Origin of the sequence: Kitasatospora sp. NPDC092286 (assembly GCF_044755565.1) — a bacterium.
Lineage (GTDB): Bacteria > Actinomycetota > Actinomycetes > Streptomycetales > Streptomycetaceae > Kitasatospora.
The window spans coordinates 56745-107635 of record NZ_JBIVRD010000007.1 but is presented as its reverse complement, the minus strand read 5'-3'; the positions used below and the strand labels follow the sequence as shown (position 1 = coordinate 107635).

46 protein-coding genes, 1 tRNA gene and 2 pseudogenes are annotated in these 50891 nt (G+C 72.2%); 25 read left to right on the top strand and 24 right to left on the bottom strand.

The window, feature by feature from the left end; genetic code table 11:
• Positions 1-448: 448 nt before the first annotated feature.
• The gene (locus ACIQIB_RS09345) at positions 449-1537 is read right to left on the bottom strand and encodes a ThiF family adenylyltransferase (protein ID WP_363604617.1); all 1089 of its coding nucleotides are present in this window, start codon (positions 1535-1537) and stop codon (positions 449-451) included.
• A gap of 450 nt (positions 1538-1987) precedes the next feature.
• On the opposite strand from ACIQIB_RS09345, the pseudogene ACIQIB_RS09340 reads away from it, so the two are divergent.
• Positions 1988-2539: pseudogene (locus tag ACIQIB_RS09340) on the top strand (M48 family metallopeptidase); the annotation flags it as partial.
• A 104-nt stretch (positions 2540-2643) separates the two neighbouring features.
• On the opposite strand, the gene ACIQIB_RS09335 reads toward ACIQIB_RS09340, so the two are convergent.
• Positions 2644-3231: an NUDIX hydrolase gene (locus ACIQIB_RS09335; RefSeq protein ID WP_400655158.1), complete on the bottom strand. Its 588-nt coding sequence runs from the start codon at positions 3229-3231 to the stop codon at positions 2644-2646.
• The gene (locus ACIQIB_RS09330) at positions 3228-4763 is read right to left on the bottom strand and encodes a zinc-dependent metalloprotease (protein ID WP_400655160.1); all 1536 of its coding nucleotides are present in this window, start codon (positions 4761-4763) and stop codon (positions 3228-3230) included. Before ACIQIB_RS09330 ends, ACIQIB_RS09335 begins: the two co-directional genes overlap by 4 nt.
• A 210-nt stretch (positions 4764-4973) precedes the next feature.
• Here ACIQIB_RS09330 and ACIQIB_RS09325 point away from each other — a divergent pair, with 210 nt between their 5' ends.
• The 4 genes from ACIQIB_RS09325 to ACIQIB_RS09310 all read left to right on the top strand — a co-directional run bounded on the left by ACIQIB_RS09325 (position 4974) and on the right by ACIQIB_RS09310 (position 8254).
• Entirely contained in the window at positions 4974-6122 is a 1149-nt protein-coding gene (locus tag ACIQIB_RS09325) for an NAD-dependent epimerase/dehydratase family protein (protein WP_363604622.1), read from the top strand.
• Positions 6123-6278: 156 nt separating this feature from the next.
• Entirely contained in the window at positions 6279-6719 is a 441-nt protein-coding gene (locus ACIQIB_RS09320; RefSeq protein ID WP_400757413.1) for a molybdenum cofactor biosynthesis protein MoaE, read from the top strand.
• Positions 6720-6931: 212 nt separating this feature from the next.
• A complete protein-coding gene (locus ACIQIB_RS09315) occupies positions 6932-7132 on the top strand; it encodes a hypothetical protein (RefSeq protein WP_363604624.1) in 201 nt (66 codons plus the stop codon).
• A gap of 42 nt (positions 7133-7174) precedes the next feature.
• The gene (locus tag ACIQIB_RS09310; protein ID WP_363604625.1) at positions 7175-8254 is read left to right on the top strand and encodes a PDZ domain-containing protein; all 1080 of its coding nucleotides are present in this window, start codon (positions 7175-7177) and stop codon (positions 8252-8254) included.
• 21 nt (positions 8255-8275) lie between these two features.
• Here the strand turns inward: ACIQIB_RS09310 and ACIQIB_RS09305 are convergent, their stop codons facing one another.
• A complete protein-coding gene (locus tag ACIQIB_RS09305) occupies positions 8276-8839 on the bottom strand; it encodes a PPA1309 family protein (protein ID WP_400655164.1) in 564 nt (187 codons plus the stop codon).
• Positions 8840-9016: 177 nt separating this feature from the next.
• Between ACIQIB_RS09305 and ACIQIB_RS09300 the strand changes: the two genes are divergently transcribed.
• From ACIQIB_RS09300 to ACIQIB_RS09290, 3 genes are all read left to right on the top strand, one after another.
• A complete protein-coding gene (locus tag ACIQIB_RS09300) occupies positions 9017-12013 on the top strand; it encodes a UPF0182 family protein (protein ID WP_363604628.1) in 2997 nt (998 codons plus the stop codon).
• A gap of 56 nt (positions 12014-12069) precedes the next feature.
• Positions 12070-12143: transfer RNA gene (locus ACIQIB_RS09295), tRNA-Met, on the top strand.
• Positions 12144-12501: 358 nt separating this feature from the next.
• On the top strand, positions 12502-14487 hold the full coding sequence (locus ACIQIB_RS09290; protein WP_363604629.1) for a tetratricopeptide repeat protein: 1986 nt from the start codon (positions 12502-12504) through the stop codon (positions 14485-14487).
• A 30-nt stretch (positions 14488-14517) separates the two neighbouring features.
• On the opposite strand, the gene ACIQIB_RS09285 is transcribed toward ACIQIB_RS09290, so the two are convergent.
• Positions 14518-14937 carry a Fur family transcriptional regulator gene (locus ACIQIB_RS09285; protein WP_363604630.1) on the bottom strand — a complete coding sequence of 140 codons (420 nt, stop codon included), beginning with the start codon at positions 14935-14937 and terminating at the stop codon, positions 14518-14520.
• Positions 14938-15042: 105 nt separating this feature from the next.
• Between ACIQIB_RS09285 and ACIQIB_RS09280 the strand changes: the two genes are divergently transcribed.
• On the top strand, positions 15043-16524 hold the full coding sequence (locus tag ACIQIB_RS09280) for a catalase (protein WP_363604631.1): 1482 nt from the start codon (positions 15043-15045) through the stop codon (positions 16522-16524).
• A gap of 55 nt (positions 16525-16579) precedes the next feature.
• Here ACIQIB_RS09280 and hisN read toward each other — a convergent pair whose 3' ends face one another.
• From hisN to ACIQIB_RS09255, 5 genes are all read right to left on the bottom strand, one after another.
• On the bottom strand, positions 16580-17377 hold the full coding sequence (gene hisN / locus ACIQIB_RS09275) for a histidinol-phosphatase (protein ID WP_400757411.1): 798 nt from the start codon (positions 17375-17377) through the stop codon (positions 16580-16582).
• Positions 17378-17459: 82 nt separating this feature from the next.
• On the bottom strand, positions 17460-17783 hold the full coding sequence (locus tag ACIQIB_RS09270) for a multidrug efflux SMR transporter (protein ID WP_363604634.1): 324 nt from the start codon (positions 17781-17783) through the stop codon (positions 17460-17462).
• Positions 17784-17913: 130 nt separating this feature from the next.
• Positions 17914-18969 (bottom strand): ribosome small subunit-dependent GTPase A, encoded by a 1056-nt coding sequence (gene rsgA, locus ACIQIB_RS09265; protein ID WP_363604635.1) that lies wholly within the window; start codon positions 18967-18969, stop codon positions 17914-17916.
• A gap of 15 nt (positions 18970-18984) precedes the next feature.
• Complete coding sequence (gene aroA / locus ACIQIB_RS09260; RefSeq protein ID WP_363604637.1) at positions 18985-20316, bottom strand: 3-phosphoshikimate 1-carboxyvinyltransferase; 1332 nt, start codon at positions 20314-20316, stop codon at positions 18985-18987.
• Positions 20317-20382: 66 nt separating this feature from the next.
• A complete protein-coding gene (locus ACIQIB_RS09255) occupies positions 20383-21147 on the bottom strand; it encodes a M50 family metallopeptidase (RefSeq protein WP_363604638.1) in 765 nt (254 codons plus the stop codon).
• A gap of 129 nt (positions 21148-21276) precedes the next feature.
• Here ACIQIB_RS09255 and ACIQIB_RS09250 point away from each other — a divergent pair, with 129 nt between their 5' ends.
• The 8 genes and pseudogenes from ACIQIB_RS09250 (at position 21277) to def (ending at position 29387) form a co-directional block, all read left to right on the top strand.
• Positions 21277-22029: an SOS response-associated peptidase gene (locus ACIQIB_RS09250; protein WP_363604639.1), complete on the top strand. Its 753-nt coding sequence runs from the start codon at positions 21277-21279 to the stop codon at positions 22027-22029.
• Positions 22030-22105: 76 nt separating this feature from the next.
• On the top strand, positions 22106-22741 hold the full coding sequence (locus tag ACIQIB_RS09245; RefSeq protein ID WP_400757410.1) for an alpha/beta family hydrolase: 636 nt from the start codon (positions 22106-22108) through the stop codon (positions 22739-22741).
• Between the two features lie 291 nt (positions 22742-23032).
• Entirely contained in the window at positions 23033-23776 is a 744-nt protein-coding gene (locus tag ACIQIB_RS09240; protein ID WP_400757408.1) for a sigma-70 family RNA polymerase sigma factor, read from the top strand.
• A pseudogene (gene rsrA, locus ACIQIB_RS09235) lies at positions 23773-24063 on the top strand (mycothiol system anti-sigma-R factor); the annotation flags it as partial. The gene ACIQIB_RS09240 and the pseudogene rsrA, both read left to right, overlap by 4 nt.
• A 492-nt stretch (positions 24064-24555) precedes the next feature.
• On the top strand, positions 24556-25992 hold the full coding sequence (locus ACIQIB_RS09230; RefSeq protein WP_400655173.1) for an HD-GYP domain-containing protein: 1437 nt from the start codon (positions 24556-24558) through the stop codon (positions 25990-25992).
• A 53-nt stretch (positions 25993-26045) separates the two neighbouring features.
• Positions 26046-27413, top strand: a complete 1368-nt coding sequence (locus ACIQIB_RS09225) for an HD-GYP domain-containing protein (protein ID WP_400757407.1) — start codon at positions 26046-26048, stop codon at positions 27411-27413.
• 277 nt (positions 27414-27690) lie between these two features.
• A complete protein-coding gene (locus tag ACIQIB_RS09220) occupies positions 27691-28680 on the top strand; it encodes a hypothetical protein (RefSeq protein WP_363604647.1) in 990 nt (329 codons plus the stop codon).
• Between the two features lie 65 nt (positions 28681-28745).
• Entirely contained in the window at positions 28746-29387 is a 642-nt protein-coding gene (def, locus tag ACIQIB_RS09215) for a peptide deformylase (protein WP_400655177.1), read from the top strand.
• A 60-nt stretch (positions 29388-29447) separates the two neighbouring features.
• On the opposite strand, the gene ACIQIB_RS09210 is transcribed toward def, so the two are convergent.
• Positions 29448-30461, bottom strand: coding sequence for a LacI family DNA-binding transcriptional regulator (locus ACIQIB_RS09210; protein ID WP_400757406.1), 1014 nt, complete (start codon positions 30459-30461; stop codon positions 29448-29450).
• Between the two features lie 183 nt (positions 30462-30644).
• On the opposite strand from ACIQIB_RS09210, the gene ACIQIB_RS09205 reads away from it, so the two are divergent.
• The 5 genes from ACIQIB_RS09205 to ACIQIB_RS09185 all read left to right on the top strand — a co-directional run bounded on the left by ACIQIB_RS09205 (position 30645) and on the right by ACIQIB_RS09185 (position 37737).
• The gene (locus ACIQIB_RS09205; RefSeq protein WP_400757404.1) at positions 30645-32453 is read left to right on the top strand and encodes a glycoside hydrolase family 13 protein; all 1809 of its coding nucleotides are present in this window, start codon (positions 30645-30647) and stop codon (positions 32451-32453) included.
• Positions 32450-33790: an alpha/beta hydrolase-fold protein gene (locus tag ACIQIB_RS09200; RefSeq protein WP_400757402.1), complete on the top strand. Its 1341-nt coding sequence runs from the start codon at positions 32450-32452 to the stop codon at positions 33788-33790. The genes ACIQIB_RS09205 and ACIQIB_RS09200 overlap by 4 nt, the downstream gene beginning before the upstream one ends.
• Before the next feature lie 77 nt (positions 33791-33867).
• A complete protein-coding gene (locus ACIQIB_RS09195) occupies positions 33868-35160 on the top strand; it encodes an extracellular solute-binding protein (protein WP_363604655.1) in 1293 nt (430 codons plus the stop codon).
• A gap of 106 nt (positions 35161-35266) precedes the next feature.
• A complete protein-coding gene (locus tag ACIQIB_RS09190) occupies positions 35267-36883 on the top strand; it encodes an ABC transporter permease subunit (protein ID WP_363604657.1) in 1617 nt (538 codons plus the stop codon).
• Complete coding sequence (locus ACIQIB_RS09185) at positions 36880-37737, top strand: sugar ABC transporter permease (protein ID WP_400757401.1); 858 nt, start codon at positions 36880-36882, stop codon at positions 37735-37737. The genes ACIQIB_RS09190 and ACIQIB_RS09185 overlap by 4 nt, the downstream gene beginning before the upstream one ends.
• Positions 37738-37862: 125 nt before the next feature.
• Here ACIQIB_RS09185 and ACIQIB_RS09180 read toward each other — a convergent pair whose 3' ends face one another.
• Entirely contained in the window at positions 37863-38111 is a 249-nt protein-coding gene (locus tag ACIQIB_RS09180) for a hypothetical protein (protein WP_400655190.1), read from the bottom strand.
• Positions 38108-38389, bottom strand: coding sequence for a hypothetical protein (locus tag ACIQIB_RS09175; RefSeq protein WP_400757399.1), 282 nt, complete (start codon positions 38387-38389; stop codon positions 38108-38110). The genes ACIQIB_RS09180 and ACIQIB_RS09175 overlap by 4 nt, the downstream gene beginning before the upstream one ends.
• 415 nt (positions 38390-38804) lie before the next feature.
• On the opposite strand from ACIQIB_RS09175, the gene ACIQIB_RS09170 reads away from it, so the two are divergent.
• Positions 38805-39971, top strand: a complete 1167-nt coding sequence (locus ACIQIB_RS09170) for a protein-L-isoaspartate O-methyltransferase (RefSeq protein WP_400757397.1) — start codon at positions 38805-38807, stop codon at positions 39969-39971.
• 78 nt (positions 39972-40049) lie between these two features.
• Here the strand turns inward: ACIQIB_RS09170 and ACIQIB_RS09165 are convergent, their stop codons facing one another.
• The 9 genes from ACIQIB_RS09165 to ACIQIB_RS09125 all read right to left on the bottom strand — a co-directional run bounded on the left by ACIQIB_RS09165 (position 40050) and on the right by ACIQIB_RS09125 (position 46013).
• Positions 40050-41111 (bottom strand): ferritin-like protein, encoded by a 1062-nt coding sequence (locus ACIQIB_RS09165; protein ID WP_363604665.1) that lies wholly within the window; start codon positions 41109-41111, stop codon positions 40050-40052.
• A 411-nt stretch (positions 41112-41522) separates the two neighbouring features.
• A complete protein-coding gene (locus tag ACIQIB_RS09160) occupies positions 41523-41942 on the bottom strand; it encodes a hypothetical protein (RefSeq protein WP_400757396.1) in 420 nt (139 codons plus the stop codon).
• Positions 41943-42018: 76 nt separating this feature from the next.
• Entirely contained in the window at positions 42019-42261 is a 243-nt protein-coding gene (locus ACIQIB_RS09155) for a DUF397 domain-containing protein (RefSeq protein WP_363604668.1), read from the bottom strand.
• A 364-nt stretch (positions 42262-42625) separates the two neighbouring features.
• Positions 42626-43234, bottom strand: coding sequence for a DUF5753 domain-containing protein (locus ACIQIB_RS09150; protein ID WP_400757394.1), 609 nt, complete (start codon positions 43232-43234; stop codon positions 42626-42628).
• Between the two features lie 297 nt (positions 43235-43531).
• Positions 43532-44365, bottom strand: a complete 834-nt coding sequence (locus ACIQIB_RS09145) for a helix-turn-helix transcriptional regulator (protein ID WP_363604673.1) — start codon at positions 44363-44365, stop codon at positions 43532-43534.
• Entirely contained in the window at positions 44362-44889 is a 528-nt protein-coding gene (locus ACIQIB_RS09140; protein ID WP_363604674.1) for a DUF6879 family protein, read from the bottom strand. The genes ACIQIB_RS09145 and ACIQIB_RS09140 overlap by 4 nt, the downstream gene beginning before the upstream one ends.
• Positions 44873-45064, bottom strand: coding sequence for a hypothetical protein (locus tag ACIQIB_RS09135; RefSeq protein WP_363604675.1), 192 nt, complete (start codon positions 45062-45064; stop codon positions 44873-44875). The genes ACIQIB_RS09140 and ACIQIB_RS09135 overlap by 17 nt, the downstream gene beginning before the upstream one ends.
• A 248-nt stretch (positions 45065-45312) precedes the next feature.
• On the bottom strand, positions 45313-45585 hold the full coding sequence (locus ACIQIB_RS09130) for a hypothetical protein (protein ID WP_400655204.1): 273 nt from the start codon (positions 45583-45585) through the stop codon (positions 45313-45315).
• On the bottom strand, positions 45582-46013 hold the full coding sequence (locus ACIQIB_RS09125) for an ATP-binding protein (protein WP_400655206.1): 432 nt from the start codon (positions 46011-46013) through the stop codon (positions 45582-45584). Before ACIQIB_RS09125 ends, ACIQIB_RS09130 begins: the two co-directional genes overlap by 4 nt.
• Positions 46014-46243: 230 nt before the next feature.
• Between ACIQIB_RS09125 and ACIQIB_RS09120 the strand changes: the two genes are divergently transcribed.
• A complete protein-coding gene (locus ACIQIB_RS09120; protein WP_400757391.1) occupies positions 46244-47101 on the top strand; it encodes a helix-turn-helix domain-containing protein in 858 nt (285 codons plus the stop codon).
• 2 nt (positions 47102-47103) lie between these two features.
• The gene (locus ACIQIB_RS09115) at positions 47104-47328 is read left to right on the top strand and encodes a DUF397 domain-containing protein (RefSeq protein WP_400757389.1); all 225 of its coding nucleotides are present in this window, start codon (positions 47104-47106) and stop codon (positions 47326-47328) included.
• Between the two features lie 62 nt (positions 47329-47390).
• Here ACIQIB_RS09115 and ACIQIB_RS09110 read toward each other — a convergent pair whose 3' ends face one another.
• Together ACIQIB_RS09110 and ACIQIB_RS09105 are read right to left on the bottom strand one after the other, a co-directional pair.
• Entirely contained in the window at positions 47391-48407 is a 1017-nt protein-coding gene (locus ACIQIB_RS09110; protein WP_363604680.1) for a ribonucleotide-diphosphate reductase subunit beta, read from the bottom strand.
• Entirely contained in the window at positions 48407-50836 is a 2430-nt protein-coding gene (locus ACIQIB_RS09105) for a ribonucleoside-diphosphate reductase subunit alpha (protein WP_400757388.1), read from the bottom strand. Before ACIQIB_RS09105 ends, ACIQIB_RS09110 begins: the two co-directional genes overlap by 1 nt.
• Between the last annotated feature and the right edge of the window lie 55 nt (positions 50837-50891).

Sequence of the window (50891 nt, the reverse complement as noted above, 5' to 3'; positions counted from 1 at the left end):
GGTCTCGCTGGGCCGTACCCTCCCCTATGCGCTTCTAATACTTCAATCCTATACCAAAATCCCCCCCGGGGGGGGGGGGGGGGGGGTGTGTGGGGTTTTTGGGGGGGGGGGGGGGGGGGGGCGGCCGCGCCCGACGGGCTGAGCTGGGCTGGGCTGAGCTTCCGGGGGCCCACCCCCCACCCCCTCCCACCCACCCGCCTCCCGTGATCTTGGCTTGTCGGGCCGGACGGGGAGCGAGCACACCTGCCCGCTCCCGCGCAGCCCACGTGCATGCTCCCGCGCAGCCCACGTGCATGCTCCCGCGCAGCCCACCTGCGCGTTCCCGCGCAGCCCACGTCGGGCCCCGTGTGGTGGCTCGCCGGTCCGGGCCGGCTGCTGCAGCAGCCGACCCGGCGCCAGACGACGGTATTGCCGGCGGACCGCCGGAGTTCCGTCCCTGGGCCTCCGCTCAGTTCGGCGGCAGCGGCTGCCAGAGGCAGCCACAGTCGGGGTGGCCCTTGAGCCGCAACCGACGGGGCATGCCGTCGATGGCGGAGAGTTCGCACCAGCCGTCGACGCTGGGCGGGCGTCCGCCGTCCAGATACACCTGCACATGCAGCGCGGCGAGACCGGCGACGGCCGTCGCGAGGGCGGTGTCACAGGCCGGGGTACGGGCCCGCCCCGGCCCCTCGTCGGCGAGTTGCGCCAGCACCCGGGGCCAGGCCGCGTCCTCGTCCTCCCTCGTCAGCACCAGGCAGTGGCCGCAGGCCGAGCGGCCCGGCACCACCAGCGGCCCGACCACCCCGATCTCCTCCACCACCCCGGCGTACAGATGGGGCACCCCGGCCCGCAGCAGCTGTCTCGCCTCGTAGGTGCCGCCGGCGAACGCGCCGCTGCCGTCCCTCGGCGCCAGCACCACCAGGTCGGGTGGCCCGTTCGGGGCGGCACGGCGGGCGCCCGCCGCCGGGCGGCGCGCCGAGGCCCGCTGGACGGCCTCGCGGGCGGCGCTGGTCCGCAGCCGCCCGACCTCGCCCGGTGGCAGCCCGGCGGGGGAGCAGTCCCCGGGGGTGACCCGGCCGCCGTCCGTCACGGTGACCGTGCCCGTGCCGCCGGCGGCGAGGACGGCGGCGAGCGCCGCCCCGACCCGTCCGGCACCGCGGACCTCCACCCGGGTGTCGGCCCGGCGGGCCAGTACGGCGGGCGCGGCGCCGGGGCTGGAGTGCACCAGGGAGAGCGAGGCGAGGTCCGGCCCGAGAAGTTCGCGATGCGGCTGCGGGAAGCGGGCCAGCGCGCCGCCCACCGCGTCGGCGTCGTCGAGCAGCCCGCCCTGTTCGAGTTCGTCCAGCAGGGCGTCGGCCGGGTCGCGGCCGAAGCCCACCCGTTCACCGGCGTCGAGCAGCGCGGGCCGGTCCCTCGTCCCGTCGACGAGCCCGAGGAAGTCGCACAGGGCCTTGTCGGCGCGTTCGAGCACCCCCGCGTACTGGCGGACGGTGCCGAACTGCAGGGTCTCCGAGTCCCGCCAGCTGCGGGAGAGGGCGGGCTTCAGCACAAGGCGCACGACGGTTCTCCTTCCGATCGTTTCCGGACGGCTGACGGCAGCATGCCCGATCGGCCCGACATCGTGCTGTGCGTTGTCCACAGGTCCGGCCTCATGATCGGAAGATCTGTTCGCACGCCCTGTGGATAACTTGCCGTGCGGTCCCGAGACGGTTTCCGGACACCCGCTGTCGGCTTTTCGTTCCCGATCACTCCACGAAAGATTTCGGCCACGGCAGCGGACTTCTGTCAGTGGTACCGGGTAACGTCGTGTGGCATGGCAGCCGAACGGGACTCCCATCCCCCGGCGTCGCGTCGGCGTGCCCGCGCAGCGTCCGGGTCGCAGGTCGCCGCGCCGAGCACACGCGGGCGCCCGGATCAGCAGCAGAGGCCCCCGCAACCGCCGCAGCCCCCCGCCGCGCAGCCCCCCGAGTCGCATACCGAGCGGTTCGACGGGAAGCATGCCGACCGCTCCCGGGTGGAGGTCCGCCGGAGTGCCCGTCGCAGCCGTACCGTGTCCGCGTACCGCGAGGGCGATCGCACCGTCGTGCTGATCCCGGCCCGGATGTCGCACGCCGAGGAGCAGCGCTGGGTCGCGCAGATGCTGGAGAAGCTGGCCGCCCAGGAGAGCCGCCGGGTCCTCGGGGACGACGCGCTGGCGGCCCGGGCCCGCGAGCTGTCGGCCGCCTACCTGGGCGGTCGCGCCCAGCCGGCCCAGGTGCGCTGGGTCACCAACCAGAACTCGCGCTGGGGCTCCTGCACCCCCAGCGAGCGGACGATCCGGCTCTCGCACCGCCTCCAGGGCATGCCGGAGTACGTCGTCGACTATGTGCTGCTGCACGAGCTCGCCCACCTGCTGGTGCCCGACCACGGTCCCGCCTTCTGGGCGCTGCTGGAGGCGTATCCGCGGACCGAGCGGGCCCGCGGCTATCTGGAGGGTGTGGTCTCGGCGGCCCGGCTGCCGCACATCCCCGGCGCCCGGCATGCGGACCCGGAGCCCGATCCGGCCGAATCCTGCGGCTAGGTTCCCCCGGAGCCGCGCCCGGCTCGGGTCCGGCGGCACGGTGGCGAGGGCGACTGAAGGGGGCGCGGGCCGATGCGGCCCGCGCCCCCTTTATCCGTCGTACCTCAGGCCGTCAGCCTCCGGGCCCGTGCCACCAGGTCGCGCACCGAGTGGTCGGTGAGCTCGGGCAGCCGGTCGTAGTCGAACCAGCGCAGGTCCAGTGACTCCTCGCTGATCAGCGCCTGCGCGCCCGGCGGGGCCACCGCGACGTACTGGACGTCCAGGTGGATGTTCTCCGGCTGGTCCTTGCCGGTGCAGCGGACCTGGTGCCGGTCGAGCCTGGTCGGCACCGGCGTGCCGTCGACGGCCAGCAGGGTGAGGTCCGCGATGCCCGACTCCTCGGTGGCCTCGCGCAGTGCGGCGGAGGCCAGGTCCCGGTCGCCCGGCTCGCAGTGGCCGCCCATCTGCAGCCAGATGCCGACCTTGGGGTGCAGGGTGAGCAGCACCCGCCCGGCGGTCGGGTCGACGACCGCCGCGCTGGCGGTGATGTGGGCGGGCAGGCAGGACCGGAACAGCCCCTCGGGCTGCTCGGCGAGGTGGTCCAGGTAGTCGCGGCGCAACCGGTCCTGGTCCGGGTCGGCGGGCTGCCAGCGGCTCAGGGTGCGGACGGCGTCCGCGTGCAGGGCGGACGCGCCCGTCTCGGTGACCGTCATGCGGTGGGCTCGCCCTTCCCGTCGTCGTTCTTGCCGTCCTCGCCGCCGTCCTTGGTGAGGTCGTGCTTCGGGGAGCCGCCCGCGGCCGCCTCGCCGAGCAGCTTGTCGATCGCGTCGAAGTCGATGCCGCCCTCCAGGTCACCGGTGCCCCGGTGCACGAAGGCGTCCGGGTCGTCGAGGTCGGCGGCGGTGGGCAGCATGTCGGGGTGCTGCCAGAGGTCGTCGCGGCCCTCGATGCCGCGGGCGTCGGCGAGCAGTGCCCAGAGCCGGGCGGCGTCGCGCAGCCGGCGCGGGCGCAGCTCCAGGCCGACCAGGGTGGCGAAGGTCTGCTCGGCGGGCCCGCCGGCCGCGCGACGGCGGCGGACGGTCTCGCGCAGCGCGCCGGCCTGCGGCAGGTGCGGCTCGGCGGCGGTGTGCACGACGGCGTCCACCCAGCCCTCGACCAGCGCGAGCGCCGTCTCCAGGCGGGCGAGCGCGGCCTTCTGCTCGGGGGTGTCCTCGGGCTGGAGCAGGCCGCCGGCCAGTGCCTCCTGGAGCGCCTCGGGGTTGCTCGGGTCGAGCTGGCCGGCCAGCTCCTCCATCCGGGAGCTGTCGACCTTGATGCCGCGGGCGTAGGCCTCGACGGCGCCCAGCAGGTGGGCGCGCAGCCACGGCACATGGGCGAACAGACGCTGGTGGGCGGCCTCGCGCAGGGCGAGGTAGAGCCGGACCTCGTCGGCGGGCACGCTCAGGCCCTCGCCGAACTCGGCGACGTTCTGCGGCAGCAGCGCGGCCTTGCCGGCCGGGGCGAGCGGCAGGCCGACATCGGCGGAGCCGACGACCTCGCCGGCGAGCGCGCCGAGCGCCTGGCCGATCTGGGTGCCGAACATGGCGCCGCCCATCGAGCGCATCATGCCCATCAGCGGGCCGGCCATGGCCTGCATCTCCTCGGGCAGGACGCCGCCCATGGCGTTGCCGACGCGCTCGGCGACCGGGTCGACCAGGTCCTTCCAGACCGGCAGGGTGGCCTCGATCCACTCGGCCCGGCTCCAGGCGACGGCGGTGCCGGCGCCGGAGGGGAACTCGGTGGCGCCGTCCAGCCAGAGGTCGGCGAGGCGGACGGCCTCGGCGACGGCCGAGCGTTCGGCGGCGCTGACCGAGCGGTCCTTGCTCTTGCCCTCGGTGGGCTCGGCGACCACGGTCTGGCGGGCGATGTCCTTGGCGAGGTCCCAGTTCACCGGGCCGCCGTCGAACGACAGCATCTGCCCGAGTTGCTGGAAGGCGGCGCCGAGGTCGTTGGGGTTGAGGCCGCCGAACATCGCGGCGAACGGGTTGTCCGCGCCGGGACCGCCGGGAGCGCCGGGTGCCCCGGGCGTACCGGGACCGCCGGGCATGCCCATCCCGAACAGCGCGCCGAAGGGGTTCCCGGCGAAGCCGAACGACGGGGGACCGCTCTGCTCCTGGTCCTTCTTCTTCTGCTCGTCCTCGGGCTTGGCCTTGCCGTCCTCGGGCTCCTCTGGCGGAACGCCGAATCCGAAGGGAAGGTCGCTCACGGGGTCCTCGATCCGGTCGGCCGTCATGCGGGTGGTGGCGGAAAAGTCTCGGCGCCCGAGGAGGTCGGCGGAGTGGGGGACTCGCGGCCGGTGGGCGGCTCCCGCACGGCTGGACCGCGCCGGGTGCACCGCCGGGCCTTCGCCTCGGGCAGGATGGGCGTACGTGACACACGTACGCACGCACATAAAGCTAACCGTGGAGGATGGCCGGTGAGTTCCCCGCCTTCGGACGTTCGCTCTGGGCTGACCGGAGGAGAGGACGCCCTGGACACCACGGCGTCGCCGCCTCCAGCCTACGGCGGGAGACCGCTGACCGTGGCCGTGACCGGCGCCGCCGGTGTCCTCGGCGAACGCGTCGCGGCCCGGCTGGTGGCCTCGCCAGGGGTCAGGAAGGTCCTCGCGGTCGACGACCGGCGCGGGGAGGTGCCCGGCGTGCAGTGGCGCGTCCTGGACGTCCGGGACCCCGCGGTGGCCGAGCGGCTGGCCGGGGTCGACGTGGTGGTCCACCTGGCGATGGACCTCGGCATGGAGTCCGACCCGCGCGCCCGCAGCGCCTACAACGTGCGGGGCGCGCAGACCGTGCTGACCGCCGCCGCGGCCGCCGGGGTGCACCGGGTGGTGCTCTGCACCTCGGCGATGGTCTACGGCGCGCTGGCCGACAATGAGGTCCCGCTGGCCGAGGACTCGGAGCTGCGGGCCACCGAGGAGGCCTCGCTGGTCGGGGACCTGCTGGAGATCGAGCGCCTCGCCCGGCGGGCGCCCCGTGCCCACCCGGGGCTGCAGGTGACCGTGCTGCGGCCCGCCGTCGTGGTCGGGCCGGGGGTGGACACCGTGCTGACCCGGCACTTCGAGGCGCCCCGGCTGCTGGTGGTGGCGGGGTCCCGGCCGTGCTGGCAGTTCTGCCACGTGGACGATCTGGCGGCGGCGCTGGAGTACGCGGCGCTGGGGCTGGTCGAGGGGGAGGTCACGGTCGGCTGCGACGGCTGGCTGGAGCAGGAGGACGTGGAGCGGCTGTCGGGCATCCGGCGGATGGAGCTGCCGGCCTCGCTGGCGCTGGGCACCGCGGCCCGGCTGCACCGGCTCGGTCTGACCCCGGCCCCGGCCGGTGACCTCGCCTACACGATGTACCCGTGGGTGGTCTCCGGCAGCCGGCTGCACGAGGCGGGGTGGCGTCCGGTGTACACCAATGAGCAGGTGCTGGCCGAGTTGCTGGCGCAGGTCTCGGGGAAGCACGCGGTGGCCGGCCGCCGGCTCGGCGGCAAGGAGGCCGCCACCAGCCTGGGCGCGGCCGGGGCGACGGTGGCGCTGGTCGGTACGGCCGCGCTGGTGCGCCGGGCCCGCAAGCGGCGGCGCTTCTGACCCGTGCCCGGCCCCCGGCGGCGGCCGTCGGTCTCCGGTCGTCGGCCGTGGCCCACCGGCCGCGACCGGTGGCGGCATTCTCGCGATGCGAAATTTCACCGTCGTGATGCGGAAGACTCTTGTCCGAAAGCGCCAGGGATGGGGAATCATAAGGTCATGTCCGAGAATCACGACCCCATCCGTCTGCTCGCCGTCCGCGACACCCCGCTCTCGCTCGACGAGGTGTACGAGGCGGTCGGCGACGACGCGGCCGGTGGTACGACCGTCTTCGTCGGGACGGTCCGTGACCACGACGGCGGCAAGTCGGTCGCCGCGCTGGAGTACAGCTGTCACCCCACCGCGGAGCAGGAGATGCGCCGGATCGCGGAGAAGGTCGTCGCGGACTTCCCGGTCCGGGCGCTCGCCGCGGTGCACCGGATCGGGCGGCTGGAGATCACCGACAAGGCCGTGATCGTCGCCGTCTCGTGCGCCCACCGCGGGGAGGCGTTCGCCGCCGCCCGCCGGCTGATCGACGACCTCAAGCACGAGGTGCCGATCTGGAAGCACCAGGTGTTCTCCGACGGCGAGGAGGAGTGGGTCGGCGCCGGAGGCTGCTGACCCCGCGTGGCTCGTGTTGCCGCCCCGATGGCGGCCGTGGCGGCTCTGCACGCAGGCGCGCCGGTTCCTCACCCGAACGGGTGTGGCCGGCTGCTCCGAATACTCCCCGGCGGTGAGCCGATCGGCGGTGCCGTAACCCGGGTGGCGCCGTCCGCGTTGTCCGCCGGAGTGGTTAATCTGCTCATAGACACGACGAGCTGGGAGTGACGGATATGGCTGCGCTCGCCTGGTTGATCATTCCGGTTGTCGCCGCGCTGGTCGCCGCCGTCTGGGCGGGGTGGGCCCAGCGGGCGCCGAAGGCCACGGGGGATCCCGCCTCGCTCGCCGAGCACCGGCGCTTCATGGCGGCGATGGAACGCACCACCGCCGACAGCACCGCGGCCACCGGCCCCGGTGAGCGTCCCGGCCGGTAGCCCGGCGGGCGTGCTGTCACGCGCGTCCCGTACTGTCGAGGCATGCCACGCCGCTCTGCGACGATGCTCGCCGCCACCCTGCTGCTCATAGCGCTGCTCTGCGTCTCGGTGCTGATGAAGGTGCCGTACACGGAGATGAGCCCGGGGCCGACGTACAACACGCTCGGGACGCAGGACAAGACGGGCACGCCGGTGATCACCATCACCGGCCGCGAGTCGTACCCGACCAGCGGGCACCTCAACATGACCACCGTCCAGGTCACCGGGGCCAAGTACGAGCCCAGCCTGGTCTCCGCCGTGGTCGGGTGGCTGCGGGACGACGTGCTGGTGGTGCCGCACGACAACGTCTACCCGAAGGGGCAGACGGACGCCGACGCCAAGCGGCAGAACGCCGAGGAGTTCGCGTCGTCGGAGGACAGCGCGCGGACGGCGGCGCTCACCGAACTCGGCATTCCGGTGGGCAACGAGCTGATCGTCAAGGCCGTGACGGCCCACAGCCCGGCGGAGGGCGTGCTGCACGCCGGTGACCAGATCGTCGCGATCGACGGCACGCCGGTCTCCACCCTCGAGGGCGTGACCGAGGCGGTCACCAGGCACCAGCCGGGCGAGAAGACGGTCTTCACCGTGGTGCCGCGGGTCAAGGACGGCGGCAAGGCCGATCCGGCGGCGCGCACCGATGTCACCGTCACCACCGCCAAGTCCCCCGAGACGGGCAACGCGATGGTCGGCATCTACCCGGGCATCCGGCACACCTACCCGTTCCAGATCGACATCGGGCTGCAGGACGTCGGCGGGCCGAGCGCCGGCCTGATGTTCTCGCTGGGCATCATCGACAAGCTGACGCCCGACGACCTCACCGGCGGCAAGTTCGTCGCGGGCACCGGCACCATCGACGACTCCGGCAAGGTCGGCCCGATCGGCGGGATATCGATGAAGCTGATCGCCGCCCGGGACGCCGGCGCCGAGTACTTCTTCACCCCGGCCGCCAACTGCACCGAGGCCGCCAAGAACACCCCGTCCGGGCTGACCCTGGTCAAGGCCGAGACGCTGGACGGCGCGCTGAAGTCGCTGGAGCAGATCCGCTCCGGGCAGGCCTCCGCGCTGCCGTCCTGCGTCAAGTAGCCGCGGGCGGGCGCCCGTCGGTCAGGAGAACGTCGCCAGCAGCGCGGCGGTCAGACCCGGCACGAGGTCGGGGCCGGTCAGCACCTCGCGGGCGGTGTCCTTGGAGCGCAGCCGCAGGGCGATCTCCTTCTTGCCGTCGCGCAGCACGGCGGCGGTGATCCGCACCTCCTCGCGCTTGGGGTGGCCGGCCACCCAGTCGGCGAGCTGGGCGTCGGTCGCGTTGCGCGGGCGGGACTGCTCGGCGCCGGGCGGCAGCATCAGCCGCTCGACCACCAGGGCGCAGCCGGCCACCGCGGCGGGCCAGGCGATGGTGCCGAGGAACTTGTCCAGCTCCATGCCGTCCGGCAGTTCGTCCTGCTCGACCGGGGTGAGGCCGGGCTCGTCGCCGCCGGAGAGACCGAGCTGCTCGGCGATCCGGGGGTCGGCCTTGCGCAGCTGGGCGCTGTCCACCAGGGCGAACAGCCGGGCCGGGAGGTCCCAGCCGAGGGTGGCGGCGTACTCGTCGATCTCCAGGGCGGCCCGGGTGAGCGGGGTCGCGGCCGGGAGCTTGGAGACGTCGTCGGGGGAAGGGGAGACATCGGACATGCCTCAATCCTCACACGCCGGACCGCCGGGGCGGTGCCGCGTGCCGGGGGGAGGGAGGGGGGAACGTTGTCGTAACCGTCTGCTAACGGTGGGAACTCGGCTAAAGCCTGGTTAAGTTGCACTGACGACCGACCCATTTCCAGACGACACAGCTGAGGTGCCACCGTGGTATTCCAGATGCCGGAACGCTCAGGGCCGGGTTTCCGGCGCAGAGTAGGCCCGCCCTCCCGGCGCGCGCGGGTACTCCTGCTGACCCTGGGCGTGCTCGCGGTGCTCTTCCTGCTGTTCGTCATGTTCGCCGGATTCTGGACGGACTGGCTCTGGTTCAAGTCGGTCCACTATTCCTCGGTGTTCACCACCCAGCTCTGGACGAAGATCGGCCTGTTCGCCGTTTTCGGCCTGCTGATGGCGCTGATCGTGGGCGCCAACATCTGGCTGGCGCACCGGCTCCGGCCGCCGCTGTCGGCGATGTCGGTGGAGCAGCAGAGCCTGGACCGCTACCGGGCCGGCCTGGCGCCGTTCAAGCGCTGGGCGCTGATCGGCGTCTCGCTGGTGATCGGCCTGGTGGCCGGTGCCGCGGCGTCCGGCCAGTGGCGGACCTGGCTGCTGTGGACCAATGAGACGTCCTTCGGCGTCAAGGACGCGCAGTTCGGCATGGACGTCTCGTTCTACGCCTTCGAGCTGCCGTTCTACGAGTTCCTGCTGGGCTTCGCGTTCAGCGCGGTGATCGTCTCGCTGCTGACCTCGGTGCTGGTGCACTACCTGTACGGGGGCCTGCGGCTGCAGGGCCCGGGCCGTCGGGCCAGTGCGGGCGCGCAGGGCCACCTGGCGGTGCTGCTGGGTGTGTTCGTGCTGCTGAAGGCGGTCGCGTACTGGCTGGACCGGTACGCGCTGGCCGTGAAGACCGGCTCGTACAAGGGCGTCTCGGGCTGGACGGGCCTGCGTTACGTGGACGCCAACGCCTTCCTGCCGGCCAAGACCATCCTGTTCTTCGTCGCGATCATCTGCGCGGTGCTGTTCTTCCTGACCCCGATCCGCCGCACCTGGGCGCCGGCCCTGATCGGCCTCGGGCTGATGGTGCTGTCGGCGGTGCTGATCGGCGGGGTCTACCCGGCGATCGTGCAGCAGTTCCAGGTCAAGCCGAACGAGCAGGCCAAGGAGACGCCGTACATCCAGAAGAACATCGACGCGACGCGGCAGGCGTACGGCATCGCGGACAGCCAGACCACCCAGTACACCCCGCAGGGTTCGACCACGGCGGAGGCGCTCAAGCCGGACGCGCAGACCATCGCGGACATCCGTCTGCTGGACCCGAACGTGGTCTCCCCGACCTTCCAGTCGATCGAGCAGCAGCGCTCGTACTACGCGTTCCCGTCCACCCTGGACGTGGACCGGTACGGCAAGGGCGAGGGTGCGCAGGACACCGTGATCGGTCTGCGTGAGCTGGACCTCAACGGCGTGCAGCGGAACTGGATCAACGACCACTTCAAGTACACGCACGGCTACGGCGCCGTGGTGGCCAAGGGCAACCAGGTCAACGACAAGGGCCAGCCGGTCTTCACCGAGTCCGGTCTGCCGGCCACCGGTTCGCTGGGCGACTACCAGCAGCGGATCTACTACGGCGAGAAGACGGGCACGTACTCGATCGTCGGCGGGTCCAACCAGGAGATCGACTACACCACCGACTCCGGCGAGAACAAGGAGTACCAGTACACCGCCGGCAGCGGGGTGTCGCTGGACAACCCGATCACCCGTGCCGCGTACGCGGTGAAGTTCGCCGAGCCGCAGATCCTGTACGCGGGCGCGATCACCGACGGCGCCAAGGTGATCTACGACCGGACGCCCAAGGAGCGGGTCGAGAAGGTCGCCCCGTGGCTCTCCATCGACGCCGACCCGTACCCGGTGGTCGAGCCGGGCGTGAACGGGCAGCCGGGCCGGGTGGTCTGGGTGCTGGACGGCTACACCACCTCGGACGGCTACCCGTTCGCGTCCAAGACGACGCTGGGCACGGCCACCAAGGACTCGCTGACCAACCAGCGCGGTGAGCTGCTGACCGTCGCCAACCAGGTCAACTACATCCGCAACTCGGTCAAGGCCACCGTGGACGCGTACACCGGCGAGGTGACGCTCTACCAGTGGGACGAGAACGACCCGGTGCTGAAGACCTGGATGAAGGCGTTCCCGGACACCGTCAAGCCCAAGGCCGACATCCCGGACACGCTGATGCCGCACCTGCGCTACCCGCAGGACATGTTCAAGGTGCAGCGCGACCTGCTCGGCCAGTACCACGTGACGGACGCCAACTCGTTCTTCAACGGCAGCGACATCTGGCAGGTCCCGGTGGACCCGACCAGTGACACCAAGCAGGTCCAGCCGCCGTACTACCTGACGGTGCGGATGCCGGACCCGGCGGTCACCTCGGCCAGCTTCTCGCTCACCAGCACCTTCGTGCCGAGCGGCCGGGACAACCTGGCGGCCTTCATGGCGGTCGACGCGGATCCGGGGCCGGACTACGGGAAGATCCGCATCCTCAAGGTGCCCGGGGACAGCAAGACGCTCGGCCCCAACCTGGTGCAGTCGCAGTTCAACTCCCGGCAGGAGGTGGCCCAGCAGATCACCCTGCTGAAGAGCGGCGGTGACTCCGAGCTGGAGTACGGCAACCTGCTGACCCTGCCGGTCGGCGGCGGACTGCTCAACGTCGAGCCGGTGTACGTGCGTGGCCGCGGCGCCAAGTACCCGACGCTGCAGAAGGTCCTCGCGGTGTACGGGAACGACAACGTGGCGTTCGAGAACACCCTGGAGGAGGCGCTGAAGAAGGTCTTCGCCAACGCCGCCCCCGGGACCACGCCGACCGCGCCGACCAGCCCGGGCACGCCGACCAGCCCGACCGCGCCCACCACGCCGGCGCCCACACCGGGCACCGGCACCGGTACGGCGGCCTCGCCGGAGCTGCAGAAGGCCCTGACGGACCTGGACAAGGCCTACACGGACAGCCAGAACGCGTTGAAGAGCGGTGACTGGGCGGCCTTCGGCCAGGCCCAGAAGGCGATCGGGGACGCGATCAAGGCGGCCGGGGCGGCCCAGCAGAAGGACGGCGGCACCGCGCCGGCCACGCCCGCCCCGACACCCACCCAGGGCACCTCGCCGAGCGCCGGGGCGAGCACGAGCCCCTGAGCTGGGAGAACCGATTCCTGTTCCACCCCGGACCCGTGCTATGGTTCAGCTACCGACGCGGGGTGGAGCAGCTCGGTAGCTCGCTGGGCTCATAACCCAGAGGTCGCAGGTTCAAATCCTGTCCCCGCTACTCAGTAGCACAGAGGCCCGGAGGATTCAATCCTCCGGGCCTCTGGCGTTTTCGCCCGGGGGTGGCAGGGTGCGCTCCGGTAGGATCGACCGTCGCCAATGACGCCGGCATCGGGGTTTGTGGGGCCCAAGTGTCGGGAAATCGACAAAGCGCCGAAGCAATTTCGTCGGCTTCGGGTCTGCCCCGCCGAAATCGGCCGGGGCAGGTGTACGCGGGTTGCGGGTGATGCGACGATGGGGCACATGGGGGACGGTGCACGGCTGCTGACCAGCCGTCGGATCCGGCGGGTCCCCTGGGGGTCCCCCCGGCCGAAGGCTGGGGGAGGATGCCGCGACACTCTGGGGGAGCGGGAGTCGGCATGAGGCTGATCGGCAGGAACGGACCAGGAGCCAAGCCCGCTGCGACCACCGAGGCGGACACCGACGCCTGGGCGGAGAGTCCCGCGAAGCACCCCGGCGCCCTCCCGGCCCAGCGCACCAGCGGCCTGACGGAGCGCCGTCCGGTCGACGGCTACGGCCCGGACAGCCTGGTGCACGTCTCCGCCCGGCAGTTCGCCGCCGGCATCGGCCCGTACGGCGCCGCGGCCGAGGCCGCCGACGGCCCGGGCGAGCGGGGCTCCGCCGGCCTCGACACCGCCGGGCTGGACTCCACCAGCTTCGAGACCGCCCTGGCCGCCCGCGAGCAGGCCGCCCTGGAGGCCCGCCACCGCCAGGCCGCCGACGGGGGCGACGCGGAGGCCGCCGGCCGGCTCGGCACCCTGCTGCTGCGCCGCGGCGACCTGGAGGACGCCGAGCCGTACCTGCGCGGCGCCGCCGCCGCCGGGCTGCGCGCCGCCGCCAACAACCTCGGTGTGCTGCTGCACCAGCAGGGCCACCGGGCCGAGGCCGCCCAGTGGTGGCGGCAGGCCGCGGTGGCCGGCAGCGCGCCCGCCGCGCACGCGCTCGGGCTGCAACTGCGGGACCAGGGCGAGGAGGAGGCCGCCGAGTACTGGCTGCACTTCGCCGCCGACCACGGCCACCCGCTGGGCGCCTACGCGCTGGGCGACCTGATGGAGCACCGGCGCGACGTGCGCGCCGAGCGCTGGTTCAAGGTGTCCGCCGACGCCGGGCACCGGGAGGCCGCCTACCGGCTGGCCCGGATGCGCGAGGCCGCCGGGGACAAGGAGACCGCCGAGACCTGGTACCGCACCGCCGCCGCGCGCAGCCACCCCCGCGCCGCGCTGCGGCTGGGCGTGCTGCTGGAGGAGCGCGCCCGCACCGACCGCTCCCTGCTGGACGAGGCCGCCCGCTGGTACCGGCAGTCGGCGCAGAACGGCGAGCCGCGGGCCGCCTGCGCGCTGGGCTTCCTGCTGCGCGACGCCGGGGACCCGGCGGCCGCCGCCGAGTGGTGGCGGGAGGCCGCCGAGGCGGGGGACGGCAACGCCGCCAACGCCCTGGGGGCGTTGCACGCGAGCCGGGGCGAGGCCAAGGAGGCCGAGCACTGGTACCGCGGCGCGCTGGAGGCGGGCGACCAGAACGGCGCGTTCAACCTCGGTCTGCTCTGCGCCGGCGCGGGCCGGGACCAGCAGGCCGAGCAGTGGTACCGCCGCGCCGCGTACGCCGGGCACCGGGAGGCGTGCAACGCGCTGGCCGTGGTGCTGCTGCAGCGCGGGGACGAGTCGGGTGCCGAGCCGTGGTTCTCCAAGGCGGCCGAGGCGGGCAGCGTGGACGGCGCCTTCAACCTGGGCGTCCTGCACGCCGGGCGCGGGGAGCACCGGCAGGCGTACGAGTGGTACGCGCGCGCCGCCGCCGAGGGGCACGGCGAGGCCGCGCTCCAACTGGCCGTGGTCCAGGAGCAGCGGGGCAACCTGGCCGGCGCGCTGGAGCGCTACCGGCAGGCGGCGGCGGGCGGTTCGGCGGAGGGCGCGTTCCGGCTGGCCTCGGTGCTGGACCGGCGCGGCGACGCGGACGAGGAGGCCGAGCACTGGTACGCGCTCGCGGCGGACGCCGGCCACCGGCGGGCCCAGGTGCGGATGGGTGTGCGGGCGGCCGAGCGGGGTGCGCTGGAGATCGCGGAGAGCTGGTACCGGCGGGCGGCGGAGGCGGGCAGCCGCAGTGCCGCGTTCAATCTGGGGCTGCTGCTGGCCCGGCAGGACAGCGAGGCGGAGGCGATGCTCTGGTACACCCGGGCCGCCGACGCCGGCCACGGGCGGGCGGCGCTGCGGCTGGCCCTGCTGGCGCTGCGGCGCGGCGAGCCGGTGCAGGCGGAGAACTGGTGCCGGCGGGCCGCCGACTACGGTCCGGCCGAGGTGGCGGAGCGGGCCGGGCGGCTGCTGGGCGCGCTGCACGCCGAGCTGAGCGCGTAGCGCCCCGGCGGGGGCTGTGCCCGTGCGGGCTCAGGGCCCGGTCGTACAGTCCGGACAGAGCCCGCGGTAGGTGATCTCGGCCCCGGAGACGACGAAGCCGAACCGCTCGGAGGCGGGCAGCGCGGCCAGCGGGTCGCCCTGGGGGTGGACGTCGCGGATCGCGCCGCAGCCGGAGCAGACCAGGTGCTGGTGGGCGTGGTGGGCGTTGGGGTCGTACCGCTTGGCGCGGCCGTCGGTGGCGACCTCCAGGACCTCGCCGAGGCAGACGAGTTCGCCGAGCGTGTTGTAGACCGTCGCGCGGCTGATCTCGGGCAGGCGTTCCACGGCGCGGGCGTGCACCTCGTCCGCCGTGAGGTGGACATGCTCACCATCGAGGACCTCGGCCACGACCCGGCGCTGCGAGGTCAGCCGCCACCCACGTCCGCGAAGTCGTTCCAGCAGGTCGTTCATGGATACAGGGTAGGTGACACTCCGAACTTGGTTCCAGTGTTGACTTAGACAAAGTCCAAGTTAGGATCGAGTCGTAACGACCGGATCACGCGGAGGCACCCTCATATGACTACCCAGGACGAGCTGCGCCCCACCCTCACCACGGAGGCGGGTGCCCCCGTCGCCGACAACCAGAACACCGAGACCGCCGGTGTCGGCGGCCCGGCGCTGATCCAGGATCAGCAACTGTTCGAGAAGCTCGCGCACTTCAACCGCGAGCGCATCCCGGAGCGGGTGGTGCACGCCCGCGGCGCCGCCGCGTACGGCACCTTCACGGTGACCGCCGACGTGTCCGCCTACACCCGGGCCGCCTTCCTCTCCGAGGTCGGCAAGCAGACCGAGACGTTCCTGCGGTTCTCCACGGTGGCCGGCAACCTCGGCTCCGCCGACGCCGTCCGCGACCCGCGCGGCTTCGCGCTGAAGTTCTACACCGAGGAGGGCAACTACGACCTCGTCGGCAACAACACCCCGGTGTTCTTCATCAAGGACGCCACCAAGTTCCCGGACTTCATCCACACCCAGAAGCGGGACCCGTACACCGGCTCGCAGGAGGCGGACAACGTCTGGGACTTCTGGGGCCTGTCGCCCGAGGCGACCCACCAGGTGACCTGGCTCTTCGGCGACCGCGGCATCCCGGCGTCCTACCGCCACCTCAACGGCTACGGCTCGCACACCTACCAGTGGCAGAACGAGGCCGGCGAGCACTTCTGGGTCAAGTACCACTTCAAGACCGACCAGGGCATCCGCAACCTGACCGCCGAGGAGGCCGCCAGGCTCGCCGGCGAGGACCCGGACAGCCACCAGCGCGACCTGCGCGAGGCGATCGAGCGCGGCGAGTTCCCGACCTGGACGGTGCAGGTCCAGATCATGCCGGCGGCGGACGCGGCGCAGTACCGCTTCAACCCGTTCGACCTGACCAAGGTCTGGCCGCACGCGGACTACCCGCCGATCGAGATCGGCAAGCTGGAGCTCAACCGCAACCCCGACAACATCTTCGCCGAGGTCGAGCAGTCGATCTTCTCCCCGGCGCACTTCGTGCCCGGCATCGGCCCGTCCCCGGACAAGATGCTGCAGGGCCGTCTGTTCGCGTACGCGGACGCCCACCGCTACCGCGTCGGCATCAACGCCGACCACCTGCCGGTGAACCGCCCGCACGCCACCGAGGCGCGCACCAACAGCCGGGACGGCTCCCTGTACGACGGCCGCCACGGCCGGCAGAAGAACTACGAGCCGAACAGCTTCGGCGGCCCGGTCCAGACCGGCCGTCCGCTCTGGGCCCCGACCCAGGTCACCGGCGGCACCGGCACCCACGAGGCGCCCTCGCACGCCGAGGACAACGACTTCGTGCAGGCCGGCAACCTGTACCGGCTGTTCGACGAGGACGAGAAGCAGCGGCTGATCGCCAACCTGGCCGGCTTCATCGCCAAGGTCTCGGCCGACCGCGACGACATCGTCGAGCGGGCGATCGAGAACTTCCGCAAGGCCGACGCCGACTACGGCCGGCGCCTGGAGGCGGCGGTGCGGGAGCTGCGCAAGCAGCAGCAGTAGGACACCCGGGCGAGCAGCAGGCCCGTGCCTGCTGCTCGCCGGGGGTAGGGGGACCTCAGACGCTGAGGCGGCGCAGGGCCTCCTCGTGCAGCAGGCCGTTGGAGGCGACCGCGTCGGCGCCGCCCGGGCCGGGGACGCCGTCCAGACCGGTGAAGCGGCCGCCGGCCTCCTCGACGATGACGCAGTTGGCGGCCATGTCCCAGAGCGACAGCTCGGGTTCGGCGGCGATGTCGACCGCGCCCTCGGCGACCATCATGTAGGACCAGAAGTCCCCGTAGGCGCGGGTGCGCCAGCAGGCCCGGGTGAGGTCCAGGAACGGGTCGAGACGGCCGCGCTCCTCCCAGCCGGTGAGCGAGGAGTAGGAGAACGAGGCGTCCTCGATCCGGGAGACGCCGGAGACGTGGATCCGGCTCGCCTTGGCCAGGCTGCGGCCGGCGAAGGCGCCGAGGTCCTTGGCCGCCCACCAGCGGCGGTTCAGCGCCGGGGCGGAGACCATGCCGACCACCGGGCGCTCCACGCCGTCCGGGCCGTCCTCCATCAGGGCGATCAGGGTGGCCCAGACCGGCACACCGCGGATGTAGTTCTTGGTGCCGTCGATCGGGTCGATCACCCAGCGACGGGGGCCCGAGCCCTGCAGGCCGAACTCCTCGCCGAGCACCGCGTCGCGCGGGCGGGCGCGCTGCAGCACCCCGCGCACCAGTTCCTCGGCGGCCTTGTCGGCGTCGCTGACGGGGGTGAGGTCGGGCTTGGTCTCGATCTTCAGGTCGAGCGCGCGGAAGCGCTCCAGGGTGACCGAGTCGGCCGAGTCGGCGAGGACATGGGCGAGTCGGAGATCGTCGTGGTAATCGGCCATGCCAGAAACCCTAGCGAGCCCGCCCCGATCGGGACAGCCGGGCACGCGGAGCGGACGGCGCCCCGGGGGCCGTCCGCCCGGATCAGTGCACCGAGCCGCTGAGCTGCAGGCCGATCACACCGGCGATCACCAGCGAGATCGAGACCAGCTTGAGCACCGAGGTCGCCTCGTCCAGGAAGACCATGCCGTAGATCGCGGTGCCGGCCGCGCCGATGCCGGTCCAGACCGCGTACGCGGGGCCGACCGGCAGGTTCTTCAGGGAGAGGGTGAGCAGGCCGAAGCTGCTGAGGGCGAAGACGCAGAAGCTGATGGTGGGCCAGAGTTTGGTGAAGCCCTCGCTGAGCTTGAGGTTGATCGCGAAGCCCGTCTCCAGCAGACCGGCCAGGATCACCAGGGCCCATGCCATCGCGTGCTCTCCCTGTCGATCGACGGGCCGGACCGCGATCCGGCCCGACTTTCCTATGATCACCAGGCATGGGTGCTCCGACACCTCGAACGCCCCGAAAACCCGCGGGGCGGTCCGAGGCGAACGCCCGTCAGTCGCCCTCGCGGGTGTCCTTGCTGGCCAGCAGCCGGCGCAGCGAGTAGAGCCGGGCGGCCTCGGCGTGGCCCTCCGCGACCCAGGCGTCCAGCGCGCAGTCGGGCTCGTCGTGGCTGCACGCGCGCGGGCAGTCGGCGGTGCCCGGCTCCAGGTCGGGGAAGGCGAGGATGACCCGGGACGGGTCGATGTGGGAGAGACCGAAGGAGCGGAAGCCCGGGGTGTCGATCACCCAGCCCGGGTCGAGCGCCTTCTTCGAGCCGGGCTTGGCGCCCGGCGGCGGGGGCAGCCGCAGTGCCAGGGCGGAGACGGTGGTGTGCCGGCCGCGGCCGGTCACCGCGTTGACCCGGCCGGTGGACCGCTGGTGTTCCGGCACCAGGGCGTTGACCAGGGTGGTCTTGCCGACACCGGAGTGCCCGATGAACACCGTGGAACGGCCGCGCAGGTACGCGCGGACGGCCTCGGCGCCGGCGGTGGCCAGCTCGTCCCGCCGGGTCACCACATAGGTGATGCCGAGCGGGGCGTAGGACTCCAGCAGCGGCGCCGCCGGGGCCAGGTCGGACTTGGTGAGCACCAGCAGCGGCTCCATGCCCGCGTCGTACGCGGCCACCAGGCAGCGGTCGATCAGCCGGGGCCGGGGCTCCGGGTCGGCCAGCGCGGTCACGATGGCCAGCTGCTGGGCGTTGGCGACGACGATCCGCTCGTACGGGTCGTCGTCGTCCGCGGTGCGGCGCAGCACCGAGGTGCGCTCCTCGACCCGGACGATCCGGGCCAGGGTGTCGGCGTCCCCGGAGAGGTCGCCGACCAGGTTGACGATGTCGCCGACGACGACGCCCTTGCGGCCCAGCTCACGGGCCTTCATGGCGGTGATCTCGCGTTCCTGCCTGGTCCCGGCGTCCACCAGGCAGGTCAGCCGGCCCCGGTCGACGGTCAGCACCATCGCCTCGGCGGCGTCCTCGTGCTTGGGCCGGATCCTGGTCCGCGGCCGGGAGCCCTTGCGGCCCGGGCGGTTGCGGATGTCGTCCTCGTCGGCGTCCTTGCCGTAGCGGCGCATGTGCTCAGTCTCCGCTCAGGCGCCCGCCACCGCTTCGCCGAGCAGTTCCGCCCACATCTTCGGGAAGTCCGGCAGGGTCTTGGCGGTGGTGGCCACGTTCTCCACCCGGACGCCGTCGACGGCCAGGCCGATCACCGCGGCGGCGGTGGCCAGGCGGTGGTCCTCGTAGGTGTGGAAGACGCCGCCGTGCAGCGGGCGCGGGCGGATCCGCAGGCCGTCCTCGGTCTCGGTGACATCGCCGCCGAGGTCGTTGATCTCCTTGGCGAGCGCGGCGAGCCGGTCGGTCTCGTGCAGCCGCAGGTGGGCGATGCCGTACAGGTGGGACTCGGAGTCGGCCAGCGCGGCGACGGCGGCGATCACCGGGGTCAGCTCGCCGACGTCGTGCAGGTCCGCCTCGATGCCGTGGATCCGGCCGGTGCCGGTGAACTGCAGGCCCTCGTCGGTGAACTCGCAGCGCCCGCCCATCCGCGTGTAGAGGTCGCGCAGCTGGTCGCCGGGCTGGGTGGTGTGCTTCGGCCAGTCGCGGACGGTCACCCGGCCGCCGGTGACCAGGGCGGCGGCGAAGAACGGCGCGGCGTTGGAGAGGTCCGGCTCGACCACCATGTCGCGGCCGATCAGGGCGCCGGGGGTGACCCGCCAGACGTCCTTCTCACCGCCGTCCTCGGGGGCGTCCACCTGGACCCCGGCGAGCCGCAGCATCTCGACCGTCATCCGGATGTGCGGCAGCGAGGGGACCGGGCCGCCGACATGCCGGACCTCGACGCCCTGGTTGTAGCGGGCGCCGGAGAGCAGCAGGGCGGAGACGAACTGGGAGGAGGCGGAGGCGTCCAGCTCGACCGTGCCGCCGTCCAGCGAGCCGGTGCCGTGCACGGTGAGCGGGAAGGCGCCGCGGCCGCCGTCGTCGATCCGGGCGCCGAGCGCGCGCAGGGCATTGATCACGCCGTGCTGGGGGCGCTCGTAGCTGCGCGGGTCGCCGTCGAAGCGCACCGGGCCGTCGGCCAGGACGGCGAGCGGGGGCAGGAAGCGCATGACCGTGCCGGCGTTGCCGACGTCGACGCTGGCCGGGCCGAGCAGGGCGGGCGCGGGGATGATCCGCCAGGCCTCGCCGCCGCCGGTGCCGCCGGCGTCGTTGTTGACCCGCTCCTCGATGCCGACGCCCAGGGCGCGCAGGCCGTCGGCCATCAGCTGGGAGTCGCGGCTGCGCAGGGGGTGCCGCACCCAGCCGGGCTCGCCGGCGAGGGCGGCCAGCACCAGGGCCCGGTTGGTGACCGACTTGGAGCCGGGGATGGTGACGGTGGCGTCAACGGGGGCGGTCGCGACGGGGGCGGGCCACAGGGTCTCGGTCATGGGGCAAGTTTAGGGGCCGCAGGGGAACTGTCCCCGCGAGTGGTCCGGCGGTCGGGGCCGGGGGGTTCACAGCGGGCGCAGCAGCCAGCTCGTGCCGAGGGCCAGGCAGGCCAGCGCGGTGACCAGGAACAGCCCCACCCAGGCGAGGCCGGGGATGCCGGTGAGCCGGGCCAGCTGGTCGGCGTCCGAACCGCCGGCCCGGCCGCCGCGGCGCTGGTGCTGGAGCTCCAGCACCGGCCGGACGGCTCCGACCAGCAGGAACCAGCTGCCCAGGTAGGCGAAGCCGGCCTGCACCTCGGCGCTGCCGAACCAGGAGACCAGGAAGAACGCGGCGCCGGTGAGCAGGACGGAGAAGAGGCCGAAGGCGTTGCGGATCCGGATCAGCAGGGCGAGCAGCAGCGCGACGGCCAGCCAGAGCAGCGCGGTGATCCGGTCGGTCGCGAGCAGGGCGGCGCAGCCGAGGCCGAGCAGGGCGGGGGCGGTGTAGCCGGCGATGAGGGTGAGCACCATGCCGGGGCCGGTCGGGCGGCCGTAGGAGAGGGTGAGGCCGGAGGTGTCGGAGTGCAGCCGGATGCCGGCCAGCCGACGGCGGGTGAGGACGGCGGCCAGGCCGTGGCCGCCCTCGTGGGCGATGGTGACGGCGTTGCGGCTGTACCGCCAGACCGGCCGGTACAGCACGGCGACCAGGGCGACGGCGCCGGTGGCCAGGACGAGCCAGGAGGGCGGGGCGGCCTGGGTGCCGGTGACGCGGTCCCACAGCTCGCCGACGGTCTGCGCGGTGCCCTGGCCGCCGCTCGGTCCGTTGATCTGTCCGTTGATCTGTCCGCTCATGTGCGCGCTCGCCTCCGTTCGGCCGTACCGGGGTGGCAGCCTCCCATGCGGGGACGGTCCGGCGGGAACGGGCGGTTCTCTTCGGGGATGAGGAAGTGATGAGAGTGACGGACATGGCAAGCTGACGGTATGTGCGGTCGCTTCGCCTCCAGCAGCAGGCCCGAGTCCATCGTCGAGCTCTTCGGCGTCCAGCAGTGGGACCCGGCCGAGACGCTCGCCCCCAGCTGGAACGTCGCGCCCACGGACCGCGCCTTCGCGGTGCTGGAGCGGGTGCCCAAGGGGGAGCCGGCGCCGGTGCGGCAGCTGCGGGTGCTGCGCTGGGGCCTGGTGCCGGCCTGGTCGAAGTCGGCCGAGACGGCGGTGAAGATGATCAACGCCCGGTCGGACACGGTGCACGAGAAGCCGGCCTACCGCCAGGCCTTCGCCTCCCGCCGCTGCATCCTGCCGGTGGACGGGTACTACGAGTGGCAGACCCTACCGGGCGAGCGCGGCAAGCCCCGCAAGAAGCCCTTCTTCGTCTCCCGGGCGGACGGCGGCCCGCTCGCGCTGGCCGGCCTGTACGAGTTCTGGCGCAACCGGACGGTGCCCGCCGACCACCCGGAGGCCTGGCTGGTGACCTTCACCGTCGTCACCACCGAGGCCGAGGAACTGCTCGCGCCGATCCACGAGCGGATGCCGCTCTTCCTCGACCGGGCGTCGTTCGACGACTGGCTGGACCCGGGGCTGAGCGACCCGGACGAGCTGCGCCGGCTGCTGATACCGCCGCCGCCCGGTGCGCTGCTGGCCACCCCGGTCTCGCCGGCGGTCGGCAGCATCCGGAACAACAGCCCGGAGCTGACCCGGCCGTGGACCGAGGTCGAGCACGAGACGACGCTGTTCTGACCGCTGACCGCTGACCGCTGACCGCTGACCGCCTCCCCGTCGATCCGTTGACCCGCCGAACCGGAGCCCCGCCGCCATGACCGCCGAACTCGTCCCCACCCCGGCCGGGGAGGCCCGGATCACCTACCACCGCGCGGCGGCGCCGAAGGCCGTGCTCGCGCTCGGCCACGGGGCCGGCGGCGGGATCGAGGCGCGGGACCTGGTGGCGCTGGCCGCGGCGCTGCCGCCGCTGGGGATCACGGTGGCGCTGGTCGAACAGCCGTGGCGGGTGGCGGGCAGGCGGGTGGCACCCGCGCCGAAGACCCTGGACGCGGGCTGGACCCCGGTCGCGGAGCTGCTGGCCGGGGAGGGCGTGCCGCTGGTGGTCGGCGGGCGCAGCGCCGGGGCCCGGGTGGCCTGCCGGACGGGCGCGGCCACCGGGGCGGTCGGGGTGGTGGCGCTGGCGTTCCCGCTGCATCCGCCGGGGAGGCCGGAGAAGAGCCGGGCGGAGGAGCTGCTGGGGGCCGGCCTGCCGACGCTGGTGGTGCAGAGCGTGGCCGATCCGTTCGGCGGGCCGGCCGAGTTCCCGGAGCCGCCGCCCGGGTGCGCGCTGGTGCCGGTGCCGTACGGCGGCCACGGTTTCGAGGTGCCGAAGCGGGCGCCGATGGGGCAGGACGAGGTGCTGGAGCTGATCACCGGGGCCGTCGGCGACTGGGTGCTCGGGCTGCTCTGAGCGGCCCGGACGCGGGACCTTTCCGTCCGCTCACCCGTGCGAGTGAACGGGCCGTCGGGGCGGGAATGCGGGCGTCATCGGCATGGTTGACAAGCTCGTCAGCTTGAGTCCCGATGGAAGGCAGCACAGATGGGTTCGATCGCGTGCCCCGAGCGGCCAGAGGAGCGTGAGGCCGGAGCGGCCTTCGCCCCCACGTGGTCGGACTGGCTAGTCGCGGGCGAGAAGCCCGTCGGGCCGATATCCTCCATTTCGGGGCGGCCCGCCGTGGGTCGTGCCCGCCATGCCGAGGAGGTGGGTCCGGTCGTCGGGACCGAGCACGAGGCCGAACCGGGCCGGGGCCCGGAGGAGGGCCTGCCCACGGGCGAGGCGCTCACCGGTGAGGAGCTGGCCGAGGCGATCGGTGAGGACACCTTCAGGGTGTCGGCGGAGGAGAGCGAGGAGGCCCGGCGGGAGCGCTTCGAGCGCGACGCCCTGGGCTACCTGGATCCGATGTACTCGGCCGCGCTGCGGATGACCCGCAACCCGGCCGACGCGGAGGACCTGCTCCAGGAGGCGTTCGCGAAGGCGTACGCGTCCTTCCACCAGTTCCGTGAGGGGACGAACCTCAAGGCCTGGCTGTACCGCATCCTCACCAACACGTTCATCAACTCGTACCGCAAGAAGCAGCGGGAGCCCCAGCGCACCGCGGCCGAGGAGATCGAGGACTGGCAGCTGGCCCGGGCCGAGTCGCACATGTCGACCGGTCTGCGGTCCGCCGAGACCCAGGCGCTCGACCACCTCCCGGACAGCGATGTGAAGGACGCCCTCCAGGCCATCCCGGAGGAATTCCGTATCGCCGTGTATCTCGCGGATGTAGAGGGCTTTGCGTACAAGGAGATCGCGGACATCATGGGTACTCCTATCGGTACGGTGATGTCCCGGCTGCACCGCGGCCGCCGTCAGCTGCGCGGCATGCTGGAGGATTACGCCCGTGAGCGCGGGCTGGTCCCGGCCGGTAGCGGGGCAGGGCAGGAAGCGAAGGGCTCGGGCTCATGAGCTGCGGCGATCCGCACGACACCGAGTGTGGCGAGGTCCTCGACCACCTCTATGAATTCCTCGACAACGAGATGGCCGAGGGCGACTACGACAAGTTGCGGGTGCACTTCGAAGAGTGCTCGCCATGCCTGGAGAAGTACGGTCTGGAGCAGGCCATCAAGGCGTTGATCAAGCGCTGCTGCGGGTGCGACGACACCCCGGCCGACCTGCGCGGGAAGGTCCTGGCCAGGATCGACTCGATCCGGGCCGGGCAGCGCTCGGGCGAGGCGGTGGTGGTCGCCGTCGACGCCACGGTCGAGGGCCACGCCGAGGCGGCTCAGCAGGGCCGTCAGGTCAGGGAGGCCCGGGAGACCCGGGAGGTCACCGCGGAGGCGGCGGTCCGGCCGGGCGCTCCGGTCGAGGCGGGTGCCCCGGCGGAGTGAGCGCCGCCCGCCGGTCCGGCGGGCCGCGGGGGCGTCACGCGCCGGTCAGGGCGCGCGAGTTCGACAGGATGAACGACCGGGCGGCCCCGGGAGCGTGCAGCTCCCGGGGCCGCGCTGTCTGTGGGGCGTGCACCCTCACTCGTTCGAGTGAGTTGACGGTGCGCCAGCTGCGCCGTTCCGCGATCGCGCGTCCCCGTGCGGGGGTGGCGGCCTATCCTCCTGACGGACGCTCACCGCCGGTCCGTCCGGCGCGCTGAGTGCGGAGCGTGCCGGGACGGCGGGGAGGTCCAGATCGCTATCGACAATGGAGACGCGGTCCTGCCGACAGGCGCGACGCGCTACCTCCTGGCCGTCCCGGTGGCGGCCGTCTGCTGCCTGCTGCCGCTGCTGCCCGCGTCGGGCCCGCTCGGGCTGCCGCGCTGGCTCGGCGCGTCGGTGGACTGGCCCAAGGTCGGCCTGCTCGCCTGCCTGCACGGGTGCTGGGAGTCGCTGGCCCAGGGGCTGCCCACCCCCTGCCTGCGGCTGGTCCGCACCCTGCTGCGCCGGCCGCCGGTGCCCGACCGGGCGCCGGCCCGGCCGTGCGCGAACGCGTTCTTCCCGGTGCTGTTCGCCGGGGCGCTGATGCTGCCGCCGTCCGCCGCCGCCCTGGTCGCGGTGCCGGCCGGGCTGTTCGGCCCCACCGAGGCGCACGGCCGGCCGCGGCAGGTGTGGAACGGCGCGCAGCTCGCCCTCTCCGCGTTCGCCGCCTCGGTGGCCTTTCATCTGCTGGCCGGGCCGCAACTGCTGCTCGGCTCCCGCTTCCCGGCCGCGCTGCTGCCCGGGCTCGCCGCCGTCACCGCGTTCTGCCTGGTCAACGGGGTGCTGGTGGGCGGCATGCTGGTGCTGGCCGAGGGCCGCCGGCCGATCGTGCTGCTGCGCCGCTCGGCCGCCGCGGCGGGGCTGCCGGTGCTGGTGCACGCGGCCGGCGGGCTGATGGTCGCGGTGCTCTGGCAGGGCCCGTACGGCGCCTTCGCGGCGCTGCTGGCGCTGCTCCCGCTCTCCATCTCGGCCTGGGTGTTCGCCCAGGGCCACCGTGAGCGGGCCGCCCACCAGGCCACCGTCCAGGCCCTGGTGCAGGCCGTCGAGATCAAGGACTCCTACACCCGGGGGCACAGCGAACGGGTCGGCCGGGCCTCTGTGCTGATCGCCCGTCAGCTCGGGATGGAGGCCGACCGGCTGCGCACCCTGCGGTTCGCGGGCATCCTGCACGACGTCGGCAAGCTCGGCGTCGCCACCGAGCTGCTGCGAAGAAACGGTCCCCTCAGCGAGGCAGAGCGGCGGGCCGTGGAGATCCACCCGGTGCACGGGTACGAGCTGGTGCGCGGTATCGCCTTCCTGGGCGAGGCGCACGACGGGATCCTGCACCACCACGAGCGGATGGACGGCCGGGGCTATCCGAGCGGGCTGGCGGGTGAGCGGATCCCCGAGTTCGCGCGGATCATCTCGGTCGCGGACGCCTTCGACTCGATGACCTCCACCCGGTCCTACCGGCGCGGGCGGCCGGTCGCCGAGGCCGTCGCCGAGCTGGAGCGCTGCGCGGGCAGCCAGTTCGACCCGGTGATGGTCCGGGCGCTGATCGACGCGCTCGCCGTGCACGACTGGCAGCCGGTGCTGCCGCCGCCCGGGGACTGCATCCGCGCGGTGCCGGACATCCCGCTGGGCGTCCCCGAACCGGTCCGGCCCGCGCCGGTCCTGCCCGCCCCGGGTGGGCTGCCCGCCCAGGGCGGCACCGTGCCGACGGCCGGGCAGCCGTGAGCGCGCCGGCCGGACGCGGGGCCGGCGGAGGCGGTGCGGCGGGAGGTGGCGCGATGGAGGGTGGCGCGGCCGGGGACGGTGCCGGCGACCGGTGCGCGGGTGGGACGGGCACCTTCCCGCGCGAGGTGGTCGCGGTGCACGCCGGGGCGGCCGCGCTGCTGGCCGTGGCGCTCGGCGCGGTCGCGGTGCGCGGGGTGGCCGACCCCGGCGTGGCCCTGGCCTTCGTCGCGCTGATCGCGGTCGGCGAGTGCGTCCGGATCACCCTTCCGGGCGACCGGGAACAGGCCCCGATCGGGGCGGCCGGCGCCCTCGCGTACGCCCTGCTCGGGCCGTTGCGCGGCCTGCCGACCGCGCACGGCGGGCTCCAGGTGGTCGCGGTGACCGGGGCGGGCCTGCTGGTCGCCGTGCTGCTCGCCCTGCCGGCGCCCGTCCTGCTGCCCCGCGGCGCCGGACCGCGCCGGCGCCCGCCCTGGGACGATCCGGCCCGGCGGGACGGTGCCGCCCGGCGGCTGCTCGGGGTCGGCTTCGCGGCCGCCGTCTTCCAGCCGCTCTACACCAGCGGCCTGGTGGACCGGTTCTCGGCGGAGGGGCCGGCGTACGGGGCGTTCCTGACCGCCGTCGCCGCCCTGGCCGCGCTCTGCGACGCCACCCTCGCGGCGCTGCTGCGCCGGGCCAGGAGCGGGCTGCGGTTCCCGGCGGTGCTGGAGGACGAGCTGCGGTCGCTGTTCGGGATCGGCTCGGCGATCGTGGCCACCGGCATGCTGGTCAGCCTCGCGGCCGGTGAGGTGGGGCTCTGGGCGCTGCCGCTGTTCTGCGCGCCGCTGCTGCTGGCGCAGGTCTCGTTCCGGCGGGCCGCCGGAATCCGGGCCACCACCGGGCAGGCCATCGCCAGCCTGGCCAAGGCCACCGAGGTGGCCGGCTACACCCCGCCCGGCCACGCGCGCCGGGTCGCGGACACGGCGTGCGCGCTCGGACGCGAGCTGGGTCTCTCCACCCGCGAGCTCGCCCTGCTGGAGTACGCGGCTCTGATGCACGACATCGGGCAGCTGTCGCTGGTCGAGCCGGTGCCGGACGGCGCGACGGCGCTGCTGCCGGACGCGGAGCAGCAGCGGATCGCCCGGCTGGGCAGTGAGGTGATCAGCCGGACCGGGGTGCCCCACAAGGTCGCCGAGCAGGTCGCCCGGCTGGCCGATCCCTGCCACGGTCCGGACGGCACCGGGCGCCCGGTGCCGCTGGCGGCTCGCATCATCCGGGTGGCCAACGCCCATGACGACCTGCTGACGGCCGCCCGCGGCCGGGGGGCGGGGGAGGCGGTGGGGCGGCTGGAGGCGCTGGAGGCGCTGCGGCTTGGCCGGGGCCGGGTCTACGACGCGCGGGTGGTGGATGCGCTGGCGCGGCTGGGCGGCCGGGGCCGGCGCTGACCGGCGGGAGCGCCGGGCGTACCGGGGTGCCGCGGGCGCACTTCGGGGGCTGCCGGGGGCCGCCGGGGTTGAGGCGGGGCGGTGGGGCGGGCAGGCTGGGTAGGGGCGGGGCAGGAAGCGGATGCAACCCCGGCGGTGGGGAGCGCGGGCGGTGGCGGGCGTGGTTGGATGCGGTCGTAGCGTGGAACACCGACCCGGGGCACCGGGCCCGCGCCGCGGGAGCGGACACGGGAGCGCCGGTACGGGACTTGAGCGGACGACGACGGCAGGGACGAACGTGAGGATCTTCCACCGGGCACGGCACCGGCCGTCCGCCACCTGGCGGCAGACGACCGATCGGGCTTTCACGCTGATCGGCGACGGCCGTTTCGAGGACGCCGGCGCCCTGCTGGTGATGGCCGCCGACCTGGAGCCGTGGCTCTCCGACTCCTGGTTCAACCTGGCGCTGCTGCACAAGTTCCGCCGGGACTGGGAGCAGGCCAGGGCGGCCGGTCTGCGGGCCGTCGCGCTGCTCGACCGCGAGCAGGGCGCCCCCGACTGGTGGAACCTGGGTATCACGGCCACCGCCCTGCAGGACTGGCCGCTGGCCCGCCGGGCCTGGCAGGCGTACGGCCTGCGGCTGCCCGGGGGGCCGGGCACCCAGCCGGACGGGCCGGTCAGCCTGGACCTCGGCACCACGCCGGTGCGGCTCTCGCCGGACGGCGAGTCCGAGGTGGTCTGGGGCCGCCGGCTGGACCCGGCCCGGATCGAGGTGCTGTCCATCCCGCTGCCGTCCTCCGGCCGCCGCTGGGGCGAGGTGGTGCTGCACGACGGCGCCCCGCACGGCGAGCGGGTCACCGACGGGGTCGCGTACCCGGTGTTCGACGAGATCGAGCTGTGGGCGCCGTCCCCGGTGCCGACGTACGTGGTGCTGCTGCAGGCCGCCGCGGCGGTGGACCGGGACGCGCTGGAGCGGATGGTGGCCGAGGCGGGCTACGCGGCGGAGGACTGGACGTCCTCGGTACGGCTGCTCTGCCGGGCCTGTTCGGAGAGCCGGATGGCCTCGGACGACGGGCACACCGCGCACCACGACCCGCACGACGACGGCGACGCCGCGCACCCCGGCCATCTGAGCCACCTCAGCCAGGGCGCCGGCGGGATGTCGTGGCTGGTCGAACGCGAGTGCGGGATCGCGGCCCCGGCCGGACTGGTGCGCACCCTGCTGGACCGCTGGGTGGCGGCCGCGCCGGCCACCCGCGCATATCGGGATCTCGAAGAAGTCTGTTGATCGGGCCGCTTACCCTTGACCGGTAGACCCAGGCAGTCCACGGAAGCGGAAGCGGAAAAGCAGCGATGGCGGAGCAGCACGACCACCAGCACGACCACGACCACGAGCCCGCGCAGGGCGAGGCCCAGCCGGTGAAGGTGGTCGGCGAGGAGCCGGACCTCTCGAAGGGCACCGCGCGCCCGATCACCGTCTACGGCAACCCCGTCCTGCACCGTGAGGTGAAGGACGTCACCGCCTTCGACGGCGAGGTGTCCGCGCTGATCGACGACATGTTCCAGTCGATGTACGCGGCCGAGGGCGTGGGCCTGGCCGCGAACCAGATCGGCGTGGACCTCAAGGTCTTCGTCTACGACTGCCCGGACGACGAGGGCGTGCGCCACGTCGGCCATGTCATCAACCCGGTGCTGGAGGAGCTGCCGGCCGGTCGCAAGCGGGTGCTGGACGACGGCAACGAGGGCTGCCTCTCGGTGCCCACCGCGTACGCCGAGCTGCCCCGTCCGGACTACGCGGTGGTGACCGGCCAGGACAAGGACGGCAACCCGATCCGGGTCGAGGGCACCGGTTTCTTCGCCCGCTGCCTGCAGCACGAGACCGACCACCTGTACGGCTTCCTCTACATCGACAAGCTGTCGAAGCGGGACCGCAAGGACGCGCTGCGGCAGATGGCCGAGGGCACGCCCCGGTACGCCACGGTGGCGAACGGCTGACGGTCCGGTACCGCGTGCGCCGAAGGGCCGGGACGGGTGTCCCGGCCCTTCGGCGCACCGTCAGTCGCGCAGCCGGCCGGTGGACTCGCGGGCGACCAGGACCGGCGTGAACAGGTAGTCCCGGGCGCGGCCGCCGTGCCCCTCCAGCTGGCGCCAGAGGGCTTCGGCGACGGCGGCGCCCATCTCCTCGATCGGCTGGCGCACCGTGGTCAGCGGCGGATTGCTGTGGGCGGCGAGGTAGCAGTCGTCGTAGCCGACCACGGAGAGGTCGCCGGGTACCGTGCGGCCGGCCTCGCGGGCGGCCTGGACGACGCCGAGGGCCATCAGGTCGCTGCCCGCGACGACCGCGGTGACGCCCGCGTCGAGCAGCTGGCGGGCGGCGGCGGCGCCGCCGGCGATGGAGTAGGACGACTCGGCGTACCAGTCGGCGGGGGCGTCCTCGCCGAGCAGTTCGCGCATCGCGCGCCGGTAGCCGTCCAGCCGGTTGATGGAGGGGCGCAGATAGCCCTGGCCGCCCGCCAGCCCGATCCGCCGGTGGCCGAGTTCCCGCAGGTGGGCGACGGCGGCCCGGGCGGCGAGCGCCTCGTCGGTGGCGACCGTGGGGACGGCCAGCCCCTCGACCTTGCCGCTGACCAGCACCATCGGGATGCCGCGCTCGTGCAGCAGCCGGTAGAAGCCGTGGTCGGCGTGCGGGTTGGCGTGCCGGCCGGAGACCAGGACCAGGCCGGAGACGCCCTTGCGGAGCAGGACGTCGATGTAGCCCAGCTCGGCGGTGCCCTGGCGGGTGGAGGTGCCGACCACGGCGGTCAGGCCGTGCTTGGCGAGCTGCACCTCGATCGCGGAGGCGAGCAGCGGGAAGACCGGGTTGTCGAGTTCGGGCACGACGATGCCGATCAGCGCGCCCTGGTGCGGGTCGTAGCCCTGGTCGGGCTGCCAGCCGAGTTCGCGCATGGCCTCGGCGACCTTGACCTTGGTGTTGTCCGAGACGCCCGGCCGGTCGTTGATCACCCTGCTCACCGAGGCGGCGCTGACGCCCGCCCGGGCGGCGATGTCCCGCAGTGACGGGCCGCTCAATTGGTCCTCCCGACTGGTCGAGCCTGCATCTTACAAATCCCCGGCAGGCAGGCCCGCGAGGTCGTTGAAACAATCTTAGCAACGTATTGCGCAACAGTTTCATCGCCGTTACGGTTCCCTCGTCGGCCCCGGTAAACGGAATGCCGGCATCCGTTAACCTGTCCACCCGTCCCGAGGAGCTCCATGGACACGGCCAGCAGTCACCGCCTCGCCGCCCGCCACCAGCCGCACCACGACGGCTCCGCGCGGTATGTCGGAGACCTCGCCCCGCAGCTCGGGCAGAAGGTCGACCTGCTGGTCCGGGTGCCCGCCGGCGACCAGGTCGAACGGGTCTTCCTGCGCTCCGTCCCGGACGGCGAGCCGCACTTCGAGGCGGCCGCGGTCGACCGCACCGACGCCGACGGGACGTGGTGGCGGGCCACCCTGACGATGGTCAACCCGGAGATGAACTACCGGTTCTGGCTGCACACCCCGGCCGGCGGGCGCTGGCTCACCGCCGCGGGCCTGCACGACCACGACCTGCCCGACGCGAGCGACTTCCGCCTCACCACCCACCCCGCTCCGCCCGCCTGGACCGCCGACGCGGTGGTCTACCAGATCTTCCCCGACCGCTACGCCCGCGCCGGCGACGCCCCGCTCGCCGCCTGGGCCCGCCCGGCCGACTGGGACACCCCGCTGCACACCGGCGACGCCGCCGCCCTCCAGCAGATGTACGGCGGCGACCTGTGGGGCGTCGCCCGGAAGATCGACCACATCCAGCGCCTCGGCGCCACCGTCATCTACCTCACCCCGTTCTTCGAGGGCCGCTCCAACCACCGCTACGACGCCGTCTCCTTCGACCGGGTCGACCCCGCGCTCGGCGGCGACGAGGCGCTCGTCGCGCTCATCGCCGAGGCGCACCGGCGCGGCATCAAGGTGATCGGCGACATCACCCTCAACCACTCCGGCAACGAGCACGAGTGGTTCCGCGCCGCCCAGGCCGACCCGGAGAGCCCCGAGGCCGGGTTCTACTTCTTCGGCGAGGGCGGCCCGGACGACTACGCCACCTTCCTGGGCGTCCACACCCTGCCGACCTTCGACCACCGCTCGGCCGAACTGCGCCGCCGGCTCTACGAAGGCCCCGACTCGGTGATCGCCAAGTACCTCAGGGCGCCCTTCCACCTGGACGGCTGGCGGGTCGACGTGGCGCAGATGGCCGGCCGGCGCGGCGAGGTCGAGCTCAACCAGCTGGTCGCCACCACCACCGCCGCCACCGTCCGGGCCGCCAACCCCGACGCGGTGCTGCTCGCCGAGCACCAGCACGACGCCTCGCTCGCCCTCAAGGGCGACGGCTGGCAGGGCACCATGAGCTACGCCGGCTTCACCCGGCCGGTCTGGAGCTGGCTCGCCGAACGGCACGACCAGAAGGACTTCTGGGCGGTGCCCGGGCCGATCCCCGACTACACCGGCGCCCAACTGCGCGCCACCATGACGGCGTTCGGCGCCGCGCTGCCCTGGCGCAGCCGCGCGCACAACCTCACCCTGCTGGACTCCCACGACACCGCCCGGTTCCGCACCTTCGCCGGACCGGAGCGCCAACTGCTCGGCGCGGCGCTGCTGTTCACCCTGCCCGGCACCCCGATGGTGTTCTCCGGCGACGAGGTGGGCGTCGAGGGCGAGGGCCTGGAGGAGGGGCGCAAGCCGTTCCCCTGGGACGAGTCCGCCTGGGACCAGCACACCTACCGCACCTACCGCGAGCTGATCCGGCTGCGCCGCAGCCACAGCGCGCTCAGCGGCGGCGGGCTGCGCTGGCTGCTCGCCGAGCGCGACGTCCTGCTGTTCGAGCGGGAGGACGAGCGGGAGCGGATCCTGGTGCAGATCAGCCGGGCCGACCACCCGCCGGTGGCCGGCGAGTGGCACGCCACCCACCTGCTCGGCGGGCCCCAGCTCGTCCCCGGCCGCGACCTGCCCTGCGAGGGCCCGGCCGTGCACGTCTGGTCGGTGGCCCGGTGACCACGACCCCGCGCCGCGGCCGGATCGAGCGCATCCCCGGCTTCCGCTCCGAACTCCTCGGCAACGAACGGGACCTGCTGGTCCACCTGCCGCCCGGCTACGACGACGACCCGGCCGCCGACTACCCCGTGCTCTACCTGCACGACGGCCAGCAGGTCTTCGACCAGGGACAGCAGCCCACCTGGGCGGTCGACCGGACACTGGAGCAGCTGTACGCGGAGGGGCTGATCCCCGAGCTGATCGCGGTCGGCGTGCCCAACGCCGGCGCCGAGCGCGGCACCGAGTACTCGCACGTGGCCGAGTACTGGCGCACCCCCGGCACCCCGCTCAAGGGCCACCGCTACGAGGCGTTCCTGACCGACGAGGTCAAGCCGTTCGTCGACGCCCGCTACCGGACCAGGACCGGCCCCGGGCACACCGCGCTGATGGGCTCCTCGATGGGCGGCCTGGTCAGCTACCACATCGCGTTCCGCCGCCCGGAGGTCTTCGGCCTGGCCGCCGTCCTCTCACCGTTCCTCACCCACGTCGACCCGGCCGACCTCGGCGAGCGGGTGGTCTACGAGAGCTACCGCCGCCGCGGGCCGCGCCGGCTCTGGCTGGACATCGGCGGGCGGGAGGGCCTGATCATGGCCCGGCCCGCCCGGGACCTGGCCGTCCAGCTGATCGACGAGGCCGGCTACACCTCCGGCACGGACCTCCTCTACTACGAGGACCCGGTCGCGCCGCACCACGAGAACGCGTGGCGCCCGCGCGCCCGGCACGCGCTGCTGCACCTGTTCGGCGGCCCCTCGCCGGTCGTCTCGCTCACCGCCGAGCCGTCGATCCCGCTCGCGCCCGGCGAGACGTGGAGCGCCGTCAACCCGGTCGCCGTCCGCGCCGACGGGGTGCGGTACACCGCGCTGGAGGCCGGCTACCGGGTGGAGCGCCCCGAGGTCGCGGCCGTCTCGCCGCACGGACTGCTGCGCCCGCTCGCCGCCGGGCGGACGGAGCTCACCGTCCGCGCCCACGGGCTGACCGCCAGGACCGAGGTCCGGGTGGAGCCGGAGCTGCCGGCCCGGCCGGTCCTGGAGGTCACCGTCGCCGTCCCGGCCGGCACCCCCGAGGACGCGCCGGTGATGTACGGCCCGGTGCCCTGCCGGCCCGACGGACCCGGCCGGTTCCGCGGGCGGATCGCCGTCCCGCGCGGCACCGGCTTCGACGGCGGGGTCTCGCGCGGCTGGGGCCTGGACGCCGTGGACGCCGAAGGCCTGCGGGTGCTGCACCCGCTGCGGGTGGACCGCGACACCCGCCTCGACATCACCGTCGACCGCTGGAGCCGGCCCGCGGACGGCATCTGACCGTCCGCGCCCGCCCGCCCCCGCAATCCCCGCCCCCCGCAACCCCCGCCCCCTCCCGGACGAAGGAGTCTCGGACCATGCGCTACCGGAGACACGCCGTGCTCGGCGTCCTCGCCCTGCTGGCCACCGCCACGGCCTGCGGTGGCACCTCGCCCGCCGGCACCCCGTCCGCGAGCGGCCCGGCCACGGCCGCGGCGGGTGACCCGATGACCGCCCCGCCGATCGGGAGCGCCGAGGGCGACCTGGTGATCTGGGCGCAGACCCAGCAGGCCGCCGCCCTGCAGCCGCTCGCCGACCGGTTCGGCAAGGAGCACGGGGTCAAGGTCACCGTCGTCCCGCAGTCCGTCAACACCCAGCAGGCGTACGTCTCGGCCACCAACGCGGGCAAGGGCCCCGACCTCGTGGTCGGCGCCTCCGACTGGCTGGGCAACCTGGTGCAGAACGGCGTGGTCGCGCCCGTCCCGCTGACCGGGCAGCAGAAGGCGCTGTTCCAGCCGGCCGCGCTGGACGCCGTCGCCTACAACGGCCAGCAGTACGGGCTGCCGTACGCGACCGAGAACCTGGTGCTCTTCCGCAACACCGAGCTGGCGCCCACCGCACCCGGCACCTTCGAGGACCTCGCCGGCGCCGCGCAGGCCGCCGTCAAGGCCGGTACGGCCGAGGTCCCGCTCGCCCTGCCGGTCGGCCAGCAGGGCAACGCGTACGCCCTCCAGCCGCTGTTCACCTCGGCCGGCGGCTACCTGTTCGGCACCAAGGCGGACGGCAGCTACGACACCGCCGACCTCGGCGTCGGCGGGCCGGGCTCGATCGCGGCCGGCGAGCTGTTCAGGCAGTACGGCGAGAAGGGCGCCGGGCTCCTCAACCGCTCGGTGGACACCAACGCCATCTCGCTGTTCACCGGGAAGAAGACCCCGTTCCTGGTGGCCGGGCCGTGGGCGCTCGGACAGGTCAAGCAGGCCGGTCTGCCGTACGCGATCTCGCCGGTGCCCGGCTGGGCGGGCAAGGGCCCGGCCCGCCCGTTCATCGGGGTGCAGAGCTTCTACCTCTCCGCCAAGGCCAGGAACCAGCCGCTGGCCCAGGAGTTCCTGCTCCGCGAGGTCGGCTCCGAGGAGGGCCAGCTGGCGCTCTACCAGGCCTCGCCGGAACCGCCCGCGCTCAGCTCCGCGCTGGCGAAGGTGTCCGCCACCGACCCGGACATCGGCTCCTTCGCGGCGGCCGGGGCCGGCGGCCAGCCGCTGCCGACGATCCCCGCGATGAACGCGATCTGGGGGCCGCTCGGCCAGGCCGAGGCCGGCATCGTCGCCGGTGCCGACCCGGCCGAGACCATGCGCCAGGCCGGCGACGCCATCCGCGCGGCCCTCGCGAAGTAGGGCCCGTCCCACGGGTCGGCATGCCCGGCCGCCCCGTGGGACCGCCCGAACACCGACACCCGGACGGGCCACCACCGCCGGGCGCCCTCCGGACCAGGGACCACCCATGACCTCCCCCACCCTTCAGGACAGCAGGCGCCCGGCCGACCCCTCCGCCGGGGCCCCGGACCGCCCGCCCGGCCGGCCCCCGCGCCGGGCCGGCGCCGCCACCGCGCAGCTGGTGAAGATCACCCTGCTGGCCGGTGTCGCCGCCGTCGCCCTGTACGCCGCGCCCAAGCTGTACGACGCCGGGCACTGGGCCGCGCTGGGCGTGCTGGCCGCCGCCGTCGGCGCGACGTTCTGGATCTACCTGTCGCCGCGCCGGCTGCCCGCCAAGTACCTGCTCCCGGCCACCGCGCTGTTCCTCGCCTTCGTGGCCTACCCGGTGCTGTACATCGTCGCCGTCTCCTTCACCGACTACGGCGACGGGCACCTGCTCACCAAGGACCAGGCGGTCCGCACCCTCGTCGACCACTCCGCCGAACCGGTGCCGGACAGCCCCGCGTACACGCTCACCGTCGCCACCGGCGCGGACGGCGGCCCGCTGGTGCTGCTGCTCACCGACCCGGCCACCGGGCAGGTCTCGGCCGGCACCGCACGCGGCCTCGCCCCCGCCCCGGCCGGGACCACGACCGCGCCGGACGGCCGGGTGACCGCCGCGCCCGGCCTGACCGTCCTGACCTTCGGCCAGATCAACGGCAGGGCCGGGGAGCTCAAGGACCTCCGGGTGCCGGTGGACGGCGGCTTCATCGTCAGCCAGGGCCTCTCCACGGCCACCACCGCCCGGCCCGTCCTGGTGTACGACCGGCAGGCCGACACCCTCACCGACACCCGCGACGGCACCGTCTACCAGCCCCGGGACGGCTGGTTCACCGCCACCGACGGCTCCGGGCGGACCCTGCCCACCGGCTGGCACCGCACCGTCGGCTTCGCCAACTTCACCGCCGTGCTCACCAGCCCCGCGATCCGCGGCCCGTTCCTCGGCGTGCTCGCCTGGACCTTCGGCTTCGCCCTGCTCTCCACCGGCGCGTCCTTCGCCCTCGGCCTCGGCCTGGCGCTCACCCTGCACCACCCCCGGCTGCGCGGGCAGCGGGCCTACCGCTCGCTGCTGCTGCTGCCGTACGCGATGCCCGCGTTCATCGGCATCCTGATCTGGCAGAGCATGTACAACCGGGACTTCGGCCTGCTCAACCAGGTGCTGCACACCCGGATCGACTGGCTGGGCGATCCGTGGAACGCCCGGTTCGCGGTCCTGCTCACCAGCCTCTGGCTCGGCTTCCCCAACATGCTGCTGATCTGTACGGGGGTGCTGCAGGCGATGCCCGCCGAACTCAACGAGTCCGCCCGGATCGACGGTGCCGGGCCCTGGACGGCGTTCCGGGCGGTGACCTTCCCGCTGCTGCTGGTCGCCGCCGCGCCGGTGCTGATCTCCTCGTTCGCCTTCAACTTCAACAACTTCAACGCCATCCAACTGCTCACCGGCGGCGGGCCGTTCGACGGCGCGGGCGGCACGGCCGGGTCCACCGACATCCTGATCAGCTACACCTACCGGCTGGCCTTCGGCGGGCAGGGCGCGCAGTACGGCTTCGCCGCCGCGCTCTCCATCGTCATCTTCCTGCTGGTCGGTCTGATCACCCTGGTGGGCTTCCGCCGCACCCGCGCCCTTGAGGAGCTGAACGCATGACCACCACCCGATGGCTGCGCCGCTTCGGCTGGCGGCACCTGATCGCCGTGCTCGCCGTCTGCTTCGCGCTGTTCCCGCTGCTGTTCGTGCTCTCGGCGGCGCTCAACCCGCTCGGCACGCTCCAGTCGTCCACGCTGGTGCCCGAGCACGCCTCGCTCGCCAACTTCACCGCGCTGTTCACCAGCGACCAGTACCCGTTCGCCCGCTGGCTCGGCAACACGGCGCTGGTCTGCGGCAGCTTCGCGGTGCTGAACGTCTTCCTCGGGATGTGCGCCGCGTACGGCTTCTCGCGGTTCCGCTTCCGGGGCCGGCGGATCGGGCTGATGGCGGTCTTCCTGGTGCAGATGTTCCCGCAGTTCCTCGCGGTGATCTCGCTCTACCTGCTGTTCGCCGAGATCGGCGACATCGTGCCGGCGATCGGCCTGGACACCCCGTGGGGGCTGGTGCTGGTCTACCTCGGCGGCGCGATGGGGGTGAACACCTGGCTGATGAAGGGCTACCTGGACACCATCCCGCGCGAGATCGACGAGGCCGCCAAGGTCGACGGCGCCGGACACGCGCAGATCTTCTTCCGGCTGATCCTGCCGCTCGCCGCGCCGATGCTGGTGGTGATCTCGATCCTGTCGCTGACCGCCGCGCTCAACGACGTCATCCTGGCGAACATCTTCCTGACCTCGAACGACTCCAAGACGGTCGCGGTCGGCCTGTACGGGATCATCTCCGGCCAGCAGGACCAGAACTACGGCCTGTTCGCGGCCGGGGCGCTGGTGACCTCGCTGCCGGTGATCGTCGTCTACCAGTTCCTCCAGCGCTACCTCGCCCAGGGCCTGACCGCCGGGTCGGTCAAGGGCTGAACGGCCGGACGCCGCCGCCCCGGACGGGAGATCCGTACGGGGCGGGCATCTGGCCGGGGCACACGACCACGTACTGGCCGGACCCATAGTTGTAGGACAGGTCCGCCCTCCCAAGGCGGGGCTGATCAGTCCGCGCGCAGGATCCGGGACACGTAGACACGAGACGGATCCTGGCCCTCGTCCACCGCGTACTCCACCAGCCCGAGATCCCGGCGTAGCGGCGCCGAGTGCATGCCGGGTCTCCCTGGAATCGGCATGCTCAGATGAGGGGAGGGGTTCTCGCGCAGATCGACGAGGAAAGCGACGACGGCGGAGAAGACGTCGGCCGACGTGCTCGGGTCGTCCTCGTCCGGGTTCTGGATGCGGTCGCTCACAGGGCCCCGAGACGGCGCAGAACTGTGGAGGCCGGGGTTCCGGGGGCGGTGCCGGACTGGATGGCGGCGTGGATACGGTCGCCCTCCGGGTCGCGGTAGAGCTGGGCGCGCAGCCACCAACGCCGCAGGACGCCGCCGATCGTCGAGTCTTCGGCCTCGCCCATCTCCCGGTAGAACTCCATCCGCTGTGCTGGTGGGAGGGCGACGGCGACGGCGTCCTGGGTCCGCGGGATGGGCTGCTGGTCGTCGTGGCGGCCGTGCAGGGGTGCTGCGCTCACCGTTCCTCCGGAAGTCTCGTGCGGGCGGGACCGGTACCAGCGTCCTCCCTCACCGGTTCGGCCGGTACCGGAGTCGTCATAAGAGTCCAGAGTGGCGTTCGGGGCCCGCCCGGCGGTGCCACTCGACCAGGCGCCCGGTTGCCAGGTCCTTCCGAATCGCGACTCCGGCGGGCGGGCGGTCGCACCGGCGCGCCCCTCGGGTGGGCGCACCACCTCCGGGTGATCCTCTGCGCGGCTGCCGTCGAGCGTCGGGGCCGGGCAGAGTTGGCCGGCCGGACGTGTTCCGTACCCGAAGGGAGCGACGCATGGGTGACCACGAGAGGCCGCCGCCGGACCCGGGCCAGGGGACCCCGCCGCCGGGCAATGCCGACGGGCAGGTGCCGCCTCCGCCGCCGGGCGGCGGGAAGCACAAGAAGTGAGTGCCGACCTGGCCGGCCGTCTTACCCGGATGGACGCGGTGATGGAGCAGCGTGGGGCGTGGCCGGCCGACTCGCCGTGGCTGCGCGAGGCCATGGCCGCGCTGCCCCGCGACGCGTTCGCGCCGGATCGGTTGTGGCGCTGGGAGGGCCACGCCCATGTGCCGTTCGACCGGCAGACCGATCCGGCGGCGTGGGCGGACGAGCTGTACGCCGGCCCGGACGCGGCGGCGGTCACCCAGGTCACCGACGGGCTTCCGTCCTCCAGCCTCTCGGCGCCCGCCGTGGTGGCGGACATGCTGGACAGCCTGATGCTGGAGCCCGGTCACACGGTGTGGGACATCGGTACGGGGCAGGGCTGGAGCTGCGCGCTCGCGGCGTGGCGGGCCGGGCCCGGCCTGGTCGTCTCCACGGAGATCGACGAGGGCCTCGTCGTGCCTGCTCGCGAGCGGCTTGCCGCCGGTGGGGTCGACGCCGAGGTGTTCGTCGGCAACGGCACCAGCAATGTGCCGCCCGGGGGTCCGTTCGACCGGATCCACGCGACCTACGCGGTGGAGACCGTCCCGTACGAGTGGATCGAGGCCGTCAGGCCGGGCGGTCGGATCGTCTATCCGTGGGGACGGCTCGGGCACGTGGCGCTCACGGTGGCCGCCGACGGGCGCGGTGCGAGCGGCTGGGTGCAGGGTCTCGGGCGGTTCATGGCTGACCGGTGCGGCCGGGTTCCGGCGTCAGCCGGTTACGACGGGTATGTGAAGGTGCGAGGCAGTGGCGATCCCGGCGCCGAGCGGATCCTCGAACGCGCCCTCGCCCCGCTCGCCGGTGACTGGGACCTGCGGTTCGCGGTGCGCGTCGCCGTTCCGGACGCCGTGGTGATCACCGGCCGGGACGAGGACGGCGTCAACGCCTGGATCCACGACGGCAACGCATCGTGGGCGGCCCTGTCCGCGTGTGGCGACGGCAGTGCGGTGCTGCACCAGGGCGGTCGGCGGCGCATCGGCGACGAACTGCTGACCGCGTGGGAACAGTGGGAGGCGCACGGCCGGCCGACGCCGTACGACTACGGGATCACCGTCACGCCGGAGCGCCAGTGGGTGTGGCTGCGCGATCCGGACGGCCCTCGGTGGCCCATCGTGGATGGCGGGGGCGCTGCCTCGCCCAGGGCCTGACCGCCGGGTCGGTCAAGGGCTGAGCGGCCGGACACCGCCGCCCCGGACGGGAGTTCCGTACGGGGCGGCGGCGTTCTGTCAGGCGGAGACGAAGAGCCACTCCGGGCCGTAGGTGAAGCGGGGGTCGGCGGGGAGCTTCACGCCGTTGATCTGCTGGGCGGTGCCGCGCAACTGGCCCATCAGCCCGATCGCCTGGAAGAGCGAGTCCGACCCGGCAACGCCCCAGGCCTGTTCGAGGGCGCGCAGCATGTCGCTGTACTGCTGGTCGAAGGTGTGCAGGAGGTCGGCCGTGGCCTGGTCGGGCTTGTTGCCGGGGTCGTTGGCCCAGCCGCCGGCGGGGACGCGGGCGACCGGGTGGGCGTCCGGCAGCGGGAGGTCGGGGCCGGTGAACTCGAACTTCTTCGTCGTGGGGTTCTGGACCAGCTTCCTGCCGACGGCGATCTCCTTGAAGGCGTAGTAGTGGGCGAGTTCGCCGGGGGCGCCGGGGAAGGGGTTGTCCGGGGAGGCGTCGGTGCCCTCGCCCTGGGTCCGGATGATGTCGAGCGCCTTCAGGACGTCGTCGATGGTGTTCATCGGGACGATGTCGTTGCCGGCGCCGTGGCTCGACCCGAGCGGGAAGCTCACCTGCCGCTGCCCGGTGAGGAGGTGGGCGAAGTTCGGGAAGACATTGACGATCCGCTGGTAGAAGGCGCCGATCGTATTGCCGTCGGCGGCGAAGGCGAGCGGGTTCTCGGGCTTCTCGATGTCGGAGAAGAGGCCCGCCGACTCGCGGGTCAGCCCGCTGAGGAAGACCTCCAGCCCGGGGTTGACGCCACCCGGCAGCTCGCCCGGGTACTTCGGCACCGTGGCGGGGTCGGTGAGGACGACGGTGCCGCCGATGCTGGTGAGCATGTTGCAGACCAGGCCGAAGTGCGACATCTCGTCGAAGACGATCTCACGGATGGTGTGGCGGACCGGCTGGCTGTTGTCCGGATCGGTGATCGACCAGAGCGCGGTGGCGTACGGCGGGATGGTCGACAACTCCAGCATGATCGCCCGCTGGAGCGCGTCCTTGAGCTCCTGCCCGGTCCAGTCCTCCTCCGGGATGTTCATGAGCTGGACGATCGCGTCGCTCCGGTAGTCCAGGATTCCGGTCGTCACGGCGTACCCCTTTCGTTCGGCTGTGCGCCGGACCGTAGCGGGGGGCGGATCGTGCGTACGCGTGTGCTGCCGGTGTGGCCCGGGAGTTCATCCGGATGGTGGGGGTCGGGCCGTTGCGGTTCGGGATGGCCCCCGAGCCGGTCGAGGCTGCTCCGGGTGGGGTGGTCGCCGGCGTTTCGAGGGGCCGGGAGGACAGCGCGTCCTGGCACCGGTACGGCGAGCCGGGGGTGACCGCGGTCTACGGGCAGGGGCCGCGCCCGGTCGCGGTGGCGATCGATGCGGTGTCCGGGCCACTGGGGCCGACGGAGCATGTGCGCAGGGAGTCGGACCGGCCGACTTCCTGTGCATGGGGCCACGCGCGGATGTGGCCGCCCCGCCCGGCGTGGGCGCCGGGCGGGGCGGGGCGCTGTGTCAGTCCGAGGCCGGCGGCCGGGCGGCGTGCTTGGTGGGGCAGGGGATATTCGGCCAGGTGCGGTTGGGGCAGGCGATTGCGTAGTGGCCCGTCCAGCGGCTGTCGGAGATCCATCGGGACCACACGACGTCAGCGGCCCTGGCCAGTTGTTCGACCGCGCGGAGCCGCCGTGCCTCGATCGGCAGCCAGGGATCACCGCCCGGTGTGTGCTCCCCGTACCGTTGCGCGAGCCAGTCGGCCGCATCGGTCGGCGTCTCCCAGGTGCCCCGGAGCTGGGAGGTCGGCCGCAGCAGCCACCAGCCCGTCATCATCGGCGGTAGCTCCGAGAGCCGGAACCCGCCGCTCTCGATCGGTCGGCGCTCCGACTCCTTGGCGAGGAGTCGGCCGTCGCCGGCCCATTCGTAGCCGTGGAAGTGCAACTGCGCTTCTCCTCGGTGGCGTTGGTGCCCCGGCCGGCCGCACGGGGCTGCGGGCGGCCGGGGCTGTCAGGGGGCTTCAGACGGACAGACCGAACCGCGCCGGGTCGATCCCGGCCTCGGTCAGCTCCTCGACGGTGAACAGCAGCGGCTGGTGGTCGGGACGCTTGCTGTCGCCCAGGGCGAAGACACCCGGGGCCTGCGGCACGACGCCGAGGGTCACACACGACTCGCCGTCGTCACCCCCGCCCTGGTTGCCGCCGCACGCACGGTTGAACTCGACCTGCGAGAGGTCGAGTTCGTACAGGTTGCGCTCAGTCATCGCCTGCACCTTCCGGTATCACTTCGGGGCATGGAACGGCCCCGTCCCGCCCAGGACTTGGGCGGGAAGACTCAAGGGGAGGAGCCGCGGGAGGCGGTCACGGCGAGGTACCCGGTTCGAACAGCGGTCGGGCCAGGGCCCTGCCGTCCCGCACCCCACCAGCTCGGCCAGATGGCCGATCGCCAGGTCCTTCCGGACCGGGTTGTCGCCGATCCGCTCCATGAGTTCCGCGTGGGTACGGCGACGCTTCGGCGGACAGTTCGTGTCGGCCGGCTGTGCGAGATCGGCGGCGGACATGGAGTGCTCCCGTGACTCTCGGATCGTTTCGGCGAGTCACCAAATTACGAGAGATGCGGGGAGATTCCTACGCGCTTTCCTGTTCCTGAAAGAACTCGTCTCGGATTCCTTCGGTCAGTGCGCGCATGTCATCTTCATATAGTGCCGCAGCATCGAATGCGGCGAATTTTGACAAGTAGATTCCGACGTCCCTCGGATCGTGCGTGGTGATCTCCGAATGGAACGTCTCCACGATGGCCAGGCGATCGTCATACATGCTGAAGCAGGTCATCGGGAAGTCAGGCATGAGCCTGGAGAGAGGAAGAACTCCGATGGTCACATTGGGAAGTCGGGACAGTGACACCAGGCGATCGAGCTGTGTGGCCATGGCGGCGGGAGGGCATATCCGCCACCGCAGTACATGTTCGCAGATGACGAAATGGAACTCTCGATGGCGGTCGTACAGGACGGCCTGGCGCTCCAGTCGAGCCGCGATGGTCTTTGTCTTGGCCTCTGACGACAACTCTGGGTGCAGGGCGAAAACGGCCGAGACGTATTCGGCGCTCTGGAGCAACCCGGGAATCAACTCGGACCGGCCGACTTCCTGCGCCGCGAAGGCCTGCTGGGGTCGGTTCCTGTCGGGTGACTCGGCTATCGGCAGAGATCCTGCGGCGTCTCCCGATGACGGGAAGCCCACTCGTGCACTCTGTACCCGCGATCCGTGTTGAATCCGACCTGTTGTCCATCGCTACTCCCTCGGCTTCTTGGTCACGATGCCAGGGATCTGCATGAAGCCCTGTCCCGGTGGGAGGGAGGCGTTTCCCGTTCTGGACTGAAGATCTCGCCCAGGAATCCTGCCGGCCAACGAGGAAGCGCCACAAAGGCGTTGTGGATTTTCAGGGGGACCATACGGCTGACTTCCTGCGGCCCCCTTGCGAGGAGCAAGGGGGCCGTCGGAACCATTTGCCAAGCGTTGGCGGTGAGATGGGAGGTGCTACGGGGCGCCTTCCTGGTCCCCCAGGAACTCGTCCCGGATGTCTTCGAGCATGTGCCGCATCACGTCGCCGGACACGGCGGCGTCGGAGAACCCGTTGAACTTCCGCACGTACACCTCAATGTCGCGCGGGTCGGTGACCGTTACCTCAGCGTGCACGGTCTCGACCGTGACCATGCGGTCATCGCGGATGACAAAGGAGTGCGCCGGCACGTCGGACTGAGGTGCAGCCAGCGGAACGACCCGAATGTCGACATGGCCGAGGCGGGAAGCGGAGATGATGCGGTCCAGCTGTCCGGCCATCATCGCGGCGGGAACGAGGCGCCAGCGAAGAACGGGCTCGGTGATGACGAACTGCAGCGTCTTGGTGGCGTCGTAGAGGGACTGTTGTCTTACAAGCCGCGCTGAAACCGCCCGAGACAGCTGCTCCTCACTGAGGTCTTTCCTCCCGAATACGGCTCGCACGTATTCGGGGGTCTGAAGCAGCCCAGGAACAAGAGACGGCTGGAACACGCGAAGAAGCTCGGTCGAGTCGTCCAGCGCTTTGATCTGCTGCTGCTTGCGGTGGTGCCCCAGACGTCGGATCAGGCGCCAGGCCGTCGTCTCCGTGGCCTCGGCTCTCGCAGCGGCCATGTACTCGGCCTTGACCTCGTCGGACACGCCTATGGCCGTAAGGATGCGTTCCACGTCTGCGACGGTGGGTGGTACCTTGCCAGTTTCAATCTTGCTCAACTTGCTCGGGGACATGACAGCGCCACGGGCCACGGCCTTGGCTTCCTTGCCAGAAGCCTGCCGAAGTTCCCGCAGTGCTGCCCCGAGCCGTGTTCTGTTCACTCGCCGTGTTCGGCCCACCATTCCGTGAACGGGACGGATTTCGCCATCGCAATGTCACGGTATGCCTTGAACTGGGCGATCCGGCTGCCGGTGAGGAATCCAGTTCCGCGATACTTTCCGTTGCCGTCATAGTTCATCTCGGCAACGGTCTCGTCATCAAAGAGCCAGAAGTCCGGCGCCTCGGGAACAGGGTTCTCCTGGCCTGTGGTGTCGAGGATGAAGAACTCTTCACCAGCCGCCATGTTGCGGTGGTATCCCCACGCGAGCTCGAACCGGAGGTAATCCGTGAGCGGGCGAGAGAGGACGTGCACCCGATACATGCGCTTACCGGCCTGGGTGGCATCGGCTACGGTCGTGACCCAGCCAGCGGACTTGTAGCCCTCCGGTTGCTCCTCGCCTGCGAGGAAGGCGTGATAGGCGTCCACTCCGCCGGACTGGCTGTAGTCGTCCAGCGTTTCCAGCCGGAACGCCTCTCGATTGAAATTCGAGAACCAGTCTCCGAGGGTCCTAGATGAGGTTGTCACGGATGGCCTTTCGAACGAGTTCAATGGGAATTTCGACCAGCGTCTCGTGCGCCGGAATCTTAAGATCGTGCTCGGTCAGATGCTCGCCCTGGACGGCGAGGGTGCCTCGGTCCGTCAGGTAGAGCGTCGGGCACTCGCCCTCGTCGCAGGAACCCACAAGCCGTGTCAGCTCCACGTTGTCTCCTCGCTCGGTCTCCCGACGATGCTCCCGAGTTGAGCCGGGCGCAGGCAAGAGGTTCGCGTTTCCGATACTGGAAACCAGCTCAACTTCGAACAGGCACTCAAAAGTTCAGCTACGACGGTGCCGCTTCTGTGGCGGACCCTTGCGGGGGGCAAGGGTCCGCCGGAACGGATGGCTGTGGCTCGGCCGTGGTGGTGCGGCGTCGAAGCAAGGTGCAGGCCCCGCGGGCGGGGCGGGGGAGTTCAGGGCTGGTGGGTGGTGATGGTGATCGGGTGGGCGGTCCAGTCGGTGAGCTCGCCGATGCAGAGGGTCATGCTCCAGAGGCCGCCGCGGGTGAGGCAGCGGGCGACACCGTCGCCGCCGCCGGGGCCGATGCAGAGGCGGATGAAGTCGCGGTGGGCCGCGCGGATCGGGCGCGTTCGGACGTGCTCCCAGAGGACGGGGAGCGCGTGGTCGAGGCTCGGGAAGACGGTCGGGAGCATGATGCCGGTGATCTCGGCCCGCACGGCGTTCACGCGGCGGCCTCGGCGGGGGCGGAGATGTGGCACCAGATGAACTTGCCGATGCCGCCCGCACGCGGGCAGCAGCCCCACTGGGCGGCCAACTCCTTGACGAGGAACAGCCCTCGGCCGGATTCGTCGGAGGTGGAGGTGGTTCGGAGCGCGGGCTTCTCGCTGTCGGCGTCGTGGACTTCGATGCGCAGGAGGTTTTCGGAGAGTCCGAAACGGATCTGGATCAGGCGGCCCTGGGGCGTACGGGCGTGCTGCACGGCGTTGGCGACCAGCTCGGAAAGCAGCAACTCGCCGGTGTAGAGCAGGTATTCGACGCCCTGGTGGTGGGCGAGGAAGTGGTGCAGCTCCTGGCGGGCCGCGCCGGCGGACTTTCGGTGCCGGGGGAGCCAGCAGGCGTGTTCGGTGGGGGCGGGGGAGACGGTTTCAGGCATGGCGGCGCCACCTCTGAGGGGTGAGGGGTGAAGACGACTGAAGAAGGCATGGGGATGCCCGGGTGATGAGCCCACAATCATCACGCTGTGTCGAATGGTGAGCTACGTTGAGTAGCATGCTCCTGGGGGCTTCCAAAGTGCAAGTCCCCACTTTGGAACCGGTCAAAGATTGTTGTCGGGTGGCAGGGGAGGGCAGACTGGCAGATCACAGAAGTGGGGAGGTCGCGACGGTGCCCGTGAACCGGAATCCGACAGTTCGGCAGCGACGGCTGGCTCGAACGCTCAAGGAGCTGCGGGCGGAAGCGGATCTGACGATTGCCCAGTCGGCTCGGCAGCTTGCCTGCGCCGAGAGCAAGATCAGTCGAATCGAGGCCGCGCAGTCAGGGATTCGGTTGGTGGATCTTCGGCTGCTGCTCGACCTGTACGGGGTGGTGGAGTCGGCGACCCGCAGCAGGCTGGAGGCACTGTCGCGCGAAGGTCGTCTGCGTGGATGGTGGGACCGCTACTCGGACACGCTGTCGCCGCTCTATGCCGACTACATCGCGCTGGAATCCGACGCGTCGGACATGTACAGCATCCAGACGTTCCTGGTGCCGGGACTGCTGCAGACGGAGGACTACACGCGTGCGGTGGTCCGTGCCCAGATAGAGGATGCGACCGCGGAGCAGGTCGAGCGGCTCACGAAGGTTCGTCAGGAACGGCGGGCAGTGCTGACGCGGGAGGCGCCACTTCGCATGTGGGTCGTTCTCTCGGAATCCGTGCTGAAGCATCGGATTGGTGGCCGGTCGGTCATGCGGGAGCAACTCGACTTCCTGATGGCGAGTGCCGAACAGCCGAACATCAACGTCCAGGTCCTGCCGGAGGAATCTGACGTTCACGCTGCACTCTTCGGCCCTGTTGCCATCCTGAGCTTCCCCGAGGCGACAGAGACGGATGTGGTGTACGTCGACAGCCTCCTCAGCACGCTCTACATCGAGGAGCCGGAGGAAGTGTTCAAGTACACCAACCTGTTTCGCCGTGCTCTGGCGGAGTCGCTGCCGCGCACCGAATCGGCCGCACTCATCGAGCGTGCAAAGGACAAGGTCTAGAAATGGTGAGTATGTTCCTGCCGTCTGTTTCCGCTGCCGGACTTGAGTGGTGCAAGTCCTCCTACTCCGGCGCACAGAGCGATTGCATCGAGGTGGCCAGTGGTCTGATCGGCGCTGTGCCCGTACGTGACTCCAAGGACCCGGACGGGCCCGCGCTGCTGTTCGCGGCCGAGGCGTGGTCGTCGTTCCTCGCCGGGGTCAAGGGCGGGGAGTTTCCGTCCCTCTGAACCAACAGCGCTGCCCCGCACGGCCACAGGCCGTGCGGGGCAGCGTCGTCTCGTCTTCTTCTTTAGAAGTCGTCGTCGAAGGCGACCGAGCCCTCGACCGCCACCTGGTACGCCGACACCCGGCGCTCGAAGAAGTTGGTCAGCTCCTGCACGTTCTGGAGCTCCATGAAGCCGAACGGGTTGGTCGACCCGTACCGGATCGGCAGACCGAGCCGCGCGAGGCGCTGGTCCGCCACGGCCTCCAGGTACTGCCGCATCGACTCGGTGTTCATGCCGGCCAGGCCGTCGCCGCACAGGTCCTGGGCGAACTGGAGCTCGGCCTCGACGGCCTCCTCCAGCATCTCCGTCACCTGCTTGGCCATCTCGTCGTCGAAGAGGTCGGGCTCCTCCTCGCGAACGGTGTCCACGACCGACATCGCGAAGTCCATGTGCATGGACTCGTCGCGGAACACCCAGTTCGTACCGGTGGCCAGGCCGTGCAGCAGACCACGCGACCGGAACCAGTACACGTACGCGAACGCGCCGTAGAAGAACAGCCCCTCCACACACGCCGCGAAGCAGATCAGGTTGAGCAGGAACGCCCGCCTGTCCTCCTTCGTCTGCAGCGAGTCGATGTGGTCGACCGCGTTCATGTACTTGAAGCAGAACTGCGCCTTCTGGCGGATGGAGGGGATGTTCTCCACCGCGTCGAAGGCCGCCGCGCGGTCCTCGGGGTCGGGCAGGTAGGTGTCGAGCAGCGTCAGATAGAACTGGACGTGCACGGCCTCCTCGAACAGCTGCCGGGACAGGTAGAGCCGGGCCTCGGGCGAGTTGATGTGCTTGTAGAGGCTCAGCACCACGTTGTTGGAGACGATCGAGTCACCGGTGGCGAAGAACGCCACCAGCCGGCCGATCAGGTGGCGCTCGCCCTCGCTCAGCTTGGCCAGGTCGGCGACGTCGGAGTGCAGGTCCACCTCCTCGACGGTCCAGGTGTTCTTGATCGCGTCGCGGTACCGGTCGTAGAACGACGGGTAGCGCATCGGGCGCAGGGTCAGCTCGAAGCCGGGGTCGAGCAGCATCTTCTGGCGATCGTCGGACATTACTGGCAGGCCTCGCAGGACTCGGGGTTCTCCAGGGAGCAGGCCAGGGCGGCCTCCTCCTCCGGCGTGAGGGTCGGGGACGCCACCGGGACGGGGGCGGCGGCGCGGGCGGCGCCCGAGGCGGCCTGGGCGATCCGGGTCGCCGGGCGCGAGCGCAGGTAGTAGGTGGTCTTCAGACCGACCTTCCAGGCGTACGCGTACATCGAGCTGAGCTTGCCGATGGTGGGCGCGGCCATGAAGAGGTTCAGCGACTGGCTCTGGTCGATGTACGGCATCCGGGCGGCGGCCAGGTCGATCAGCGCGCGCTGGGGCAGCTCCCAGGCCGTGCGGTAGAGCGAGCGGACCTCGGCGGGCAGCCAGTTGAGGTCCTGGACGGAGCCGTTGGCGTCGCGCAGCGCGTCCCGGGTCTGCTGGTCCCAGACGCCGAGCTCCTTCAGCTCGCGCACCAGGTACGGGTTGACCTGGAGGAACTCGCCGGAGAGGGTCTCGCGCTTGAACAGGTTGGAGACCTGCGGCTCGATGCACTCGTAGACGCCGGCGATCGAGGCGATGGTCGCGGTCGGCGCGATGGCCAGCAGCAGCGAGTTGCGCAGGCCGGTCTCGGCGAGCCTGGTCCGCAGGGCGGCCCAGCGGTCGGCCCACTCCGGAGCGGCGCTCGGGAAGTGGTCGATGTGCAGCTCGCCGCGGGCGGCCCGGGTCTCGCCGTACGCCTCGTGGCGGCCCAGCTGCTCGGCCAGCTCGCTGGAGCGCTCGTACGCGGTGAGCATGATGCGCTCGGCGATGAGGGTGGAGAGCCGCTTCGCCTCGGCGGAGTCGAAGTCGATCCGCAGCTGGAAGAAGACGTCCTGCAGGCCCATCACGCCGAGGCCCACCGGGCGCCAGCGGGAGTTGGAGGCACCGGCCTCGGGGGTCGGGTAGAAGTTGATGTCCACCACGCGGTCGAGGAAGGTGACGGCGGTGCGGACGGTGGCGTCCAGGCGGTCCCAGTCCAGCGCGTTCAGCAGGTCGTCGGCGGTGGCGCCGGCGGCGACGTGGGCGCCGAGGTTGACCGAGCCGAGGTTGCAGACGGCGGTCTCGGAGTCGTCCGTGACCTCCAGGATCTCGGTGCAGAGGTTGGAGCTGTGCACCGTGCGGCCGGGCAGCGCGGTCTGGTTGGCGGCGCGGTTGGAGGCGTCCTTGAAGGTCATCCAGCCGTTGCCGGTCTGCGCCAGGGTGCGCATCATCCGGGCGTACAGGGTCTGCGCGGGGATGGTGCGGACGGCCTTGCCGGACTGCTCGGCCTTCAGGTACGCCTCGTCGAACTCGGCACCCCAGAGGTCGACCAGCTCGGGCACGTCGGCGGGGGAGAACAGCGACCAGTCGGCGTTGGCGTTGACCCGGCGCATGAACTCGTCCGGGATCCAGTGCGCCAGGTTGAGGTTGTGCGTGCGGCGCGCCTCCTCACCGGTGTTGTCGCGCAGCTCCAGGAACTCCTCGATGTCCGCGTGCCAGGTCTCCAGGTAGACGCAGGCCGCGCCCTTGCGGCGGCCGCCCTGGTTGACGGCGGCGACCGAGGAGTCGAGGGTGCGCAGGAACGGGACGATGCCGTTGGACTTGCCGTTGGTGCCCCGGATCAGGCTGCCGCGCGAGCGGATCCGCGAGTAGGACAGGCCGATGCCGCCGGCGTGCTTGGAGAGACGGGCGATCTGGGCGTACCGGGAGTAGATCGAGTCCAGGTTGTCCAGCGGGGAGTCGAGCAGGTAGCAGCTCGACATCTGCGGGTGCCGGGTGCCGGAGTTGAACAGGGTCGGGGAGGAGGTCAGGTACTCCAGCCGGCTCATCAGGCCGTACAGCTCGGCCACCTCGCGCACCGACTGCTCGTTGTCGCCGACCGCCAGGCCGCTGGCGACGCGGAGCAGGAAGTGCTGCGGGGTCTCGACCACCTTGCGGGTGATCGGGTGGCGCAGCAGGTAGCGGGACTGCACGGTGCGCAGGCCGAAGTACTCGAAGCGGTCGTCGCCCCGCGGGTCGACGAGCGCGTCCAGGGTCGCGGCGTGCTTGGCGACGAAGGCGGCGGTGGTGTCGCCGATCAGGCCCTCGGCGTGGCCGACCGCGACCGAGGCGGAGAAGGAGACCGAGCCCTGGCTGACCGCCTCGTCGACGATCTCCAGCGCGAGCAGGCGCGCGGCCAGCTTCGAGTACTGCGGGTCCTCGGCGATCATCGACGCGGCGGCGTCCACGGCCAGCCCGCGCAGCTCGGCGAAGTCCGAGCCGGCGTGGCGGCCGCGCAGCGCGGCGGCGGCGACATGGCCGGGGTCCACCTGGGGGAGATCGGCGCTGCGGTCGGTCAGCAGCCGGAGCAGCGCACCGCCGGGGTCGGAGACCGTCGGGTCGACGGGGGCGAAGCTGGAACCCTGGGCGGGCAGGGTGGCTGAGGCAGCGGTGGTCAAGGCGCTCTCTCCTGGCGGCGATCGGCGTCGGTGCATCGGGGTGCCGGACCGTTCG

Bases quoted from the DNA above. Each gene is read 5' to 3' on its own strand.
- ACIQIB_RS09335 (WP_400655158.1), bottom strand. From the start codon at position 3,231: ATGACGGTCACCGAGACGGGCGCGTCCGCCCTGCACGCGGACGCCGTC.
- ACIQIB_RS09320 (WP_400757413.1), top strand. From the start codon at position 6,279: ATGTCCGAGAATCACGACCCCATCCGTCTGCTCGCCGTCCGCGACACC.
- ACIQIB_RS09315 (WP_363604624.1), top strand. From the start codon at position 6,932: ATGGCTGCGCTCGCCTGGTTGATCATTCCGGTTGTCGCCGCGCTGGTC.
- ACIQIB_RS09310 (WP_363604625.1), top strand. From the start codon at position 7,175: ATGCCACGCCGCTCTGCGACGATGCTCGCCGCCACCCTGCTGCTCATA.
- ACIQIB_RS09305 (WP_400655164.1), bottom strand. From the start codon at position 8,839: ATGTCCGATGTCTCCCCTTCCCCCGACGACGTCTCCAAGCTCCCGGCC.
- ACIQIB_RS09300 (WP_363604628.1), top strand. From the start codon at position 9,017: ATGCCGGAACGCTCAGGGCCGGGTTTCCGGCGCAGAGTAGGCCCGCCC.
- ACIQIB_RS09290 (WP_363604629.1), top strand. From the start codon at position 12,502: ATGAGGCTGATCGGCAGGAACGGACCAGGAGCCAAGCCCGCTGCGACC.
- ACIQIB_RS09285 (WP_363604630.1), bottom strand. From the start codon at position 14,937: ATGAACGACCTGCTGGAACGACTTCGCGGACGTGGGTGGCGGCTGACC.
- ACIQIB_RS09280 (WP_363604631.1), top strand. From the start codon at position 15,043: ATGACTACCCAGGACGAGCTGCGCCCCACCCTCACCACGGAGGCGGGT.
- hisN (WP_400757411.1), bottom strand. From the start codon at position 17,377: ATGGCCGATTACCACGACGATCTCCGACTCGCCCATGTCCTCGCCGAC.
- ACIQIB_RS09270 (WP_363604634.1), bottom strand. From the start codon at position 17,783: ATGGCATGGGCCCTGGTGATCCTGGCCGGTCTGCTGGAGACGGGCTTC.
- rsgA (WP_363604635.1), bottom strand. From the start codon at position 18,969: ATGCGCCGCTACGGCAAGGACGCCGACGAGGACGACATCCGCAACCGC.
- aroA (WP_363604637.1), bottom strand. From the start codon at position 20,316: ATGACCGAGACCCTGTGGCCCGCCCCCGTCGCGACCGCCCCCGTTGAC.
- ACIQIB_RS09255 (WP_363604638.1), bottom strand. From the start codon at position 21,147: ATGAGCGGACAGATCAACGGACAGATCAACGGACCGAGCGGCGGCCAG.
- ACIQIB_RS09250 (WP_363604639.1), top strand. From the start codon at position 21,277: ATGTGCGGTCGCTTCGCCTCCAGCAGCAGGCCCGAGTCCATCGTCGAG.
- ACIQIB_RS09245 (WP_400757410.1), top strand. From the start codon at position 22,106: ATGACCGCCGAACTCGTCCCCACCCCGGCCGGGGAGGCCCGGATCACC.
- ACIQIB_RS09225 (WP_400757407.1), top strand. From the start codon at position 26,046: ATGGAGGGTGGCGCGGCCGGGGACGGTGCCGGCGACCGGTGCGCGGGT.
- def (WP_400655177.1), top strand. From the start codon at position 28,746: ATGGCGGAGCAGCACGACCACCAGCACGACCACGACCACGAGCCCGCG.
- ACIQIB_RS09205 (WP_400757404.1), top strand. From the start codon at position 30,645: ATGGACACGGCCAGCAGTCACCGCCTCGCCGCCCGCCACCAGCCGCAC.
- ACIQIB_RS09195 (WP_363604655.1), top strand. From the start codon at position 33,868: ATGCGCTACCGGAGACACGCCGTGCTCGGCGTCCTCGCCCTGCTGGCC.
- ACIQIB_RS09190 (WP_363604657.1), top strand. From the start codon at position 35,267: ATGACCTCCCCCACCCTTCAGGACAGCAGGCGCCCGGCCGACCCCTCC.
- ACIQIB_RS09185 (WP_400757401.1), top strand. From the start codon at position 36,880: ATGACCACCACCCGATGGCTGCGCCGCTTCGGCTGGCGGCACCTGATC.
- ACIQIB_RS09155 (WP_363604668.1), bottom strand. From the start codon at position 42,261: ATGACTGAGCGCAACCTGTACGAACTCGACCTCTCGCAGGTCGAGTTC.
- ACIQIB_RS09125 (WP_400655206.1), bottom strand. From the start codon at position 46,013: ATGCCTGAAACCGTCTCCCCCGCCCCCACCGAACACGCCTGCTGGCTC.
- ACIQIB_RS09115 (WP_400757389.1), top strand. From the start codon at position 47,104: ATGGTGAGTATGTTCCTGCCGTCTGTTTCCGCTGCCGGACTTGAGTGG.
- ACIQIB_RS09110 (WP_363604680.1), bottom strand. From the start codon at position 48,407: ATGTCCGACGATCGCCAGAAGATGCTGCTCGACCCCGGCTTCGAGCTG.